Below are 57671 nucleotides of genomic sequence, written 5' to 3'. Positions count from 1 at the left end.
CATTGCACTAACTACTTTGTTCACAGTTTTTCCGTGGAACCAAATGCCACCTGTAGTATCCAAGAATTGCTTGATTTGGGATGCGACGTTTCCAAAACGGGTTGGTGTGCTAAAAATAATAGCGTCCGCCCATACAATATCGTCTGGGGTAGCAACTGGAATATCTTTTGTGGCTTCTACATGAGCTTTCCAAGCAGGATTTCCTTCAATAACGGATTGTGGTACAAGTTCTTGAACTTTGAAAATTTTAACTTCTGCGCCTGCTTGTTTCCCTGCTTCAGCAGCCCACTGAGCTAATTGATAGTTGGTTCCAGTGGTGCTGTAATAAATAATCGCTAATTTTACATTTGACATTTTTATCGTCTCCTTATCGGTTGTTTTTCCAAAAAATTTATTTAAACTAAAAAGTTTAAATTCATGATTGCCACAACAACGGACAAAATAAGCAATATAAATGGTGCTCCCAAATTTTTTCCTGGGTCCTTGAGGCGAATATGAGTGATAATTCCTCCAATCATTGTCGCGGCGAGAAGAATCCCTGCGAGTGCTGCGAATTGCGGATTCCAAATTCCCACAATCATTCCCGCAGCGCCAATCAATTCAATTAACCCAGTGAAGATACGGAATCCTTTAGAATAACCGTAACGTTGAAACTCCTGAACCATCTGCTTAGCACCAAATTTCATTAAACCAAACATGATAAACCCCAAACCCAAGATTACCTGCAAAACGATGGATGTGATATGCATATTAGCCACCTCTCATGATTATTGATAAATTTATTGTAATTTTTTTGCGCCTATCCCAATTTTCTTTAGCAACTCAATGAGTTGTTCTTTTTCTTCGTTACTTACAAAAGATAAATTTTTGGATATCGTTTCAACATGTTGCGGGAAAATTTCATCGAACAGTTCATTTCCTTTTTCTGTCAAGACAACGTTAGAAGCACGGCGGTCTGTTGGACTTGGTTGCCTTTCTACAAAACCCTTTTTTTCCAATTTATCTACAACGTAAGTGATACTTCCACTCGGAATTGAAAGAGTTTCACTGATTTTTTGTACCGGATGTGGTCCCTTGCTATATAGAAGTTCAAGAATCATAAAATGCTCAGGATTAAGTTCATAACGGTCAATATCCTTACGAACAATATCGAAAAGAACTTTGGAAGCTTTCATCCAAATACGAAATAGCCTTAAATCAAGCTGGCTTTGTTTATCTCCTTGATACATGTAATTACCTCCTTCCGAGGGATGAATGATCTATGAATGTTATCTTGGCTTTCGATACAGCGGATAATCAACTTGAGTTGGAATCTCTATTATCAGCATCCGAAGTTCTTCATCTTTAGATTGAATGGTAATGGTTTCATCTTTCTCCGATTGAATAATAACAAAGTCTTTGTTCTCAAATGAAACCTCCTGACCTCCAATCACGCCGTCACCTCTTATAGCTAAACCGGCGAGTGTCCGATTAGGTGAGAGAAGATACTTATAGGTTGCACCATTTGCAATTTGAACATCATACATTTTGGCATCTGTAACGATATGGATTGGCGAATGTTCGCCAAGTATCGTCTTAACCGTTACACCATTCTCGGAAACGATCGGAAAATCTTCATGCCCGTATTTGCTGTAAGTGGGTGGACGCTTTATGGCTTCAGTTAAGTACGGCTCGAACCAAATTTGAAAGCCTTCTGATGGTTCAAGAAGAGATTCGGCATGGTGTATGCCTGAGCCAGCTTGCATGACTTGAACACCGCCAGCACCAAGTACGCTATCTGTACCAAGAGTATCTTGGTGACGACCTTTACCCTTAATGTTATAGCTTAATATCTCGAATCCTTGATGAGGGTGAAAGCCAATCCCACCTTCGCCTTTGGATTGTGCCCATGCCCAGTAAAATAAAGGACCCAGGCGGTTTATGAGGGAACCCTCACCAGAAAACCCAATCGGCTTTTGTTCTGTTATTTTGCCGCCATCAAATTCTCCTTTTGCTTGATCCTGTGGTTTAATGATTTTAATTTCCATTTGTAGCCCTCCTTTGCTTTAATTAAATAATTTCCTGATATTTTATATCCTAATATTATTTATCCTGTACTTAGGATATTTTTATCCTAACATTAGGATAATGTTTGTGTCAACAGAAATGTTATGGCTCTTCTATGTGGCTGCATATATCCGCTAAAAAATTATGAGTCCACAGAAAAGATCCATTACAGTAGCCTTTATACTTCTATTTTTAAAACGGATTTAACCTCTTTACCGTCAGGTGTTTATGTTGATTCGATTCCAGAAGGTACGTATATGTGCATCTCTTTTAAGTGGTCTAATACCGAATATTACGATCATTTCTACAAACTAAAAAAAGCCTACTATTCGTTAGGCCAAACGATGAAGACTTTATAACCGAGCTCCAAATACAAATAGATTAAACTTCGAACACGTTCATTCATGCACCATATTACACCTTCAAGTGCAGACTGATCGCTGAATATATTCAATTTTATAACACGGAACGGTTCTAAAAACTCGGCGATCTCCCCCTCGCTTGAGTACCGGAAATCGATCGCCGCTTAATTCAAAGTCTTTTTTTACTGTCTACTTGACGGGGCTAAGACCAAACGACGGCAACCTTAGCGGTACATTTCAATCCCGTGCTCCCTCTGCTTACGCTTCGGTCCGCGCGGACTGAACCCTGAGGGGTTCTACTCCCATAGTTCCAAGTACAAATACAAAAGACACCCTCTCGGGTGTCCTTTGTATTTGTATGGAGGTGAACCTTGGCTGTGCAAAACCACAATACGCCGCCGCGTCATTCCGTAATAAACAAGTGTAACGGTCCGAGGATTTCGACTTCATATTTCTTAGCCGTTTCCACCCGTTTCGGAATGTCCGGCTGGGATGGAGGCGGCAGCTCCAGCCGCTGGGCCGGCTCGCTGAGATCCGAGAAGAATTGGTCGAATCCGGACGGATTCACCGTGACTAACAAGCGGGCGGGCCGATCGCCTACGATTCGGAATCCGTGGGGGATATTTCTCGGCAGGAGAGCAGAGGAGCTTGCTTTCACCAGATATTTGCGGCCATCCAGAATGAATTAGGCTTCGCCTTCGATCAAATATAAGGTCTCGTAATCCCTGCTAACGAACCGCCTATTCCGGTTGTTCGGTGTTCTTTACCTTACGTATCGCTTCCGTCCGGTCGGTGACCTGCAGCTTGTTTAAGATGTTGGAGATATAATTCGACACCGTCTTTAAGCTCAATTCGAGCCTCCCGGAAATGTCCGAATTCGACAATCCTTCGGCAAGCAGAATCAGTACCTCTTTCTCCCGGTAGGTCAGCTCCGGAAACTTATCCACGCGGCTTAGCGGTTTTGTCGCGAATTCGATCATCATGTTCGCGACATCCCCGCTGAAAATCGCTTCGCCGGAAGCGACCGCCCGGATGGCGCGCAGAATGTCTTCCTTATCGGCATCCTTCAAGATATAGCCTTTCGCCCCCGACTTCATCGCGGTAATCACGGAGGCGTCATCTTTGAACATCGTGAGCACGAGGATCTGGATGTCGCCATCCATCGCTTTGATTCGGGTGGCCGCCTCTATCCCGTTCAATCCGGGCATCCGGATATCCATGAGAACGACATCCGGCCGTAATTCAAGCGCCAATCGCACGGCCTCATCGCCAGACGCGGCCTCCCCCACCACTTCCATTCCGTCGGCGCTTTCCACTACTCCCCGGACTCCCTGCCGAAACATGGGGTGGTCATCCGCCAGCAATATTCTGAGCGTTCTCATCGTTTTCTCTCCTCTCTAGGTTCAGCCTTTAAGGGGCAGCCTCGCCTGAACGCGCATGCCACCTCCCGCCAGATTCCCGACCACACAAGTTCCCCCAAGCTCTCTTGCGCGTTCCCACAGCGAGGTGAGTCCCAGTCCGTTACCATCCGTACTCGCCAGTTGATCGGGAAGTCCGACGCCGTTGTCCGTGACCTCCACGACCAGTTCCCTGTCCGGATCCGTCTCGACGGCGATCCGAATGACGCAAGTATCGGCCCGCGCGTGCTTCACGACATTCACCAGTGCTTCCGTAGCGATCCGGTAAGCGCCGACTTCAACGGCAGCCGGCAGCATCGGGAGCCGATCCGGTGAATCAAACGTAAAGCGCAGCGGAACGGAGTCGGTAATGCCTTTCACTTGTTCGAGCTGCTGGAGCTGCTCCATCCTCTGCCGAACCGCACCGATCAGGCCCAACTCATCCAAAGCGGGCGGCCGCAAATCATAGACGATTCCTCTGATTTCTTCTACGGTCTCCGCGATATCCTGCTTGAACTGCGTGATGATCTCGATCGCCTTATTCGGGTCTTTCCGAATCCAATCCGTCACGAGGGAAGCGGTCAACCGCATCGCGGCCAGCCTCGGGGCGATATCGTCATGCAGATTTTTGCGAATCGACCGTCTCTCTTCTTCCTGGGCGAAGATGAGTTGTTCCTTCGATTCCTGTAAATCCGTGAGTAGCAGCCGGATATCCATTGCCTGCTTGACGTTGTGCACCACGATCCCCGCTTGTCGGGCGAACCCGTCGATGAGCTTCAGATCCGCATCGTTGAAGGCTTCGCCAGGCGAGCGGGCGGCGATATGCAGCGATCCCACGGTGCTTCCTCCCGACATCAGCGGAATGCGGGTTATGTCCCCATTTTCCTTGCCCGTAGAGGTTTCCAAGCCATTCTGAGCCAGGCTGATTCCCGCATAGGGAACGCGAAGGGAATCCTTTACCGTTTTAACCACGGTATCAAGGGCAGCCTCGGGACTGATAGACTCCTTGAGCCGGTTGCCGAGCTGCAGCAACACCGAGAAAGGATCGTGCTGTTCACCGTACAGCATCCGGTTCACCGCACGCTGCAGCCTCTCTTTTAACGGCGCAAACACAACGGCCGCTACCCCCGTTGCGAATATGGAGAACAGCATATTTTGCTCGGTTTGAAACAGGATGGACAAATACCAGACGATCAGCGCATACAGAGCAATGATCGAGGCGCTGAGCCCGAGATAGACCAGCGTGCGGTTCACGATCGGATCAATATCCCATAATCGTTTCCTCAAGATGGAGATGCCTAAGGTGACGGGTATGGGAAGCATGAAGATTTGAACGGCCACATCGAGAATGAACATCCGAAGGGGATCCTTCACTTCATAGAAATCCGCCTGAATGAATAGCGGGATCACGGAAACCAGAAAGACGCACGTTAGCGACAAGAGCACCCCATACACGAACCACTTGGTTTGCTGCCGTTCGACCGCTCCCCCCGCGAAGCGATAGCGAACATACTGATTGTAGATCAGAATTCCGTATTGCAGCACGACCCATAGCAAGTTGCACCAGAGCGGCCAATACTGGGCGCCCCATGGCTCAAAGGGAAAATAAACGGATACGATCCGAATGGCCATTAAGCCGACTCCGGCCCAAAACAGCCCTTTCCTCACGATTCGGCCGTTAGGGAACAACAGCAGGAAGAGGATAAAGGAAGCAAGAGACAAGTCCTCCACCGCCGATGTAAGCCATCCGAGCTCGCGCCATTGCATCGAAATGAAAGTGGACGCCGGAAACGAAACGAGCGCGACCGCCGTGATATACGATATCGGTTCGCGCGGACGTTTCACGAGAATGAGCGTGGCAACCGATGAGTACAGCAAGAAGAATAGAAAAGCAATTCCGGCATAGAGTGCTGCGAATCCCGTCTCCTTTAAACCGAACGCTTCCGCCGCGTGTTTCGGAAGAGGCGTTATCGCGGCATATTCGCACAAGGATTGATGGCAGGTATCCCGCATGTACAGGTAGTAGGCAGGTAGCTTGGCAAGAAAGAGAATCGTTATGAAGCAGCTGAAGGCTAAGGATAAGATACGCAAGACAAACAGCCATCCGACCGGATGGCTTTTTTCTGGAAAAATACGTTTTGTAATCGGGTTTGCTTCGTAATCCATATAAATCCCCTTAAGGGTTCGATTTCGCGGAAAGCGACTCTATCGGCGCCGTCACGTTCCGTGCGCTGCTCTGACGGAACAGAATGGCTGCATATACACACCCGTACAGGATAGCGGCCAGACCTCCCCAGAGTCCCCAACTCCCTGGATAGCCGGGAATCGTAATCGATGCGGCGCCCAGGAACACATAGGCCATGGAGAGAATCGCGCCGAGCGTGCGGGAACCGGTCCGGCCGGTTGCTGTCAAATAACCGCCATACAGCAGCACTAGGCTCAAGGCTGTCCCTTCACCCCAACGGAACTGCTGCACCGGATCCTTCAACTGATGGATAGCGCCATCAATCGAAAAAGGAAGCAGCCCCAGCAAAGCGATTCCGGCCATGATGAGCAATGTCCGATTCATAACGGCAGGCTCGGAAGGGCGGAATATCTCCCTGCGCTTCGCGTACGTGGCATAGAGAATCGCAAGCACGACGCCGAACACAATGAGAATGAAGTGAAAGGCTAATGCCGGAACCATGATGGCCAAGGTGGCCAGGAAAATCAGGTGACCCCCAATATAATATTGGAGCAATATCGGTTTGCTGAGCGGCTTCTTCAGCATAGCGAGCAAACTGAAGCTGAACAAAATCCCGATCAAGGCCCCGTGTACAGCACCATGAAACCGCAGTTCGTCCGCAAGCGGGCTGGAAGCCATCACTCCGTGCATCCATGGCTCTAAGGCCTCAGAAATCCCCTGCAGTATGAATAATCCGCCTGCAGCAAACACAACCGCAAAAACACGAAACGTTACTTGAAGCCAAACGCTCTTCCCTGTCGATTCTTTTTTCATTCTACATCTCCTCCAATTAAATACACAAGATCTATATACAGGATAGGAGAAACCGGTTCCCTGCCGAAAGAGGAGGCTTCCCAGCTTTCGGGGAAACGTTTTTGGGAAATTCGATCCTGTCGCAGAAGAACTTCTGCGACAACTGCTTTCCAAGTTCAAAAACCATGTTGCTAGCCGGAATCTTCCCGAGATCAAGAAGATCGTCGCCAGCTATGTAGATAAGGTCATCGTGTATAAAGAGCATGTTGATCTTATTCTTAAGCTGCACATGTGACTGAAATGCAAAATCCACAACCTCATGCGGTTGTGGATTTACATGGTGGAGGTGAGGGGAGTCGAACCCCTGTCCGAAAATATCGCCACACAGGCTTCTACGGGTGTAGTCACAGTTTTGATGTCACCCGAGCAGCGCGCTGTAACCCGCTCTGCGTTGGGTCAGCCTGATTATCTTCTTCCGTCGACCCCAGGCGGAGACCGAAGCGGCGTATCCCACTAAGGTTGGGCCCCTATCCCGGCACATGGGCGATGCAGGGTAGAAGCTTAACAGTCAGGTTATTAAGCTGCTGCTAAAGTTGTACGTTGGTTGCCATTTAATAGGCTTTAGCGTTGATGAAGTGGCCGCGTCCCCACTACCCGCAACCCATGCTCAAACTATCCCCGTCGAATCCAAGAACACCCCCGAATTTTCTTCAACCTCGTCAAGGACGAAAGAAGATAAAAGGCATTGCTTTGACCAACTCTTGAGCATTTTGTTGCTGTACCTTACTGCTTACTTAGTATAACACATGCGGCCGCGAATTGAACCGCTAGGTTCATGGAAGCTCAGGTGCCACTTGCCAGTGTCACAACGAGCTTACCTTGCAATCTTCTGTTTCTCGCGCAATGCACGCTGGATATCCCGCTGCGCATCTTTTTTTGCGGCGCTTTCGCGCTTGTCGTACTGCTTTTTCCCTTTGCCTAATCCCAGTAACAGCTTGGCGTAGCCGTTGCGGATGTAGATTTTCAAGGGAACGAGTGTATAGCCTTCTTGTTTGGACTGTCCCAGCAATTTGGCAATCTCAGCCTTTTTCATGAGCAGCTTGCGCGCCCTTGTCGGGTCAGTCGGATTGCTCCGGTTGCCTTGCTCAAACGGGCTGATGTGCATATTGTGCACAAAAGCTTCGCCGTTGCGAATCGTTGAAAAGCTGTCGCCCAAGTTCGCTTTGCCTGCCCGTAAGGATTTGATCTCCGTGCCGGTCAGGACGATGCCACACTCGTACGTATCTTCAATAAAGTAGTCGTGCGACGCCTTCTTGTTCTGAGCGAGCACTTTGCCGTCGGCTTTCTTCGTTGCCACGTGAGATCCTCCTCCCGCACGTGTAATCAAGCTACAATGGTGCAACCTATTGTAGCAATTTCACGCTGGAAAAGCAAGAAGCGGCGATTATCTCCGCCGCTTCTTGATGCCGCTGCCGCCGCCTTCCGTACCGCGTCGGCGTCCGCCCTTGGCGAGCGCGTTCACGCCGCTCGCCCAATCCATGCCGCCCGCGCCGCCCGCAGCGGGTGCTCCAGCATCGCCGCCGCGCGCTCCGCGTTGGCCGGCGCCCACACCCGCTAGGGCTTCGCCCCCTAGCGCAATGCCTCCGCGGCCGCGCTTGCCACGGCCGCCAACCGCACTTCCGCCTTCGTTCCTTCCGGCTCCAGCAGCGCTTCGGCCGCCTCTTCCGCTCTCGCTCCGGCCGGCGCCAACCGCCTGCAGTCTCTCCGTGAGACTGCCGCCAGCCTTGGCTCCGCCTTTGCCAGCCTTGGTTCCGGCAGCAGCTTTGCCTTTCCCTTTGGCGGCAGCCAATCCGCTCTTACCGCCTGCTTTCCCGCCGCTAAAGCTGCCCGCTTTACCGCGTCCTCCACCGTTACGGCCGCGATCCCCACCGCCTCCGCGGCCTTCACGCGGCTTGTCGCCGCCGCGCAAGAAGCCCGGTTTCCCGTTGCTGCGCGGCTTCATATCGACCATCTCAAAATCGATCGTACGCTCATCCATATTCACGCGTGCTACTCGTACCTTAGCTTGATCGCCGATACGATAAATGCGGGACGTGCGCTCGCCGATGAGCGCATGCTGCATCTCGTGATAATGATAGTAATCATCCGTCAAATCGCTAAGACGAATCAAGCCCTCAACGGTATTATCCAGTTCTACGAAAATGCCAAAGTTTGTGACGCTGGAGATAATGCCTTCGAATTCTTCTCCGACTTTGTCCAGCATGAACTCCGCTTTTTTCAATGCCTCAGTCTCACGCTCAGCCTCAACGGCAACACGTTCGCGTTCTGAAGACTGACGTGCAATATCATCCATACGCGACGTCAAATACTCATGCCGCTGATCCAACAAAGTACCGCTCTCCAGCACCTCGCGAATGACGCGGTGAATAATCAAATCCGGATAGCGCCTGATCGGAGACGTGAAATGCGAATAAAATTCCGCCGCCAAGCCAAAATGCCCCACGCTTTGCGAATCATACCGCGCTTGTTTCATCGAACGAAGCATCACTTTACTGATAACCGTTTCTTCCGGCGTATCCTTAATTTCTTCCAATAACGACTGCAGCGCACGCGGATGTACCTTATTCCCTTTTCCCCGGACGACATAGCCGAAATTCGTAATAAACTCCATAAAGTGCATCAGCTTTTCCATATCCGGATCCTCATGAATCCGGTAGAGGAAAGGAACTTTCAACCAATGGAAATGCTCTGCAACGGTTTCATTCGCCGCCAGCATGAATTCTTCGATAATCATCTCAGCGATCGAACGTTCTCTTTTTACAATATCCGTTGGCTTCCCTTCGGCATCGACAAGAATTTTGGATTCCTCAAAGTCGAAATCAATCGCTCCGCGCTTCATCCGTCTGTCGCGCAGCTTCATCGCCAGCTCTTCCATCAGCTTGAAATCGTCTATAAGATACTCATAGCGCTCCACAATCTCAGGCTCAGCTTCACCCTGAAGCAGCTTGCGCACATTCGTATACGTCATCCGTTCGCTAGTCTTAATCACGCTCGTGAAAATATCATGTCGAACGACATTCAACTGATCGTCAAACTCCATCTCACACGACATGGTTAACCGGTCCACACGCGGATTCAACGAACAAATTCCGTTCGATAGCCGATGCGGCAGCATTGGAATCACACGATCCGTCAAATAGACCGAACATCCTCGGTTGTATGCTTCCTGATCCAGCGCAGAACTCTCGCGTACATAGTAACTTACGTCGGCAATATGAACGCCTAGCAAATAGTTGCCGTTCTCTAATCGCTCTACGTTAACTGCGTCATCCAAGTCCTTGGCGTCTTCGCCGTCAATCGTGACAATCCTTTTACCTCGCAGATCCCGACGCCCTTGGTTAACAATCTCTTCCTCAGTAATGGAATCCGGAGCCGCATCCGCTTCCAAAATCACTTCCTCATGGAAAGCTTCAGGAAGCTGAAATTTACGGACAATCGCCAAAATATCAACACCGGGATCATCTTTATGCCCCAGAATCTCAATAACTTCCCCTTCGGCCGCAGCCCGCCCTTCCGGATAACTAACGAGCTTGACGACGACCTTCTGGCCTGTAACCGCCCCCATGAAAGCATGCTGAGGAATGAAAATATCCCGCGAAACCCGCTTGTCATCCGGAATGACAAATGCATACGTCTCTTGGCTTTGAAAGATCCCCACAATCTGCGTGTTGGCGCGGCTGATGACGCGGACAACTTCGCCTTCCATCCGGCCTCCGGACTGGCTTTTGGACGTAATCCTTACGAAAATCATATCCCCGTTCATCGCCGTATTCATATCATTGGCATGAATATACACGTCCGGATGATCCCGATCATCGGGAATGAGGAAGCCGAACCCCTTGGCATGCGCCTGAAGCTTGCCCCGCAATAAATTCATACGCTCCGGCACGCCATAGCGGTCATTGCGCGTGCGCAGTATGAGTCCATCCTTTTCTAACTGGTTCAATATTCTTAGAAACTCCTTAAAATCATTCGCATTTCCGATTTCAAAATGCTTTTCCAGCTCCTGATACGTCATCGGCTTATAAGCCGTTTCTTGCATAAAACTTAATATCTCTTTTTCTGTAATCATATTCTTTTCACCTTCTTGTTGTTGGTTGAGCCTAGCTTCCTTCAGCCGCTACACCAGTTTCCCTTATTTCATAGTATTCCATCTGTAGGGATTGGATAAACGAAGAAATATCTGCATAGATTTGCTCTCTCTCTTGATCCAGCAGCATACCGTGCGATGACTGCGGATAATAATGAATTTCTTTTACGCTTGAACGGATCTGTTGATGTAAAAACGCAGCGCTCTCATGCCGGACAACGGCATCTTTCTTCCCCTGGCCGATCCAAATGGGGGCTTCCACCTGAGGCAGCAGGCCTTTCACCTGTTTTAACAGTTTACGCAAACTAACGACGCAGCGAATCGGCGTTTTGGTATACGCACATGACTCATCTAACAAAGTGGGGTTGTTTTTGGGTTTCTTTTCTATATATTCAATGAAATGTTGAATCAGTGACGCGAACACTATCTTCCTAGTCGCCAGAAATATTGGTGTTGCCAGCGTTACTATGCCTGCCGTCTGACGCTCTACAGCCAGCTTCAAAGCCAGCAGGCCTCCCATCGAATGTCCCATAACGACAACGCTCTTGCATGCAGCGGCAAGCTTGTCGTAACTCTCCAGCACATGCCCATACCAATCCGTCCATCCGGTTCGCATCATTTCTTCGGGTGTTGTCCCATGTCCGGGTAATCTTACCGCGTTAACGGTATACCCTTGATCCTGTAACACATAACCAATTCGTCTGAACTCCGAAGGCGATCCTGTGAATCCATGTACCATCAGAATGCCCATATCACGATTCGTTCCACGGCCTAGCCAAAAGAAAGGGTCGGTTGATTTGTAAATTCGATCCTCGATGTCGTCCAACTCCCAACATAGGTGAATGGCTGAGTAAAAAGAAAAAACAGCAGGAGTAGATTTCCCCTGCTGTTATCGTTTTATGTGTTAGCCTTTCACTACGTATGCTACGACAATCGAGAGAATGAAAAATGCAGCAGCAAGCCCCATCGTAAAACGGGATAGGAATAATTCCAGACCGCGTGCTTTTTGCTTGCCGAACAGGTGCTCAGCACCGCCGGAGATGGCACCGGACAAGCCTGCGCTTTTTCCTTTTTGCAGTAATACAACGCAAATTAATCCGATCGAAGCTATGATCAACAAAACTTTCATAAAGATTTCCATGTCAGCACCCCAATTGCTTGTTCTATGCTTATACAACTAGCATGAGTATTTTAGCATAGTTTGTCCTAGATTACAAGAAAAGGAGGAATACTCCATTATATGAATAAAGGATTCGTCAGATAAACCACCAACAAAGCTGTTCCGATTCCGACCGTACCGCCTGCTATGCAATCTGTAGGGTAATGATATCCCCAATATACGCGGGAAAATGCGACTAATGCCGCAAGAACGATTAATAACAGAGCAACTCCGGTTGCCCACAAGTAAAGAAAAGGGGTTATGAGTGCAAAAATGGCAGTCGTATGACCGGATGGAAACGAGTAATCCTTCAGTGGATATTTCCCTAGCCTCACTTGCTGCAGTACGCGAAATGGGCGGTTTCTCCGTATTTTTTTCTTGATAATAACGGCAATCAAGTGACTGAAAGTCAAAGCCGCTAAACTTTGCATTCCGACCCGGCTCCAATCAGCCGGTGCAAAGCAAGCGACAAGCATGGAACATAGAATCGTGAACGTCGCTCCGCCCATATGGGTAATGAATCCGAACAACCGGTCCAGAATCGAGTGGTTTAGCTTTTGATTGCACCAGACAAACATCCGGTGATCAACCTTCTTCACCCAGTGCATTTCTTTCCCCCTCATATATCATCGTTCCTCCATCCGGACTACGGTCCGTTCAAGCTTCTTCCGTTTACGAAACCTGCTTATCAGCAGCCACACCACAGAGAATAGAACACCGACCACCAGTAGTGTAATGCCAAGCACCCGATCGACCATATGCTCTGCTGCACGTCCATAGATGTAAAACAGAATTCCTACCACATAGAACTTAACCGCGCGCCCGATTGCGGCATACCCGAGCAGTTTCCATAATGGATAATTCATACATCCGGACATGATCGTGAACAGCTTGAACGGAATCGGTGTGAAAGATCCGATGAGAATGGCTTTTTCTCCATGTCGGCGGAACAGCGTTGTGGCGGAATCCAACCACTTCTTCTTCATGAATCTTGCCAGAACGAGATTTCCCGATGTTCGGCCTATGGCATAGCCAATAGGCGTCCCTGCCAAACAACCGGCATACCCCAGAGTGGCCAACCATATAGCGTTCTCGGGGTTTAAAGCGCTCAAGGACAATTGCAGAAAAAAAGCCGGAATCGGAAAAATAATCGCATCGATCATTGCGTGAATAAACAGCCCGGCGGATCCGAAGCTGCGCAAGAACTCCATGACTTCATCCATCAAAACGCCTGCCCCCTCAATGGGATCGAAAGATCCGTCACACGTCGCTCGTAGCTTAACCTCTCTTTATCAAGAAGCTTGTAGTCGTAAAGATATCCTTCATATACCTTTTCAAACGCAGGATGACGGAGAAAATCGTTAGGCGCCACCAGCCCTGAAGGCCGATCCCATAAGGTAAGCCCGATATTGCGCAGCGTTTCAGCGACAAACTGGGAGCAAAAATAAGCGTCTTTCGGTCCGATATCGCGATGGAGCAGCACGCCTAGCAATCCAATGATGTTGTACCGATAGGACTGCTCCTCCCTCTGAAAAGACTGGATGAAGCGTTTTGCATCGGCACGCTGCTGCTGCGAAATCGGCAAACGGAGCAGTAAGCATCGAGTGTCTGGAAATTGACGGAAAGTCCCCTCATAGACATCCTCTTCAACAAACCCTGCAGCCCAAGGGTTCGTTGGGCATTTGCGACCGAAGCTGAACAAATCGTTCAACTCTGCGTCCAGCGCCAGAGAAGCATGGTTATAAGGAGCGCCGGTAAATGTCTTGATCAACGTTGTGAACAAGGTCCCCGTATCAGTCAATAAAACATAAATGCTATGCTCCGAATTGTTATCTATTCTATAAGCAATCATTATGTTCACCTCATAGTCGTTAATTGAATCAATCAGTCAATGCCCACGATGGTAATCGCATCTCCAGCTCATCGCCAAGTTCATCGCCAAGTTCTATCTCCAGGCTAATCGTGAGAAACATCTTCTACGACAATAAGATTAACAAATATATACAAAAACGATAACTGTCCGAGGTTTAGTTTGAACCTAGACCTAGGTCTTGGTAGTTTGCCAGCCTCAATTGGCTTATGGCCGCAATACAACCTGCTACCGGTATCCTGCCTAATTTACGCACAACAAAAAGGCGAGCTATGTGTTATTACACAAAACTCGCCGCAGGCTATTATTTCGTTGATGGTGATTAATCTCGATAGGTCGTATACGATGTTTGGGGCCTTTGTGCCCTGGAACCTTTCTTCCGCCCTAGAAAGGCCTGCACGGCCCTTTTCGCACACCAAAGGGAGAACAATGTAAAGAGCAACGCCCAAACAACGGCGGGAACACCCGTATGCAGCGCCAAGTTCGTAGCATCTCCAGCACTGCGAGCGTTATTCAGTGCATAGACGACCAAGGAAAAGGGCCCGAAGACCGATTCCTCCAAGCAAATAAAGGCGACCAGCAAGTAATAAAAATCGCGCAGCCATTTTGGTGTCAAAGCTAACACCAGAATAGTTATCACGATAAACCCGATTAACCAAGTTATGCCGAACATGTTTCTGACGAAGAGCACCAACGATAGGACGGCCAACACGGTCATGACCTGTAGGCCAAGTCTTTGCTTCCCTCTCGCATAAGCCGAGAATAGAAACCAAGCAAACAAGGAAGCCGTGAAATACCCGGCTAATGAAACGGGTAGCAGTGCCCACGAATTCGTGATCGCCGAGTAAGTTACCCCGCTGTGATTGGCGTACAACTCAATGTACATCACTTTACCGGAGAGCGCCAGAGTCATTGCCGCATGCCCAAACTCGTGCACCATCGTATCGAGATTCCGGAAAAAAGAAGAGGGGATCAGCGGCAGATGAGTAAGCAGCGCTGAACCTATTAAGAATAAAATAGTTTTCAACCAGTTGCTCATATACAGCAATCCCCTCTCGGTGGTGTATTTAGTTATATCGCTACTTTATCCTACGCAGAATCTTACTTGAAGTTTCTCAAGTTGTAGAACGCTTTTTTACCTGCGTATTGAGCTACGGAGTGTAATTCATCTTCAATGCGGAGCAATTGATTGTACTTCGCTACGCGGTCCGTACGGGACGGAGCACCTGTTTTGATTTGACCGGCGTTAGTCGCAACCGCGATGTCAGCGATAGTGCTGTCCTCGCTCTCACCGGAACGGTGGGAGATAACAGCTGTGTATCCAGCGCGTTTAGCCATTTCGATCGCATCAAAAGTCTCAGTCAGTGTACCGATTTGGTTCACTTTAACCAAGATGGAGTTACCGATGTTTTGCTCGATACCTGTGGATAGGCGAGTTGTATTCGTAACGAACAAGTCGTCACCAACGAGTTGAACTTTGTTGCCCAATTTCTCAGTCAGCAATTTCCAACCTTCCCAATCGTCTTCGGAACAGCCGTCTTCAACCGTGATGATTGGATATTTATCAACCCATGCAGCAAGGAATTCAACCCATTCAGCAGATGTGAAGGATTTGCCTTCGCCTTCAAGATGGTATTTGCCGTCTTTGAAGAACTCTGTGGAAGCTACGTCCATACCCAGGAATACGTCAACGCCTGGTTTATAACCGGCTTTTTCAATTGCTGTAAGGATCGTTGTGATTGCTTCCTCGTTGGAAGTGAAGTTAGGAGCGAAACCGCCTTCGTCGCCAACTGCAGTGTTCAAGCCTTTTTCTTTCAGAACGGATTTCAAGCTGTGGAAGATTTCTGCGCCAACGCGAAGAGCTTCTTTGAATGTAGGTGCGCCAACCGGCAGAACCATGAATTCTTGAACGTCAACGTTGTTGTCCGCATGCGCGCCGCCGTTGATGATGTTCATCATTGGAACAGGCAATGTTTTAGCGTTGAAACCGCCAAGGTATACGTACAAAGGCACGTCCAAAGCGTCGGCAGCTGCGCGAGCTACTGCCATGGAAACCGCAAGAATAGCATTAGCGCCTAATTTTGCTTTGTTAGGAGTTCCGTCAAGCTCGATCATTTTGTTGTCGATGCCGACTTGATCAAGTGCGTCTAGACCGATAATTTCCGGAGCGATGATTTCGTTAACGTTGTCAACAGCTTTCAGAACGCCTTTACCGAGGTAACGGCCTTTGTCACCGTCGCGAAGCTCAACGGCTTCGTATGCGCCTGTGGAAGCGCCTGAAGGTACGATTGCACGGCCGAAAGCGCCGGATTCGAGGTACACTTCCACCTCAACAGTTGGGTTACCGCGGGAGTCCAGGACTTCGCGTGCGTAAACATCAGAAATAATTGTCATCGTAAAAACACTCCTTTTATAAATGGTATATTTATTTGTTAAGGATGGTGGATCCGGTCATTTGCTCTGGTTTTTGAACGCCCAAGAAGTCTAACATCGTTGGAGCAATATCTGCCAAAATTCCGCCATCTCTTAGTGTAACAGATTTGTCCGTCACAATAAAAGGCACTGGATTTGTCGTATGCGCGGTGTTACGAGTTCCATCCGGATTCGTAACCACATCGGCGTTACCGTGGTCGGCTGTGATGCATACAACGCCGCCTTTGGCGAGTACCGCTTCTACAACCTTGCCTAAACAATCGTCCGTAGCTTCAATGGCTTTCACCGTTGGCTCCAGAAGTCCGGAGTGACCCACCATGTCCGGATTCGCAAAGTTTAAGATGATCACATCATGACGCTCGGTTTCAATCTCTGTAACAACAGCATCTGCCAGCTCATAAGCACTCATCTCCGGTTTCAGATCGTACGTTGCAACCTTAGGCGAAGCAATAAGCAGGCGGGTTTCGCCCGGTAATTCCACATCGCGCCCACCGCTGAAGAAGAAGGTAACGTGCGGATATTTCTCAGTTTCAGCAGCGCGAAGCTGTGTCAGATTGTTCTGCGCAAGCACTTCGCCGAGCGTGTTATCCAGATCTTTAGGTTGATACGCTACGAAACCGTCTACAGATTCACTGAACAATGTCAGACAAACGTAGTAAAGGTTCTTCGCTGTATTCTCGCCACGATCGAAACCACGGAAATCTTCGTTCGTGAATACTTGCGAAAGCTGGATCGCGCGGTCAGGACGGAAGTTGAAGAATACAACTGCATCCCCTGACTCTACAAGTCCTACCGGCTTGCCGTCTTCGCCTACGATAACCGTCGGCATCACGAACTCATCGAATACGGATTTCTCGTAGGATTCAATGATCGCTTTCATCGGATCGGTGTAAGTCGGGCCGTCGCCATAAACCATGGCGCGGTAAGATTTCTCCGTACGCTCCCAGCGCTTATCGCGGTCCATCGCGTAGTAGCGGCCTTGAACGGTCGCGATTTTGCCTACGCCGACTTCGGCGATTTTGTTCAGCAAGCTTTCCATGTACTTCTTCGCGGAGTCCGGCGCTACGTCGCGGCCGTCCAGGAATGCATGAATGTACACTTCATCAAGCTGCTCTTTTTTGGCCAGGTCAAGCAAAGCGAACAAATGCTGAATGTGGCTATGTACACCGCCATCGGAGAGCAATCCGTACAGGTGAAGCTTTTTACCGTTTGTTTTTGCGTGACGCACAGCACCTAGCAGCGTTTCGTTGTCGTAGAATTCGCCGTCACGAATCGACTTCGAAATCCGAGTAAGGTCCTGATACACGGTACGGCCTGCACCGATGTTCAAGTGCCCTACTTCAGAATTCCCCATCTGGCCTTCCGGCAAACCTACGGCTTCGCCGCAGGCGGTTAAGGTTGTGTGTGGATAAGTCGACCAGTAACGGTCGTAGTTTGGCTTTTTCGCATGAGCAACGGCATTGCCCTGTTCTTCTGAACGAAGCCCGAAGCCGTCCAGAATGATCAGTGCTACCGGTTTCGGTCTGGACATCTTACTTCGCCCCCTCGACGAGCTGAATGTAGGAAGCAGACTCTAAGCTTGCTCCGCCTACAAGCGCACCGTCAATGTCAGGCTGAGCCATGTACTCAGCAATGTTGTTCGGCTTCACGCTGCCGCCGTATTGGATGCGAACCGCATCAGCTACGGAAGCGCCATACAAGCCGCTTACTAGCTGACGGATATAGCCGATAACGTCTTGTGCATCCGCTGCAGTTGAGGACTTGCCTGTGCCGATTGCCCAGATTGGCTCATAAGCGATAACGACTTGCGCCGCTTGCTCTGCGCTAATTCCTTGGAAAGCCGCTTCCGTTTGCACTTTGCAAACGTCTTTGGTTTGGCCCGCTTCACGCTCTTCGAGCTTTTCGCCTACGCAAACGATCGGAGTTAAGCCGTGTTTGAACGCAGCCGCGACTTTTTTGTTCACGATCTCATCGGTTTCAGCGAAGTACGCTCTGCGCTCGGAGTGTCCGATAATGACATATTCAACGCCAAGCTCTTTCAGCATAATGCCGCTGATTTCGCCTGTGAAAGCGCCGTTGTCTTCAAAGTGAAGATTTTGTGCGCCAACGTGCAGTGTCGTGCCTTTAACTGCCTCAACAAGAGCAGGAAGGTTCGTATAAGGAGCGCAGATTACGCTCTCCACGCCGTCTACTTCCGCTTTGCCTTTTACTTCGTTCACGAAGCTGACCGCTTCGGAAACGGTTTTGAACATTTTCCAGTTACCCGCGATAATCGGTTTTCTGCTCATTTGATATGCCTCCTTTAACCTTAAGTTATTTATCGTTCAAGGCTACAACGCCCGGCAATGCTTTGCCTTCCATGAATTCCAAGGATGCGCCGCCGCCTGTGGAGATGTGATCCATTTTGTCCGCCAAATGGAATTTCTCAGCCGCTGCTGCAGAGTCGCCGCCGCCGATTACTGTATAACCGGATGCCGTTGCGCATGCTTCGGCTACTGCGCGAGTTCCATGGGAGAATGGCTCGATTTCAAATACGCCCATAGGTCCGTTCCAAACAACAAGTTTGGATTTAGCAATCGCGTCCGCATAGATCTCACGACTTTTAGGTCCGATGTCGATACCTTCCCACTCAGCAGGAATACCGTCCACGCCTACGATTTGCGTATTAGCGTCAGCGCCGAATTTATCAGCAACAACGATATCTACCGGAAGCAAGAAATTTACGCCTTTTTCTTTCGCTTTCGCGATGAAGCTCAGCGCCAGATCCAATTTCTCGTTATCCACAAGGGATTTACCGATCTCGTAACCTTGTGCTTTGAGGAATGTATAGGACAGGCCGCCACCAATGATGATGTTGTCTGCGATGTTCAAGAGGTTGTTAATGACGTCGATTTTGTCTTTTACTTTCGCACCGCCGACGATCGCAGTGAAAGGACGCTCCGGATTGTTCAGCGCTCTGCCGAGCACATCCAGTTCTTTCTCCATCAGCAATCCGGATACGGCTGGAAGGTGGTGCGCAATGCCTTCAGTGGAAGCGTGGGCACGGTGAGCCGCACCAAACGCATCATTCACGTACAGGTCAGCAAGTTCAGCAAAAGCTTGAGCCAAAGCCGGGTCGTTCTTCTCTTCGCCCTCGTAGAAACGAACGTTTTCGAGCAGCAGAACGTCGCCGTTTTGCAAAGCTGCTACTTGCGCTTTTACCGTTTCGCCGACAGCTTCGTCCGCTTTAACAACCGGCTTACCAAGCAGCTCGGATAGTCTTGCAGCAACTGGAGTCAGGCGAAGCTCGTCTGCTACTTGACCTTTCGGACGGCCCAGATGGCTCGCCAGAACCACTTTAGCGCCTTGCTCGATCAAGAATTTGATCGTAGGCAGCGTTTCTCTAATACGCGTATCGTCCGTGATTTGACCGTTTTCCAAAGGTACGTTGAAATCAACGCGGACAAACACTCTTTTACCTGCTACTTCAACGTCGCGAACACTTTTCTTATTCATGGACAGACCCTCCCTGGCAATTTTAAACAACTTTCATTATACCTAATATCATACATAAAGAGGAGAATCGCTTCTCCTCTTTATATGTGTTTGTTTATGAATTACAGACCTTTGCTTGCGATGAAAGCTGCAAGGTCAACAACGCGGTTGGAATAGCCCCACTCGTTATCGTACCAGGAAACCACTTTCAGCAAGTTGTCGCCAACTACCATTGTGGAAAGTGCGTCAATTGTGGAGGAAGCCGGGTCGCCATTGAAGTCGCTAGATACAAGCGGAGCATCTGTGTAGTTCAAGATGCCTTTCAGGGAACCGTTAGCTGCTTTTTGCAAAGCTGCGTTTACTTCGTCAACCGTTACGTTCACTTTTGTTTCAACAACCAGGTCAGTTACGGAAACGTTAGGTGTAGGAACGCGCATAGCCATACCGTTCAGTTTGCCTTTCAATTCAGGCAGAACCAGGCCGATTGCTTTTGCTGCGCCAGTGCTGGAAGGAATGATGTTCTCAGCTGCTGCGCGAGCACGACGAAGGTCTTTGTGCGGCAGGTCAAGAACGGACTGGTCATTCGTATAGGAGTGAACAGTTGTCATCATACCTTTTACGATACCGAAGTTATCGTTGATTACTTTTGCAAATGGAGCCAAGCAGTTCGTCGTACAAGAAGCGTTGGAGATTACTGTGTGAGCCGCCGGATCGTATTTATCTTCGTTAACGCCAAGAACGATGGTGATATCTTCGTCAGTTGCCGGAGCGGAGATAATCACTTTCTTAGCGCCGCCTTTCAAGTGAAGGGAAGCTTTTTCTTTCGCTGTGAAAATACCAGTAGATTCAACAACGATTTCTGCGCCAACGGATGCCCAAGGAAGGTTTCCAGGGTCGCGCTCAGCGAATACTTTGATGGAACGGCCGTTCACGATCAGTTCGCCTTCGCCAGCTTCAACTGTAGCGTCAAGTTTACCGTGAGTTGTGTCGTATTTCAGCAAGTGAGCCAAAGTTTTTACATCTGTCAGATCGTTAACTGCAACGATTTGAACTTCAGAGCTGTTCAATGCTGCGCGAAACACGTTACGTCCGATACGTCCGAAACCGTTAATACCTACTTTTACCATAGCGAATTCCTCCTAATAGTTAAAAAATAATTATATTTCAAGACGGCGTCAAAGACACACGTCATGATGCCTTACACATGCTTCATGATTTCGAGTGCGGCTGCCTCATCGGTCACCAGCACATCTTCCTGCCCGTGACGAAGCACGGAAGCGATCGCCTCGCCTTTACTCTTGCCGCCGGCCACGCCGATCACCACTTCGACACGCTGGAGATCCTCCAGCCTAAGCCCTACGGTCGGCATCTTGTGAACCACATTCCCTTGCCGGTCAAAATAGTACCCGAATGCCTCTGCCAAAGCGCCATCCGCCTGCAAAGTGCGCGTCGTCTCAGCGTCAACCTTGCGTCTGCGCGCCATTACCATAGCATCCCCGATTCCGTGTACGACGATGCGACAACTGCGTACCGCATTGACAACTTCCTGAATCTGAGGGTCTTGAATCAGCGACTGATACGCTTCTTCGCCAAGGTGGTCCGGAACATGCAGCAGCCTGTATTTCCCGCCTGTCTTCTTGGCCATAATAGATGCTATCGTGTTCGCTTGCATATCCACGCTTTCGCCAAGCCCGCCTCGCGCCGGAACGAACCAGCTCCCTTTCATCTTCGATGAAATCGCCAGGTTGTTCGCAATCTGTGCCATGGTCGATCCGCCCGTTACGGCGATAATATCGTCCTTGGACACATATTTGCGCAATGCTGCCGCGCCCGCTCGTCCAAGCTCCTTCTTAGCGAAGGTTGAAGTATCAGAGTCCCCCGGGACGACGATGACTTGAGAGATCTGGAACGCTTTGCGGATGCTTTCTTCCAAATCCGTCAAACCAAAAGCCATCTTAATGATTGGCTCCATGGCTTCAAGCAGCCTGCGACCGGACTCGCTGATCTTCATCCCCGAAGCATCGGTTTCAAGCAATCCCTGCTCCTTGAGAAAATCCACCTCGCCGCGGAGCACGCGTTCCGTCATGTCCAGCGAAGAAGCTAATGTTCTTCGTCCGACTACACCGGAAACGAGAATATGCTGCAGGATCGAATAGCGCTTTTTCATGACGTCCATTAAATCCGGCAAGAGCTGTTTTTGAATGTCAAGAATTTCTCTCATAATGACGACCGACAACGCTCCTGCTCCAAATGATGGACGTTTTATGTCCCGGGTATACATTTTGTGTCCCACCCGGGCGAAAAAAAATTGCCTTACAAGCACATTATAACCAATTCCCCCTCAATATTCAACAAAAGTTCAAACTTTTTCGTCAAATTGGACTGTAAGGGTTTGCAGTCTTGCTTTTTTCGTGCGTCTGTCATATAATAACCCTTGCTTCACTTTTAATACATCTGTGCGCCCGTGGTCCAATGGATATGACGTAGGCCTCCGGAGCCTGAGATAGGGGTTCGATTCCCTTCGGGCGCGTCCTTAAAGAACGAAATCAGTTGCAAAACTGATTTTTTTGTTGTTATAGTTTGACCTTTCTTGACCTTTGCACGTTTTTTAGTTATCATACTTGTAGATACTGTTAAAAGTATAAGCACCAACCCATTAGAACCATTTACCTATTGAAGGAGGTAATTCTTATGAGTTTTATCCCTATGGTCGTAGAACAGGACGCGCGCGGTGAAAGAGGGTATGACATCTACTCCCGTCTGCTGAAGGACCGCATCATTTTCCTCGGCACCGGCGTCAACGATGTTGTAGCGAATTCCATCATTGCCCAGCTGCTTTTCCTGGCCGCACAAGATCCTGATAAAGATATCAGCCTCTACATCAACAGCCCGGGCGGCTCGATCACAGCCGGCATGGCGATTTTCGATACCATGCAGTTTATTAAACCGGACGTGTCCACGATCTGCGTCGGCATGGCCGCTTCCATGGGCGCTTTCCTGCTGACTGCAGGCGCCAAAGGCAAGCGTTTTGCGCTGCCTAACAGTGAAGTCATGATTCACCAGCCGCTCGGCGGCGCTGAAGGTCAAGCCTCCGACATCGAAATTCGCGCGAAGCGCATTTTGAAAATGAGAGACAACCTGAACAGAATCCTCGCGGAGCGCACAGGACAAACGTTCGAACGCATCGAGAAGGATACCGACCGCGATAACTTCATGAGTGCACATGAAGCGGTAGAATACGGACTCATCGACAAAGTCATCGAGCGCGTATGAAAAAAGAAAAACACTGACGTTCTGCCATACGCAGACGTCAGTGTTTTTTGTTTTCTAAACCTTATTTCTTCTCTTCCAACGGGTAGAAAATCAGATCAATCGGGAATGCCGAGCCCGCCGGAGGCGTAAACTCGATATCTAACGCATCCTCAGTTCCCGTCGTACGCGCCAGCACTTGCATACCATCGAATGCGGTAATTACGCCGGAGGCCGGGACCGGTATGATTTCACCGTTAATTTTGAATGGACCCTTGAAGACGCCACCCTTCGCCATGATCATCACGGCCATTTTACGCGGCTTATTGGCATGGATTTTATAAACAACGCCGTAGTTGCCGCTGTTCTCCACATTTTGCTTACGCATCACGTCGTAGCCTTTAACGAAAAGATCGGTTTTGTTATCACCGATGGTTAGTACCGATGTCTTCGTAAAGCTCGAAGCATCAATATCCCATTTTAACTCAGATACCGGGAAGGATCCCCGCACATGGCCATTAAAAGCCAGAAAAGGCAGCTCCTTCACAGTTGTAGGCGTCAGTCTTTGATCGGTAACCGCAAACGATATTTGCAATTCTCCGTCAGTCTCCACGTCATAGAACAGATTCACGCCTTGACCCGGATGGAAGTCAGGCAGCTTCGCGTATACGTACGTTTGATGCGGAGGTACAGTTAACTTTTGGTCATAAACATTGTTCAGCAAGAAATCCACCGATGCTTCGCTGCCGATCAGGTTAGCGTAGACGGAAGGGTATACCTCGCCTTTGTTGATCGTTTGGATCGTTACCGGCTTATCGCTATTGTTTGTAGCGAAGATCGCCATCGTCATCTTTTGCTTCGTGCCGTTAATATGATCTGCATACAAGCGGGCTTTACCGTTGATGTTGTCTTGATACAAGATCCCTTTTTCCGTAAACTCTTCCGGACTGTCGCTGACCAGCAGTTTACGGTCGCTCACTTCCGTTACTTTCTTAGGGATTGCAGGCATTTGGTTAAAATGGGACCAGATCGTTCCCCAATCCGACTTAATAAACCCGCCCACAGGCTTCGTATAAATCGGGTATTCAACTTCACTCAAGTACGGCTCATCCGTTACTGTCACAAAACTTTGGAACACTTTGCTCACGTGCCCATGACGATCGGATACTTTAAGCGATACCGGATATTTCCCAGCTTTGAAAAATACTTCTTTGTTGCCGACCCACTCGTAGGACGCAATGCCTTCGGCATCTGGATCATAGCTCAAATCAATATATTTCACAGGCTCGCCAAGCCGGTATGCAGGCTTCGCCGTCGTGAACTTGGCAACCGGTCTGGAATTGCTGTCCTGGTCAATATAAATGCCTTCAGGCGTTTGGAAATGTACAATTTCCACACGACGCAGTTCTTCATTGTAGGTATATTTAGCGCCCATGTAGTCGGCAAGCCAAGTCAGCTTCACGAGCAATCTGCCGTTAACGATAGCGGCAACCGTATCAAACGGCGTGTCTACGCCATTCGTAGTTACTGTCTTGTTATCTGCGCTAAGAACGATATCATAACCCGAAGGCGTCATCTGGATCGTGCGTGTCGCATCGTTCCACTCCACCTTGAATTTCATCGAATCTCCGAGGAATTTGGCCGGTACGAAGGTACTGCCATTAATGATCGTAGCCGGAGAATCCAAATGAATTTGCTCTTCATTCACGAAAGCTTCCGACTTATCAATATACAGTAGGATAAAGGACGAACTTGCCGAGACCGCGTGAGCGGCTGGTGCTGTTATTGCGCTGGCTAAAAAAACGAGAAATGCCAGCAGCACGGTAATCTCTTTTCTTAAATGCGATTTCATGCTCCGACTCCTTTTAAAGTATATAATTGGGGTGTGGGCAGACGGACACCAATCCGTAAAGAACGGCAAAATAACCTTTTCCTTCATTGACCACGTTTATTAGACGTAGTAATCCGGAAAAGGTTTCTTATTCTCACTAATCGTTAACAAATTTGCCATAAAATTAGATTTACTCTCGATCCATTATAAGACTTTGCTAAGGAATGCTTGCGTACGTTCATGTTTCGGGGAATCGAAAATTTCGGAGGGCTTGCCTTCCTCCACAATATAGCCGCCGTCCATAAAAATAACACGGTCCGCCACTTCACGAGCAAATCCCATTTCATGCGTGACGACAATCATCGTGATGCCTTCATGAGCCAGCTCCTTCATAACCGTCAAAACTTCCCCTACCATTTCGGGATCCAGTGCGGAAGTCGGCTCATCGAACAGCATAACGCGAGGGTTCATCGCAAGTGCGCGGGCAATCGCTACACGCTGCTGTTGTCCGCCTGACAACCGTTCGGGATATTCGTCCCTTTTTGCCGCCAAACCGACCTTTTTCAACAGCTCCATGGCTTTTTCTTCATTTTGCTGCTTGTTCAACTTTTTAATATGTTTCGGGGCCAGCATAATATTTTCCAACACGGTCAAATGGGGAAATAAATTGAACAGCTGAAATACCATCCCTACATTTTCACGTAATTTATCGATATTCGTATTGGGTGAAGTGACTTCCACATCGCCGATCACGACTTTGCCGCTAGTTACATCCTCAAGAAGATTCAGGCAACGCAGAAATGTACTTTTACCGGAACCGGATGGTCCGATCACGCAAACGACTTCTTTTTCACGAATCGTAGTTGAAATATCTTTCAGTACTTCGTTCGAACCAAATTTCTTCTTCAAGTTTTCTACAACGATCATTTTAAGGCGTACCTCCTTTCAAGCATGCGGGATAACCGGGACAAAGCGTAAATGATAATGAAGTAGAAGATACCTACGACACCCCATATCTCGAATGCGCGGAAGTTGGATGAAATGATAATTTCACCGCTCTGCGTAAGTTCATTAATTCCAATGACAGAAAGCAAGGATGTATCCTTAATGCTGACAATGAATTGGTTCACAAAAGCAGGCAGCATGCGACGAACAGCTTGTGGCAGAACAACTAATCTCATCGTTTGAAATCGGTTTAAGCCCAGGGATCGCGCGGCTTCAGTTTGCCCTTTGCTGATAGACAGGATGCCGGCGCGGAAAATTTCAGCGATATAGGCTCCTGCATTTAAACTAATGGCTACAATACCTGCAATCTCCGCCGAAATACGGATATCCAGGAATACAGGCAGTCCAAAATAAATAAAAAAGACCTGCACCAATAGCGGTGTTCCACGAATGATATCCACATAAACCGTTGCAATGCCTCGAAGGAATTTATTCACGGATGTGCTCATTAAGCCGGCTATTAAACCTAAGACAAATGCAATTATTAAAGAAACAACAACGATTTTCAAAGTAATTAAAGCACCTTGAATTAACGTGGGTATTGCATCCACAATGACTTGCAATGAGGAAGTCACCGAATCCCCATCCCCCTTTTTTTAGCTTTCAACCTTGCTGCCGCTCTTTCGTCGGAAAGAGCGGCAGTATATAGTCTCATCTTATTTATTTTGCAGGTTTTGCCATGTACGTATTGACGATTTGCTCAAGTTTCCCGTTATCTTTCAGCTTCTTCAAGCCGCTGTTAATTTTGGTCATCAACTCGGCATTGTCTTTACTTACCGCGATACCGTATAAGTCGCCATTCAAACGATCTCCTACGATTTTCAGCTTGGAATTTGGATCAATCGCGATCTTGTAGGAAACTACAGGAAAGTCTTCCAATGTTACGTCAGCGTTTTTATTCGCGACTTCCTGGTACATCGATGGGCTATCATCAAAATATTTGATTTGAGCACCGTATTTTTTGCCAAATTCTTCTGCAAGCTTGGCACCTGATGTTCCTTTTTTAATCGCAATTGTTTTACCCTTTAAATCTTCAGGACTTTTAATCGTTGTGTTATCTTCGCGTACTACTAGCGAAAGACCCGCTGTATAATAAGGATCGGACAGATTAACAACTTGCTTACGCTCATCTGTAATACTAATGCCTGCAATGGCACCATCCAATTGTTTGGCCGTGATCGCAGGAATAATTCCTTTGAAATCCATAGGTTTCAGTTCAACTTCGAAGCCCTCTTCTTTGGCGATCGCATTGATCAAATCAATATCAATACCTACATACTTGCCATCTTTTTGGAATTCAAAAGGAGGGTAAGTCGCGTCGGTACCGATCATGTATTTCTTGACTGCACCTGTTTGATTGGCTGGTTTAGTCGGATCCGCCGCCTTATTGGAATCAGCCGCGCCATTGCCGCAAGCGCTAAGCGAGAATGCCAATACCGTTGCAAATAAAACTGTACTAATTTTTTTCATATAAGTACCCCTTTTCGTTTATAATCGTACACAGATTTTATAAAACCTTTCATGTTTTTAATCTTAACCCCTCCCTTCACAACCCTACACGATCCTACAAAAATAGATCCCTCCATATGATAAATAATTTTACATGTAAACAAATTCCATGGTTTCACAGACACTATAACTTAAGGTTTTGAAGTATGTATCCGTTTGCACAAAATGGTAAGCGTATTCAAAATGTGATGTTATATTACACGAATAAAAGGAACCCAACCTCTTGATCAAAAGTCGGATTCCTTACTTTGCATATTTAAACTCATTTATTGCTTCATTTTCTCCAGCGTCTCCAAATAAAACACATGTAAAAATTTTTTTATATTCACTCTGCCTTTATCAGGACTTACCTCTTCATCCATTCCCTTCATTTTCATCCGTACATCCTGAAAATCAAAGTAGAGCGGGGCATAATATTCGAATTTGGGGTTACTATAGTCAGTTAAACCAATGGACGCCAGGTTCGTTAACGCAGCTATAACCGTTCTCCGAATCCGCTGTTCAATGGTCTTACTCTCTTTCTCTATCTCATTTTTACTTTGTTTATAGGTTCTGGCTACAGCTTCGTATAGTTCCTTAAGCGGCGGGAAGTCTTGATTAGCCTGGCTTCTGCGTTCGACCAAAATCTCCATCATGGAAATAATGTCCTTGCTGCCGCTTTCACCGATAATCCCCAAATCCATAAGGATTTGTTTCACGATATCACGTACGCTGCTTCGTTCTTCACGCCCCGACGGCAATTCGATGCCTTCCATTTTCGCTAGAGATTGCTTAATCTCAATGATATAGCGCTCATATTTCCACCGTTCACTAACTTTAAATAATACGGCTTCTACTTCCACACGGTTAATCGGCTTATGAATATAAAATTCGATCCCATTTTGGTAGGCTAGTCCTACCATTTCTTTATTTTCAACTTGCGAAATCATAATAAACTTCCCGTTAAAACCTTGTTTTTTTAATTGTGATATCGTCTCAATTCCATCCTGATCAGGCATTAACAAATCGATCAACACAACGTCCGGTTTCGCCTCAAGGATCATTCGCGCCCCCTCAATCCCCCCGCCCGCCGCGCCTATGACGTCGCCAAGTCCACAGTCCTCAATAATATGCTTCAGCATGCGTCTGCTAACGATATCGTCATCCACAATAATAAACGAAAGTGACATCGACTACCCCTCCTTTAATTCGGCTGTCGGAAGACAAACAACAAATTTGCTGCTCACCTTGTTAGATGTCTCTACTCTGATCTCTCCACCGAGAGAACGAACAATATCCCGTACATGAGAAAGGCCGATTCCTGTTGCCGCGGTCCCTTTCACATTAAACTTAGTCGTAAAACCCGGTTCAAAAATGACGTCATAATCGTCTTCGGGTATGCCTTTTCCGGAGTCGGACACAACAAAAAAGGTTTCGTTTTCTTTTTCAAAAACTTGTATGTTTATTGTTCCTTCTTTCTTTATGGCTTCTACGGCATTCGCTACCAAATTATTGAGTATGGTCAATATGGGAATGTAGTTTTTGATGTTAAAATCATCGCCCATTTCTTTTTCTATGATGATTTGCTTCTTCAGCATCTCGCTATATCCCTGATTTCCTTTGATGACAAAGCGGAGAATTTCGGAGAGATCCATATTCACCGCGATTTCACTATCAAATAATTTTTGTAACCCTGCCAAAATGCGCTGAGAATCCTTCTTTACTTCATGGATTTGTTGTGAAACCCCTAATGCCTTTTGACTGTAACCGTCCAGATTATCCTCTCTTAATTTACGATAAAGATCAAAGCTATCGGCGGTAATGGACTCTATCGTATCCATGGATTTATTTAGATAAAAGGCTTCCCCGTATAAACCAGCCCCAATATTCAGCATCTGTTCCACTCGTTTTTCCTGCTCCGCATGTAGAATACGCATTTGATTGATAGAAATACTGCTGTATAACCCGATGACAAAAAAACTACGAACCACCGCTGTTGCCATCAAAAGAAACCATCCGTTAAAATGAAGCAAGCCGGTATCCAGCAGCAACCCGCGGATAAAAAGCTCCGTCACATTGGAAGCAAAATCGATAAGCGAAACAATTCCGCCTAAAAGAAAAGGCTGATATTCATTGATTGTTTTTTGAATCATGCTCATGCCATATGCAAAAACCACATAGTAAAAGCCTGCAGCCAAATTATTTTGCAAGCTTGCCATTACAGAAAAAGATTGTGTATGGATCATCCATTCCACTGCCTGAAAAACTACATTAAACAATCCTGTAAGGATTCCGGTTGTTATGTAAGACAAATGGCGCATGAATAATAAGAAAAACAAAAAGGTGCTCACACCAAGACCAATACGAAAGAGATCACCGCTGAACGGATGAATCTTGATTCCTTCGGCAATAGCCGTAGCTAAAGCAATAATGACGATTTGCAATCTTTCATTTTTAATAAAATTCGGCATCCTGCGATCCGCTCCTACTGGAGAATCAAACTTTATTTCTCAACACGACAAAAAATTCTAATGCTACATACTAACATACATTTCACATTTTTTGAAATCACATACGGCGAAAATGAAAAGAAGCTCTGCATGTACTTGACACGCAGAGCTTCTTTGATCCGGCGGAACCTCTTCTTTTATTCTCCGGTTGGAGATTCTTCAAAAAAGCTTCCCCGAAAGGAAGCTTTTGACGAATTATTGGTTCTCCAATTCTTCCTTGCTTACCAATGTGACTAAAGCGTTTACAGCCTGCTCGGCGTCCGATCCTTCTGCGCTTATGAAGACTTCGGTCCCTGTACTGATCGCAAGGCTCATAATTCCCATGATGCTTTTCGCATTCACTTTCTTTTCATCTTTTTCGACGAAGATTTCAGATGAAAACTTATTTGCCTCTTGAACAAACAATGCCGCAGGTCTGGCATGAAGTCCTGTTCTCAACTTCACAACGACTGGCCGTCTGGACATGGAACTAATTCCCCCTACTCGAGCTTATATGAACTACTACTGAAAAACAGTACAAATACCCTATGTTTTAACATTATAGCATTTTTCACGCAAGTACACTAGAAAAAATGAGAAAAACTTGAGCAAGTGCTATATGAGGCCGTCTAGACTCAAGAATTTCGCAGTTTTTCGGCTAATTCATCTATTTTTCGAAGACGATGATTAACGCCCGATTTGCTAACGTTCCCTTTGAGCATATCGCCAACTTCCTTGAGATTCATGTCGGGATGCTGAAGCCTAATTTCGGCAACTTCTCTCAGCTTATCCGGCAGACTCTCCAGACCTACCTTGCGCTGCAGAAGCCGGATATTGTCGATTTGTCTCACGGCAGCACCGATCGTCTTGTTCAAATTCGCAGTTTCACAGTTCACAATCCTGTTTACCGAATTGCGCATGTCCTTCATAATGCGAACGTCTTCAAAACGAAGCAGCGCCTGATGGGCGCCGATGAGGCTCAGGAACTCGATTATCTTCTCGCCTTCCTTGATGTAAAGAACGAAGCCTTTTTTGCGCTCGATGAAACGAGCGTTCAAGTCGAACCTATTCGCAAGCTGCGTGAGCGCCCGGCAATGCTCCTCATAGATGGAAGCGATCTCCAGATGGTACGAAGAACCCTCCGGATTATTTACCGAGCCCCCGGCCATGAAAGCACCGCGCAAGTAAGCGCGCTTGCAGCAGTTTCCGCGAACAATCTCTTTTTCAATTCCAGGGGTAAAAATAAAGCCTTCGGAAACGATTTTCAGATCGCCTAGCAGCTCTTGCACTTGTCCTGGAACGCGAACGATGTATACATTGTTCTTCTTAAGACGCATCTTCTTGCGTACAAGCAGCTCGGTATGCAGTTTATACGTCTTCTTTATGAGGGTATAGATTCTTCTTGCGATTGCGGCATTTTCGGTTGATATATCGAGAATGACGCGTCCGTTCGATAGCGAAACGGATCCATTCATCCGGATTAACGCGGACAGCTCCGCTTTCTCGCAACACGCTTCCGTTTCAACAAGGGTTAATTCTTTTTTGGTTTGTGCCGCGAAGGACAAAGGTCTCACCTCTTCCTTAACATCCAGCTTTCAACGAGCTGATAAATATGGTCACTCAGCTTCTCAGCGTCGTGGCGCAGATAGGTTCGGAACAACACGAGCCGGTCTGCAATGACCCGGTATCCCCTCTTCGTCACTTCATCCAGATCCAGATGAACTGCTTTCGAGCCCTTCTCTGCGTATTTCGCTTGGACTTGGGGAGGAATTTCGCCGTTATTCACGATGACATAATCAAACAAATGATGCCCTAAATGGTCATGGAAAGCGTCTAAATGATCGCTGACCGAATAGTCATCGGTCTCTCCGGGCTGTGTCATGACATTGCAGATGAACATCTTCACTGCGTCTGATTTCATAATTTCTTGCGCAACTTGGGGAACGAGCAAATTCGGCAACAAGCTGGTGTACAAACTTCCAGGACCGCAAATGATGGCGTCCGCTTCCTGTATGGCCTGTATGGCTTCCGGCAGCGGCATCACACCCGCAGGCTCGATAGAAACGCGTTTGATGCGTCCCTCTGCCTTTGGGATTTTGGACTCGCCTGTAACGAGAGCCCCGTTTTCCATGATCGCTTTGAGCACGATCGCTTGACTCGATGCCGGCAGTACCCTGCCTTTGACAGCAAATACACGATTCATTTCTTGAACGGCAGTCACAAAATCACCGGTAATATCGGTTAGCGCTGCCAGAATTAGATTTCCCAGACTGTGTCCGGCTAATCCGGTTCCTGACTGAAATCGATACTGGAGCATCAGCGACAGAAGAGGCTCGACATCAGCGAGTGCCGTCAGCACGTTGCGGATGTCCCCGGGCGGGGGCATCTGCATTTCATTTCTGAGAATGCCGGAGCTTCCTCCATCATCCGCAACCGTTACGATTGCTGTGATGTCCACCGGCTTTTCCTTCAAGCCTCTGAGCATGACGGAGAGACCCGTACCACCGCCGATCACGACAATTTTGGGCGTGCGCTGCGAATGTTCACGTTTCATTATTCTTTCACCCTCTTTATCGTGAGACTGGCTATACGCGATCCCGCTCCGAATCCCGATGACTTACCCGCACCGCTTCGGTTTCGCTGTTGCCAAACACCTTACCGAGGTATTCGGTAATAGCAACGGATCTATGCTTGCCTCCCGTGCACCCGATGCCAACGACGACCTGGCTCTTGCCTTCCTTCTTATACTGGGGCATAAGAAAGTTCAACATATCGAGCAGTTTCGTGAGAAATTCTTGCGTCTCCGTCCATTTCATCACATAGTCGTAAACATCCGGGTCCTGGCCGGTTTGTGGGCGAAGCTGATCCACGTAATGCGGATTCGGTAAAAAGCGTACGTCAAAAATCAAATCGGCATCGATCGGGATCCCATATTTAAATCCGAAAGAGATTACATTTATAGATATGCGGTTGGATTCCAAATTGGTAAACCGGGATATAATTCTTTCTTTCAACTGCACTGGCTTTAGTGTGCTAGTATCAATCACCTGGGTAGCCAGACCTTTCAGCTCTTCGAGCAGCTTGCGCTCCAGGCCGATCCCTTCGAGAGGAACCCCGTTAGGCGCAAGCGGGTGGCGACGCCGGCTTTCCTTGTAACGCTGCACGAGCGCAGCATCTGTTGCATCCAAAAATAAAATTTCATAAGTCAATGTAAAGTTTTCTTGGATAGTCCGAAGCGACTCCTGAAGCGCCGTAAAAAATTCACGCCCCCGCAAATCAATCACCAAGGCCACTTTGCCGATTTTACCCATCGATTGCTCAATTAATTCTGCAAATTTAGGAATAAGCACCGGCGGCAAATTATCGACACAGAAAAAACCGAGATCTTCGAGGCTTTGCACGGCGATCGTCTTTCCGGCACCCGACATCCCTGTAATGATGACAAGCTTGGCTAAAGGGTGGATCTCTTCCATCGATTGCACCTTCCTCTGGCGTGCGTTTCACGGGCATAATGGCCCATGCTCACGCACGAACTTCAAATTGTGGGCGGCTATCTCAAATTCAAACCAGCAGCGCCTACGACGCCAGCATCATTACCAAGTGTTGCAGCGACAATTTCAACGCCTTCGGCCGCCACTTCGGGCGTGTACTTCTTGAACGTTTCGCGAATCGGCTGAAACAGGATCTCGCCTGCTTTGGATACCCCGCCGCCAATAATGAAGCGCTTGGGATTAATAATAACAGCGAGAGCAGCCATCGAACGGCCAAGATAATAAGCGGCACGGTTCACGATGCGCAGCGCCACTTCATCTCCGGACTTCGCAGCATCGAAGACATGCTTAGCCTCGATCTTCTCGTGTAGAGCAAGCGACGTATGCTCACCGCGTTCAACCGCGTCATTGGCCATACGAACGATACCTGTTGCGGAAGAGACGGTTTCGAGGCAGCCCACTTGACCGCATCCGCAATTAATCGCTTCGATGTCCGGTACAATCGACATATGTCCAAGCTCCCCTGCCATACCGGTGGAGCCTTGATAAATTTTACTGTTAATAATAATACCGCCGCCAACACCGGTTCCCAGCGTATAGCAGACGACATTCGGAATGCCTGCTCCGGCTCCCGCCCACGCTTCGCCTAATGCAGCAACGTTAGCATCATTATCGATTTTTACGGTTTTGCCTAGCAAAGCTTCAAGCGTTTTTTTCGCAGGGACATTGCGCCATTGCAAATTTGGAGAGAATTTAACGAAGCCTTCGGGAATGTCCATAAATCCCGCAAGCCCTGCACCAATACCAGCCACTTGCTCCCATTCAAACGGAGAATCTTCGACAATTTGTCGCACATACTGAGCAATACGCTCAAGAACGGCGTCTGGGCCCTGATCCGCACCGGTAGGTCCTTCGTACGTGTGCAGCAGCGTCCCCCGCTCGTCACAGATACCGACTTTAATATTGGTACCGCCTAAATCTACACCGATATAAATCTGATTTGACATGTGCAAGGTCACCTCTACGAATAATCATTATAATTTTCGGGCATTTGCTCCTGTTCCAACTATAAGTCAAGGTTGTAGACAGGTCAAGATTCAAAGTAAGTCTTGAAATAACGAGAAAACGTGGAAAGCATAGCCTTCCACGTTAGCTGTAATTACGGCCTCCTGACGAATTACACCGTCTGGCTCCAATCGTGTACGATATGTCCCTCAAGGAACTTCTCACATTCCAGAGCAGCTGCACAACCGCTTCCCGCTGCTGTAATAGCCTGGCGATATTTCGTATCCTGCACGTCGCCGCATGCGAATACCCCAGGAATGTTCGTTTCTGTTGTGCCTGGCTTCACAATAATGTAGCCATGCTCGTCAGTTTCGATTTGACCGCCCAAGAACTTCGTATTCGGCGTATGGCCGATCGCTACGAAAATACCGTCGGTTTCAATGATCTCTTCTTCACCAGTCACATTATTTTTCACTTTCAGGCCGGTTACGCCTTTATCGCCGGCAACCACTTCAAGCGGTGTATTGTTAAGCGCCCATTTCACTTTCTCATTGCCACGGGCACGATCCTGCATGATTTTGGAAGCGCGCAGCTCATCGCGACGATGCACCAGACGAACTTCGGAAGCGAAGCGAGTTAAGAAGTTCGCTTCTTCCATCGCGGAATCCCCGCCGCCCACGACGATAATCTTCTTGCCGCGGAAGAAGAAGCCGTCGCATGTAGCGCAAGTACTTACGCCGCGACCGATGTTTTCTCGCTCGTTCGTGATGCCAAGCAGCTTCGCTGAAGCTCCTGTGGAGATGATGAGCGATTCTGTTTCGATCTCGCCAAGGCCCTCGACTTGAAGCTTGAATGGACGTTTGGTGAGCTCAACAGAATTTACCCAACCCGTCTTGAACTCAGCGCCAAAGCGCTCTGCTTGCTTACGCATATTTTCCATCAATTCCGGACCCATAATGCCCTCAGGGAATCCCGGGAAATTCTCTACTTCGGTAGTCGTGGTCAACTGACCGCCTGGTTCAGGACCCTCAATAACGAGCGGGCTCAAGTTGGCGCGAGCCAGATAGATGGCTGCTGTCAGACCGGATGGTCCTGTTCCTACAACGACGGATTTGTACATATGGTTTCCCTCCTAAGTGTTTTCTGTAAGAAAACTTTCTTTGTAAGCATAGGCTTTACGATTCTTTCTCTGCGGTCAGTCAGGCTGCCGCTTAATTTATTAATGAAAGCGGGCGTTCTTCACAGAAGCGCCCAGCTATCAAATGCTTGTGAATTTCGGGAAGATCGCTTCCATTTTCTCGCGCAGACCGCAAGCATCATCAATGAGCTTTACGTTGCGGCTAATGGTCGAAACCGTCACACCATACCGAGCGGATATTTCCTGATAAGAGATCGCTCGCCGGTGCATTTTGGCGATTAAATATTCCAGCGCTGCCGCCCAACCCTCAGACTTCTGAATCTTGGGCACGCCCGGGTACATCTTGGTCAAGAATTCGACCCATAAAATCTCCAAGTCATACTGCTGAATCATATCGTATCGCTTATGCATATGGGAAAGTGCAGTCTCCATCACACCCTGCCATTTCGCATCCCAAACAGGCAAATGCGGGGAATACGGAGATGCTTCCACCATAATCTCCCGGTTTTCGAGAAAAGCAGGCAACGGATCGCGGATTCCCATGCTGCGAAGTACGAAGATCGCGACTTTTTTCAAATAGTCGTCTTCTTGACGCTCTAGAATAAAGTCTTGCAGAGCATCTCTTACTTCATTATCCGCAATCAATCCGAAAGCCTGAATAACCTGCAGTTTGGTATCGATATCTCCATGCCGCAGCGCCCAGAAGAAGGAGGAGCGTACGAGCGGATCTTTCTTGAGCTGTTCCGGAATACCCTGCGCAGATTTCTCCAGAACGCGGAATTGTTCTTCAAAAGGCAGGTGGTAGTGGTAGCTCCACGTCGGTGTGATCTCGCTTGTCTCACGCGTACGCAGCTGCTCCAGATAGAACTTGGAAATCTCCGTACCGGGATCAAGCTTCTCTACTTGCCTCCACAACCGGTGCGCCTCTGCGAATCGGCCGATATGGCAAGCTGCGACAGCTGTATAATGATAGAGACAAGGATCCGCAGAACCTTCTCCTGCTTTGAGGAGACGCTTAAACAACTGGTACGCCTTCTCGTGCTCACCCAATATCCCCATCGTCGTCGCAAGTTTGAACACGTGGTCATGCTGATACGGGAACGTCTTACGCAACAGGTCAACCAATTCTGTCAGCTCCTGCTTATTGCCGAAATGCTGATGGAATATCGCTAAGTTGCAAAGCGCGTGCAGATTGCCAGGGTCAATCTCAAGCACCCCGTGAATCGTCTCCATCGCCTTCTCGAACTGGCCCATATAGTAATAAGCAAGCGCCAGATTGTTGCGTGCCGCCGTAAAATCGGGATGCTTCTTCGCGATTTTCTCCAGCTGTCTGACCGCTTCTGCGAACTTGCCTTCCTCCAGCAATGCGCGGGCTTTATCATGCTCGAAGAGCCCTTCTCGACTTTTGATGCTAGTGAGAGGGGCGGGACGTTCGAGCTCGTAGCTGAGCATTTCCATCATTTCTTCGGATTCATCCAAAAACTGACCGGTCGGATCGTTCTCCAAATAGCGGACCAACGCTTGTTCCGCCAGCTCGTATTGTTCCATGTTGGCGTAATTGTTAGCCATATAAAAATAACATTCCGTCATCGTAGGGTCGATGACATCAAGAATATGCTGTAAAATTTGGTTCGACTCTTCGTAATTGCCCATCTCGGAGAGAACCCCCGCGAGATTGCAGTGATTCACAGGATTATCCTGTTCATACTCCGCCGCCCGCCGGAAATATTTCAATGCCTTATCATAATGAAACCGATCCAAAGATTGAACCGCTCTCTCGAAAAAGAATGCGGCATCCATGTTAATCGAGATGACTTTCGGCTTCGGTGTATCGGACACACGCTTTATCTTTTCCATTGCAAGACACCTCCGGCATATTGATTACGATCAAATTATACCATAGATCGCCCGGAAGCCAAAAACTTTCATCTGAAGTGGTGTTGATGTCGGTTTGTAAAGTTAAATAAAGGTTTTAAAAGTCGGCTTTCAAAACCGAGAAGGTTGGACGAAACCCGGAGAAGGAGGAACGGAGCGTAGAGGGTTTCTACGTGAGTACCGGACTTCCCGGGTTTCGTTCAAGATTCGACGTCGAACCACTCCATGAATCCTCTTCGTTTTCAAAGTCGACTTTTAAAACTTCCTTACACGCCGCCGTATTTGAAGAGGGAGGATAGGGATCCTCCATCATTAATAATTCGAATTGCGTCCGACAAAAGCGGAGCTACGGAAAGCACCCGGAATTTTTCGGAGTGGTCGTCCGGTATCGCGATGGAGTCCGTGATGATGACTTCCTTAATGTTCGGGTGATCCAGGCGCTGCAGGGCAGGACCGGAGAAAACAGGATGCGTCGCACAAATGTACACGTCATGCGCTCCTCTTTCTTTGAGACCCTCCACAACGTTCACGATCGTCGTTCCGGTATCGATTAAGTCTTCAATGATAATTGGCGTACGGCCTGCAACGTCCCCGATCACGTGCGTAATGACGGATTCATTGTGAGCCGGGCGTTTCTTAATCATCATTGCGAAAGGCGCATCGAGAATGTTTGCCATTTTCTCAGCTGTTGTTGCGCGTCCTGCATCCGGCGATACGATAATCGGATCGGGCAGGTTTTTCTTTTTTATGAAGTCACTGATAACGTCAAGCGCCGTCAGATGATCCACAGGGATATTGAAGAAGCCTTGAATCGCAGGTGCATGCAGGTCAATCGTAACAACGCGATTAGCGCCTGCAGCGCTGAACAAATCGGCTACTAATTTTGCAGAAATCGGCTCACGCGGAGCAGCTTTACGTTCTTGACGGGAGTAACCATAGTATGGGATGACAAGGTTTACTGTTCTTGCGGAGGCTCTTTTTGCCGCATCCATCATAACCAGAAGCTCCATCATGTGCTCATTGATCGGATGGGAGAACGTTTGTACTAGAAATACGTCGCAGTTACGAATCGTTTCTTCGTAGAGACAGTAGATTTCTCCGCTTTTGAAACGGGATAATTTGATTTGTCCAAGCGGCTGGCCGAGTTCTTTACAAATGCGTTCCGCAAGCTTCGGATTCGAAGATCCGGAAAAGATTTTAACATTGTCACTATACATGGTTAACGGTTACCTCCGAAGGTTCATTAAATAGATTATTCCTGACATCCTCATTATACATGAAACATGTCGAATTTAAAAAGTAACCAAGTGTCGGTTTCTTGCAGAAAATGTGGCTATTTCGTTAAATCCAATCAATTTCAGCAAGTCTCGAGCCTGGTCCAAATACTGGGATAATCGTTCCGGCTGGTGTGCATCCGATCCAATTGTCAAAGGGATTCCCACCTTATGGCAATACTCCAGCATCCGGCGGCTCGGAAACATCTCTTCACACAGCATGCGAAGACCGGAAGCGTTGAGTTCAATAGCGAGACCATGTTCTTTCACCGTATCTAAAGCAGCCTTTTCCAGCTCCCACGGGTCGCGGTCCGGTTTATAGCCAAAACGCTTAATCACATCGATATGTCCGATATAGTCATATAACCCGGTACGCACCGCTTTTTGTACCGCATCGTAGTATTGCGTATAGACTTCAAAAATATCCTTGCCTTCCCAGCCGGCCAATTGCCTGAAGTCCGAAATATCCCACTCTCCCAGGAAATGAACGGAGCCGATGACATAATCCCACGGATAAGCTTTGATAATGGCTTCGATTTCCGCTTCGTAGCCCTCGATATAGTCGCCTTCCAAACCGATGCGGATATCGATCTGATCTTTGTATTTCTCCTTGAGATGAAGGCATTCCTCGACATAGCGAGGCAGCTCATCCATCGGCATGGCCATCTCCGGCCAATACGTCTGCGGATCCACATGCAAAAGCGGCATATGATCCGACAGCCCTAATTGCGTGAGCCCGATCTCGATGCCGCGTTTGACGTATGCCTCCAGTTCCCCGGAGGCGTGACCGCAGCGTACATGATGTGTATGATAATCAATCAACATCTTGGTATCACTCCAGGTCATTTTTATTCATTTCTTCACATGCCTGCTCGCCAATTCCTTCATGACGTCATCGAGCGGCAGCTTGTTGTTGCGCAAGAGAACCATCAAGTGAAAAATAAGATCGCTCGCTTCGTAACGAAGTTCGTCGTTGTCTTTGTTCTTGGCGGCGATGATGACTTCGGCGGTTTCCTCGCCGACTTTTTTCAAGATCTTATCGACGCCTTTTTCGAAAAGGTACGTCGTATATGCGCCTTCCGGACGCTCAACGTCACGCGAAGCGATAACGGCTTCCAGCTCGGACAGGATCGCGAAGCGGTCGCCGGCAGAAGCGGCTGCGGCAGATTCCGTTTCCAGCGGAATGTTCTCCGTGAAGCACGTGTACGTACCATTGTGGCATGCAGGTCCCACTTGTTCCACGAGCACGAGCAGCGTGTCTGCGTCGCAATCGTAGCGAAGTGCTTTTACCTTTTGCGTATGGCCGGAAGTAGCGCCTTTGTTCCACAGTTCCTGGCGCGAACGGCTCCAGAACCAAGTATCTCCGGTTTGGATCGTACGTTGCAGCGACTCGCTGTTCATATAGGCGAGCATGAGCACTTCTTTGCTGACGGCATCCTGCACAACAGCAGGCACCAGTCCTTGCGCATCATATTTGATCGTATCTAACGCGAATGTCACCGGATTTCAACTCCTTTGCCCTTTAGGTCGTCCTTGACCCCTTGAATCGTTAATTCCTTATAGTGAAAAATGGTTGCCGCAAGTCCCGCGTCGGCTTTTCCTTCCGTGAATACACCATAGAAATGATCCGCGCGACCCGCTCCGCCGGAGGCGATGACGGGAATCGTCAGCAGCTCCGATACGGCGCGCGTCAGCTTCAGGTCGAAGCCGTCCTTCGTGCCGTCGGCATCCATACTGGTCAGCAGAATCTCGCCTGCGCCCAGCTCTTCCATGCGCTTCGCCCACTCCAGTGTCTTAATGCCTGTGGCATTACGCCCGCCGTGGGTGAACACTTCCCACTCGCCCCACTCGCTATTAAACTTCGCGTCGATCGCGACGACGACACACTGGGAGCCGAACTTTCGGGCTCCGTCGGAAACGAGCTGCGGGTTGCGGACCGCTGCCGTGTTAATGCCGATCTTATCGGCCCCGGCGCGCAGCAGCCGCTTCATGTCGTCGACGCTGGAGATCCCGCCGCCGACGGTGAAAGGGATCGTGATCTCGCCCGCCGTTTGGCGAACGACTTCAACCATCGTCGCCCGGCCTTCCACCGATGCCGAGATATCCAGGAAGACAAGCTCATCCGCGCCTTCTTGATCGTAAATCGCAGCGAGCTCCACCGGATCGCCCGCATCGCGCAAGTTGACGAAATTAACGCCTTTGACCACCCTGCCGTCCTTGACGTCAAGGCAAGGGATAATTCTTTTGGCTAACATGGGATGCGTCTCCTTTCTTGAAAAAGATTTTAAGGCTCAAGCGAACGGCAATAGGCCAATACTTCGCGGTATGGGAGCTCGCCGCCGAAAATATCCAAGGCGCTTCCGATCGTAATGTCGAGCCGCCCGCCGGTAATGTCCCGGAACCTCGCCAGATCGTCCAGCGATCGTGCACCCCCGGCGTAAGTCGTCGGAATCGTCGTCCATTCCGCCAATTGGGCCGCCAATTTCTCCTGGACACCCTGACGTTTCCCTTCCACGTCCACCGCGTGAATAAGGAACTCCTTGCAATAAGGCTCCAGCTTGGCGATTCCGGAAAGGCTCACCTCAAAATCGCTGAATGTGCGCCATTGATTGGTGACTACATAATACTTGCCATCCCGCTCTTTGCAGCTGAGGTCGATCACAAGCCGTTCGGGTCCCACCTTGGCGGCGATAGCCTCAAGATGATCCCAATTCAGTTTGCCGTCCTGAAAAATATATGAAGTTACGATAACATGAGAAGCGCCAAGCTCCAGATATTTTTCCGCGTTATCCGCACGAATTCCGCCGCCGATCTGAAGGCCGCCGGGATAGGCGCGCAAAGCATCCTCAGCCGCCTTTTCGTTGCCTCCGCCGAGCATGATCACATGGCCGCCTTCAAGGCCGTCCTCGCGATACATAGATGCATAGTAGTCCGGCGTATGCTCGGAAACGAAATTTTCTACGACGCCGCTCACGTCCGGCTGTAGGGTTTCACCGACAATCTGTTTCACTTTACCTTGATGAAGATCAATACATGGTCTGAATTTCACGATAAACGACCCTTTTCAAGTTAAGGTAGGCATAGCCGATTCGGCCAGCTTCAAAAAATTTCCGAGCAGCCGCATGCCGATCTCCCCGCTTTTTTCCGGGTGGAACTGCATGCCGTACACGTTATCCCGACCCACGATGGCCGTCACAGGCTGATAGTAATCCGTCACTGCGAGCAAGTCGTCCGCGCGCTCCGGCTTCGCATGAAAGGAATGGACGAAGTACACGTGTCCCTCTTCGATACCACGGAAAAGCGGGCTTCCGCTTTGCTTGTAGTTCAGACGATTCCAACCCATGTGCGGTACTTTGTAATCCCCGCGAAAGCGCACGACCGTGCCGGGCAGGAGACCCAGCCCTTCATGGTCGCCATACTCCTCACTGCTGGAGAACAGCAGCTGCATGCCCAGGCAAATGCCAAGCAGCGGCTTGCCGGACTCCGCATAGCGAATTACCACATCGCGCAGCCCGGTCTCGCGCAAATTATCCATCGCATCGCCGAAAGCGCCGACACCAGGAAGGATCGCTCCATCTGCGGCGAGAATTTGCTCCGGATCGCCTGTCACAACCGCCGCGTGTCCAAGACGTTCCACAGCTTTGCTCACACTATGCAAATTGCCCATTCCGTAGTCAATGATTGCAATCATCCTAGAGCACTCCCTTCGTCGAAGGAACCCCCTGCACGCGAGGATCGATCGATGTCGCTTCATCCAGCGCACGGCCCAAAGCTTTGAACACCGCTTCAATCATATGATGCGTATTGTGTCCGTAGTGCACGATGACGTGCAGCGTGATCCGGGCTTCAAGCGCCAGCTTCCACAGAAACTCATGCACGAGCTGCGTATCGAAGCTGCCTACATTTTGTGAAGGGTACTGCGCACGATATTCAAAGTGCGGGCGGTTGCTAATATCGATAACCACTTGCGCGAGCGCCTCATCCATAGGGATAAACACACTGGCGTAGCGTTTGATGCCTTTTTTATCGCCAAGCGCTTCTCGAAGCGTCTGCCCTAAACAGATACCGATATCCTCAACCGTGTGATGATCATCGATCTCGATATCGCCTTTGGCAACGACATTCAGATTAAACTGGCCATGCTTGGTGAAGAGGTCAAGCATATGATTCAGGAAAGGCACGTCCGTTTGAATCTCGGAAATTCCCGTTCCGTCGACTTGAAACGTTAGCGCGATATCGGTTTCGTTCGTTTTGCGGGCTACACTCGCCGAGCGAGCCGCCAAAGCCTTGTCTTGTTCAGCCATAGCCATCTATTTCAACTTCCCTTCCTTCTTGAGTCGTACCTCGACAGCCCGCGCGTGACCTTCCAGCCCTTCGTTGCGAGCCAAAGTCATGATCATGTCGCCGTTCGCGAGCAATGCTTCCTTGCTATAGTGAATGACGCTTGATTTTTTCAGAAAATCGTCCACGTTCAGCGGCGACGAGAATCGTGCCGTACCGTTCGTCGGCAGGACATGATTCGGTCCGGCGAAATAATCGCCTACCGGCTCGGTGCTGTACGCGCCGAGGAAAATAGCGCCAGCATTCTCGATGCGAGGCAGCAGGTTAAAAGGCTCCTGCACGAGCAGCTCGCAATGCTCCGGCGCCAAGCGATTGACGACGTCCACGCCCTCGTCCAAGTTATCCACAAGGAGTATAGCCCCCTTGGTGGTAGTGGACACGGCGGCGATCGCTTTTTTCGGCAGTACGTCCAGCTGCCGCCAAAGCTCCTGCTTCACCGATTCAGCCAGCTCCCTCGACGGCGTCACCAGGATCGCCGGCGACATCTCGTCGTGCTCCGCCTGTGCGAGCAAATCAGCGGCGATATATTCAGGGTCGGCGTGCTCATCCGCGAGCACAACGATATCCGTCGGCCCGGCGATCATGTCGATGTCGACGACGCCGTATACGTAGCGCTTCGCGAGCGCAACGTAGATGTTGCCCGGCCCGACGATCTTGTCGACCGCCGGGATCGATTCCGTGCCGTAGGCCAGCGCGGCTACCGCCTGAGCCCCGCCTACGCGGTAGATCTCTTTCACACCCGCTTCGGCTGCCGCCACAAGGATATGCGGGTTAATGCCTTCCTCGCCCGCGGTGGCCGGAGGCGTCACCATCGCAATCTCCGGCACCCCCGCCACGAGCGCGGGGATGGCGTTCATAAGCACGGAGGAAGGGTACGCCGCCTTCCCTCCGGGCACGTACAATCCGACCCGCTTCAGCGGTCGGATGATTTGGCCCAGCAGGCTGCCGTCCGCCTGCAGATCCATCCACGACGTGCGTTTCTGCTTCTCATGAAACGCACGAATGTTGGCGGCGGCCTGCCGCAGCGCCGCCACGAAATCGGCGTCGACCTGCGCGTACGCCGCCTGCACTTCCTCGTCCGTCACGCGAAGCTCGCCGACGGCAACCCCATCATAACGCTGCGCCATGCGACGCAACGCTGCGTCTCCGTCCTGCCGCACCTCATCGATGATGCGGCGGACGGTCTCATTTTGCTCGGGTGAGCCGTATTCGACCTCGCGTTTCAACTGAAATTCCGAGGCGGGAATAATCCGCATCTCCATCATCCTTTCTCTTTGCCCTGTTCGTCCTTTATTCTACACTTTCGCCGGGACAGGCAATACCGCCTGCAGCATATCACACAATCGCTGAATCGATTCGTTCTTCATCCGGTAACTGACCCGATTGGCGATCAATCGGCTCGTAATCTGAAAAATCTCTTCTTGCTCAACCAGTCCGTTCTCCTTGAGCGTCTGCCCGGTCTCGACCATATCCACGATACGGTCGGCCAGTCCAATCAGCGGCGCGAGCTCGATCGAGCCGTTCAGCTTGATGACTTCGACCTGCTGCCCCTGCTCGCGAAAATATTGCGACGCGACGTTCGGATACTTCGTCGCCACGCGCGGATTGATCACCGGCTTCCAATCCGGCAGCCCGATAACGGACATCCGGCAGCGTGCGATGCCCAGATCCAACAGCTCATAGACGTTGCGGTTCTCCTCCATGAGCACATCCTTGCCCACGACGCCGATATCGGCGACCCCGTATTCCACGTAAGTCGGTACATCGACCGGCTTGGCCAAAATAAACTCCATTCTCGCCTCAGGCACCGGAATGATTAACCGGCGGCCTTCTTCCAGATCCTCCGGAATCGGCAGCCCCGCTTTATGAAACAGCTTCGCTGCCTGTTTATAGATGCGGCCTTTTGGCATCGCTACTTTCAATATATCATCCATCCTGCTATACCTCCTTTGAGCCTTGCTCCGAGCTTCCTTTAGTCCTTCTAATGAACCAACGTAACAATGTCCTTATACAAGGCTCCATACAGCTCCAGCAGCCCATCTTCCCGCTTCACAACCCGATCCGTCCAAGAAGCCGGTTCCGTCACCAATTGGGTGATGACCGATACATCGCCCCGCTTACGCTTGTCTTTAGCCAGCTTTAATGCTTCTTCCCGATGCTCAGCATCATAAGCAATGAGTACACGCCCTGGCTGTTCTACAGCGTCTTTACCAATCACTTCAAGGATACGATTCGTCTTCAATGCAAATCCAGTCGCCGGTGCCGGACGTCCGAACTGGCTCAACAGATTGTCATACCGTCCGCCGCTGCACACAGGGAAACCCAGATCTGCAGCATAGCCCTCAAATGTCATACCCGTATAATAAGAGAAATCTCCAATCATCGTTAAATCAATGACGACATGCTCGCTGACGCCATAAGCCTTCAAAACATCCCATACTTCGCACAGATGGCGAATTGCATCCTGTGCAATAGGGTCTTGAGATACCATACGCGCTTGTTCGCATATCTCGTCGCCGCCTCTTAACCGCAGCACACCGACAAGCTCGCGCTCAACCTCCGGGGATAACGCTAAAGACTTAATCGCTTCCCGGTATCCTACATAATCACGGTTAAGCAAATGCTCCTTGAGCGCTTGCTGCGCATCAGTACGGCCCTGCAGCGTTTCTTGAAACAGCCCGTTTAAGAACCCAACGTGTCCAAGCGCGATTTTGAACGTATCTACCCCTGCTGCCTGCAGCGACGCAATCGCTAGCGCCACCACTTCAGCATCAGCTTCTGATGAAGCATCTCCTACAAGCTCCACACCCGTTTGAAAAAACTCCGAGTCACGTCCGGCCTCCTCTTCAATCGCTCGAAACACATTCGAGTGATACGAGAGACGAAGCGGAAAAGCAACCTCTTTTAATAAAGATGATGCTACACGCGCGATAGGCGCGGTCAGTTCAGAACGTAAAACAAGCGTCTTTCCCTTACGGTCCAGCAGCTTGAACAGCTTCTTATCTTCCGTGGAGCTCGCCACCCCAACCGTATCGTAATATTCAAGCGTAGGCGTAATAATCTGGTTGTAACCCCAACGTTCCATACACGCCAGTACGCGGAATTCAATAGCTCGCAGCTTTGCTACTGCCTCGGGCAAGTAATCCTTGACTCCTATCGGCTTCTCAAACACTTTTGGCTTAGACACCGTCTCACCTCAACATCTAGAAATTCTAAATAGCGGTACGTCTGAAAAGGACTTTTTAAACTATTATCCAAGCATTTATCACTCACAGACACTTTAGTTCACTACCGTGCTACCATACTACCAAAATAAAGAATGTAGTAATTTTATCACGGAACCCTGGGACCGTCAATCGCCATTCCTCGCCGCAGACAAAGAAAAAGAGCTGTACTGCAAGCGTACAACTCTTAATTTTCAGTTTGTCCTACCCGGATGACCTGTAGCGGATTCCCTGCGACAAAACTATATGGAGCTACGTCTTTGTGCACGACCGAACCCGCTCCAATGACTGCGTGATCACCGATCGAGACACCTGGCAGTATCGTCGTATTCGCCCCCACCATGACATGAGATCCAATATGTACTTCTCCTAGCCGGTATTCTTTGGTCAAATACTCATGGGCAAGGATCGTTGTATTATATCCAATGATTGTATTATTTCCCACATGAATCTTCTCAGGGAAAAACACATCCACCATGACCATCAAGGCAAACGCCGTATGCTCCCCGACCTTCATGCCAAGGACGTTGCGGTAAATCCAGTTCTTCACACGCAGTGAAGGTGAGTAGCGGCTAATCTGTATGAAAACAAAATTACGCATCGCCTTCCATTTACTTACCGTACGGTAGATCTGCCATAAGGCATTAGAACCTTCTACCGGATACTTGTCTGTTTTTCTCAATCAGACTTCACATCCGACGCCAATCCCGCGATCGGCAGCAGCTCGAGCATATCGTCAATGAGGTAGTCCGGCTTATATGTTTCCAAATAAGTCCGTCCTTTCCATGACCAGGATACGCCCACGGAAATGACACCGGCATTTTGCGCCGCTTCAATGTCATAATGGCTGTCTCCAACCATCATCGTCTCTTCATTGGAGCTGCCAAGTGTTTCGAGCGCTGCAAGAATGCCTTCAGGACTTGGCTTCGGCTCTTTCACATCTTCAACCGTCACGATTGTGCTAACATACGTATCCAACCCGCACAGTTTCAATCCCATTAGCGTCGTTTGGCGGATTTTACTGGTTACGATACCGATCTTGATCCCACTCGCATGCAGCTTAGCCAGCACTGAACGAACATTAGGAAACTCTTTGACCAGTTCATCATGCTTGGACAAATTGAAGGTGCGGTACTTTTGAATAATCGCTTCGACCTCTTTTTTGCCTGTGAAAAATTCCATTTGCTCCACTAGCGGTCGACCCATATTGGGAATAATCAGTTCTCTCGTTACTGGTTCTGGCGTTTCGCCTTCTAGGCTGTGCAGAAACGATTGCACGATCAGCTCATTCGTATCGACAATCGTTCCATCCAAATCAAACAGTACGGTTCGAATCATATTCGGCTCCTTTGGTATCAAGCTCTTCATTTTGCACTTTCACGTTCGCCGCGGGTGCTTTAGATGAGATGATCGGATCAGCGTAATGGGCGCTGGCGTATCCTTTTTTCCTTCTTACGATAATGATAATAATCGCTGCAATGATAATGAGCACTGCAAGCAATTGGGAAATTCGTATATTTCCGCCGTACGTCATGACGCCTGGTTCAAAGACCAGTGTCATTGGCGACCACAGTGCGTTCATGAGCGATGCCAACCAAGTCGGGCCTGTGAAATCGAGACTATCCGTACGCAGCCCTTCAATAAAGAAACGGCCGATCGAATACCAGATAAAATAGCTGAAAAATAGTTCCCCGGCCCGCAAAAACGGTCTGCGGCGGAGCCAGAACAAGAGAAGCAGTCCCGCCAGATTCCATAAGGATTCATACAGAAAAGTCGGTTGATAAAAGACACCCTCGATGTTCATTTGATTCACGATAAAATTCGGCAGATGCAAGGTATCGCGCAGGAATGATTCTTCCACAGGCCCGCCATGCGCTTCTTGATTAATGAAATTTCCCCATCGACCTATCATTTGACCGACAATCAGACCCGGAGCACAGATATCCACGATTCTCCAGAACGGATACCCTTTGGCTCTGAAATAAAAATAACCGCCTATAATCGCACCGATCAGCGCTCCATAAATCGCAATACCACCATGCCATATCATAAATATTTCCACTAGGTTGTTCTTATAATCAGACCATTGGAAAGCCACATAATAAAGTCTGGCTCCTACGATAGCAGATGGCACGCCAATCAGCAATAAATCCATAAAAAAATCAGGTACAATACCGAATCGTTTACCTTCTTGGATAGCAAGCAGCAATCCAACTAATGCAGCCGTACCTAAAATGATCCCATACCAATGCACATCTATAGGACCAATTGAAAAAGCAATTTTATTGAGCATAGTCTTGTGTGCCCCCTTCTTAATACGCGTATCAAATCAATCGAAATCCTCAAAATCTTCCGACAACGATTCGGTCAGTTTGTTCGTGAACTGCAGTGCTGCGTTATAGCCCATCCGCTTCAAACGATAATTCATCGCGGCTACTTCGACGATGACAGCCAAGTTTCGACCCGGTCTAACCGGAATGGTCACGAGCGGCAGATCCGTATCGATGATGCGGGTCAATTCTTCATCGAGCCCTAACCGGTCATATTGCTTGTCCTGCTGCCAGTTCTCCAGCTTAACGACAACCGAGATTTTCTTCACATTGCGAATAGCTCCAGCTCCGAATAGCGTCATCACATTAATAATACCGACGCCGCGAATTTCTAGCAGATGGCGAATGAGCTCCGGCGCATTACCCGTCAACACCTTGTCCGCTGTTTGGCGGATCTCGACGGCATCATCTGCGATCAGCCGATGACCTCTTTTGACAAGCTCAAGCGCCGTTTCACTTTTACCGATACCACTGCTGCCCGTAATCAGCATCCCGATCCCGTATACATCAACGAGAACGCCATGAATGGTCGTGCTTGGCGCTAATTTATTTTCCAGGAATCCCGTCAGCCTGCTCGCGAAGATCGTTGTAGATACGTTGGTTCTTAAGAGCGGAAGATCGCGCTTGGACGCTTCTTCAAGCAGCTCCGCCGGAACCTCAAAACCTCTTGTCACGATAATACATGGCGTTTCTTCCGGAGCGCATAACTGCTCAGACCGATTGCGGCGGACACCGGTAGTCAGCATCTCCATAAAAGTAACCTCGGTCTTACCGAGCAATTGAATACGCTCACGCGGGTGATAGTTGAAATAACCGGCCATCTCTAAACCCGGACGATACAGATCTGCAGTTGTAATCGGACGTTTTAGTCCAGCCTCTCCTGCAAGCACTTCCATATGGAACTGTTCTACCAAATCGGAAACCTTCACTTTTTTCGCCATCAACCTATCTCCTCCGAGTTTTGCCCTACGCAAAACGAACTTCATTAACATCATCTATGTAAATCCGATAGTTTCATCGTAATGGAAACCCTATATGAAATCAACTAAAGTGTTCTAGAAAGCTTCTGAAACCAAAAGAAAAAGCCAGCCGATAACGGCTGGCCCATCTATTTGAAACATTAATATTAGTTATTAGCTAAGATGGACAATGAGGACTCTTTATCGAAGAAATGAACTTTGTTCATGTCCAGAGCCAATTTCACATTTGTACCTTCTTTGATGCCTGCGCGGCCGTCTACACGAGCGATAACTGTGCCGCTGCCGATTCCGTTGAGGTACAAGTACATTTCATGACCAAGGTTCTCAGTCAACTCAACGTTCACGTTCACGATTGTATTCGGAGAAGCTTCCAAGAATACCGGCTCTTCGTGGATGTCTTCCGGACGAACACCCAGAATCACTTCTTTACCAACGAAGCCTTTGTCTTTCAGCACTTGTGCTTTGCCAGCTGGAACTTCGATGTTCACGCCGTTTGTTTTGAAGTATACGGAACCGCCGTCTGCTGACAATGTACCGTTCAGGAAGTTCATGGATGGGGATCCGATGAAGCCTGCAACGAACATGTTCACTGGGTGGTTGTAGATTTCTTCAGGAGTAGCCGCTTGTTGAATGATACCTTTATCCATAACAACGATACGATCGCCCATTGTCATAGCTTCTGTTTGGTCATGCGTTACGTAGATTGTCGTTACGCCAAGACGCTTCGTCAATTTTGTAATTTCCGCGCGCATTTGTACGCGAAGTTTCGCATCCAAGTTGGAAAGTGGTTCGTCCATCAAGAACACTTGCGGTTCACGGACAATCGCACGACCCAAGGCAACACGTTGACGCTGACCACCGGAAAGAGCTTTTGGCTTACGATCCAGCAAATGTACGATATCCAAGATTTTCGCTGCTTCGCGAACGCGAGCATCGATATCTGCTTTTTTGAATTTACGGAGTTTCAAACCGAATGCCATGTTTTGATAAACAGTCATATGCGGATAAAGGGCATAGGATTGGAATACCATCGCGATGTCGCGGTCTTTAGGAGCCACGTCGTTAACAAGGCGGTCGCCGATGTAAAGTTCGCCTTCTGTAATTTCTTCTAATCCTGCGATCATACGAAGAGTTGTGGATTTTCCGCAACCGGATGCTCCAACCAATACTACGAACTCTTTATCTTCGACTTCAAGATGAAAATCTTTTACAGTGGATTCTTCTGCACCGGAATATCTTTTTACGATGTGATTTAAACGTACGCCTGCCATGGTTTCATTCCCCCTAAGAGTTTTGCGGAGCAAAACTTGCTTCGTAAGCACCCGCTTTGAGTTTATCGAGAATTCATTTATCAGCAATTCACTATAACCATCTTACCCCACAAGCCTCAGACTGACTATGCACAATCCCTACAAAAAAATCACTTTCTTTTCGTTACTTTGTACAATAATAAGGCCAGCCTTACCAAAACCGCATGATTAAACGTTCTAACATCCAACCCCGTCTCATGTTTGAACTTGTCCAGCCGGTATAACAGCGTGTTGCGATGAATATAAAGCTTCTTCGCAGTCTCACTCACGTTACAATCGAGGGCAAAAAAATGCTCCAATGTCGTTACAGTTTCCGAATCAAGCGCATGATCGGTGCCGCGGAGCACCTGCTCCAGAAACTCGGTCTTCTCGTCTTCCTGAATAAGATGAAGCAGTTTCTCCAACCGAAGCTCCCAAGGAAGGTGGATAAAGCTGCCTACATGGAAAGACCGACCCAACATGATGGTTTCACGCAGCTGGAGTATCGCCCCGAACAATGATTTTGCCGGCTTTACAGGGTAATCGATGGCCAAGTGGCACTCACCAACCCATTCGTTGGCCAGCATCTCGAAGAGACCTGACCCAAGGGCATCCAATATTTGCTCGACGCTCTCATCCTCGTCGCCCTCGCGCTCTTCGGTGCCGCTCGTCAGCAGTCCTTCCGGAGCAAGAATCAACCATTCTTTATCGAGCAAAGGAATGAGGATGATTTCCGCCTCGAAGAATGATTCCAGCAGCTTTTTCAGCTCAGCGTATGAAACGCTGTGATTCTGCGAGTAGTCCCCGTATAGCAGCAGCGGAATTTTGGTGGAGTAGAGTGAGGATTGAGACGCCAGCGCATCTGGAAGCTCCGCGTGAGTGGAACCGCGCTCCATCTGCTGTAGAAGCCATTCTCTTAGTTGATGCGCCTTCCTTTCATCCTCAGACAAATAAGAGCCCCATTGTTTACGCTCCTGTGTCTGTTTGGACTCCAGCGTCAATTCCACGAGTTTACGCTCAGCTGGCGTTAACGGAATTTCAGATACTTGAAGAATACGAATGTCTTTGTTTTCCTTACCCAAGTAAAACAATACATCATGATCACGAACTACACTTCGACTGAAGCTATTGAAGCTTGCTTGATCTTCTTGCTGTTCTTCTTGCTGTTCTTCCACCAAACGATTCCATTCCGCCTCGGGTAACAAATGAATGTGCATAGGTGCCTGTAAAACCGCTTCCAAACGCTCTTTGATTCGCTCCCAATCCATCTGTCTCTCTCCTATACCATAATCATTTTCTATATATCTATCTCTACATTGTATCATATGTAGCCATTCTCATGTAAAAGAACCCTCCTACACGCCCATGCAAAGGGGTTCTACATACCGTACGTTTGAATCATCATACCATTTTCATGCTTTTCACTCATAAACTTCATGAAATTGGAAATAATTAGAGCGTACATCTATGAAAAGAGGAGGCATTTCCTATACATTTCATTCCATATGGGAAAGTGAGCATTCCATTGAAGCTTCCTCCCGGCACTCAGCCGGATTGGGTGGACTATCAGCGCACTGATCTTGCCTCAAATGATTGCATTGAGTATGCATTGGAGCATCCGTATGACTGTTCTCTTCTTCAAGAAGCGGCACAAAGCAGCAAAAGTGCCGTTATTTTGATCAGTGATGCGACCCGATTATGCCCAAGTTATTTATTCCTTGAGGCTCTGCTGCAGCGCTTAAATATGGCCGGCATTCCGGATGGGCAGGTCCGGATTATCGTTGCTATCGGCACCCATCGCAAACAGACCAAAGAAGAATTGATCCAATTGGTTAGCGAAGACGTTTTTAAACGCGTTCTCGTTATGAACCATTCTTCTCTACCGGAGGATTGCGTTCGTCTTGGCGTTACAAGCCGTGGGACACCTGTTGAAATCAACAAGCATGTTGTAGAAGCTGATTTTCGCATCGTTACGGGTAATTTAGAACCTCATGCGTTAGTTGGGGTTTCCGGCGGTGTAAAAGCTCTCTTTCCGGGCACCGCATCGGCTCGCGCCATAGAGCACAACCATAGTTTATCGCAACAATACACATCAACAGCTGGTGTAGTCGACAATCCAATTCGTGAAGATTTGGAAGAGGTATTGCAATTCCTCACTGTGCATTTCTTGTTCAATGTGATTGTTGACCATAAACGCAATCTGCTTGGCGCTGTAGCCGGAGACGTTATTGCCGCTCACCGTGCAGGACTGGAATTGGTGCGCCGTACCTTCCTAGTCGAAGTCCCCGCTCTTTACGATGTGACTATCATCTCGCCTGGCGGACATCCCAAGGACACACAGCTCTACCAATCCATAAAAGCGTTAAAAAATGCTGCAGCGATTACCAAACCCGGCGGCTCCATTATATTGATAGCCAGATGCGAGGAGCTGTATGGCAACGGCATTTTGCAATATTGGATCGAAACGATTCAAGACCGCTCGGTGATGACGCAAAAGCTAAATGAGCGATTCGTCCTAGGTGCGCATAAAGTTGAGCATATCGATCGAGTGCTGAAACACCATGAAGTCTATCTTTATTCTGAATTCCCTGCTTCTTCAGTACGCTTGATTGGATTTCACCCCATCTCTGATCTGGATTCATTCCTTGCAGCACACTTATCCGACAAATCGCTGAAAGTCGCGGTTATCCCGTACGGTGGGCTGACGTTCCCGCAATTACGCCAATCTTGATCCTTCCTCGAAGAAAATTTAGGAGGTCTTACATATGGCTTGGAGCCACTGGTCGTTAGATCGTGTTGTCATTCTGTTTGTCGGCTTGGCTTATCTATTCATCTGGATTCAAGTAACGATGTCGCATTATCGGCAAAATTTTCACAACAAAGCGATGTGGGCACCTGTTATTTTGGCTCCATTGATTTGTATTATTGCTGTTCTAAGTACACTGCTTAACAGTAACGGCTGGTTTACTGCAGCACTTCTCTGCTTTTGGCTTGGAGCGGCTGCAGGCTTAATCGGATTCTATTTTCACTTCAGAGGCGTCGGTCTGCGAGTCGGCGGTTATGCGTTGCGAAATTTCTTAATGGGGCCGCCAATCATCATGCCGCTGCTATTCTCAGCGATTAGTGTACTTGGCCTTATAGCTGTCTATGGAGGGTGAACTACGGTGAACAAACAAACGCATTATCCTTCCTACGACGTCATGAAAGAGCAGGATGCGTGGGATGCACATACGCGATCTATCGTGAATGCACGATTGCTGCATGAGCATAAGTATCATTTTCTGAGTACAGTGGAAGCAGAATGTCTTCGTGCCTGGTGCGCACTGCTAATGAATGACGACCGCGGGGAGATTATTCAATACGTTCTTAGTCACATCGATGAAAGTTTGGCAGGAAACAAAGGCGAAGGTCAGCGCAAAAAGGGAGTGCCTCCGGCTAAAGTCCTCCTGAGAGAAGGATTGAAAGCGATAGATGAATCGGGATGGATGACGGACAGCCGCCCTTTTTTTCAATTAGATGAAAGTAAGCAGCGGCAGATTATGCAGGAGATAAGTGATGGTGCTCTTGCTTCTACCGAAGCATGGGAAGGCATTCCCCAAAAAGAGCTGTTCCAAAAGCTCCTCGTTCTAACGGTAGAAGCTTACTACTCCCACCCTCAGGTGTGGTCTGAAATCGGTTATGGAGGGCCTGCTTATCCTCGCGGATACGTGAGAGCAGATTTTGGACAGCTTGATCCCTGGGAGGCGGTGAAACAGCCATGAAATGGAGACATGAGCAAGACGAAGTCGATATCGTCATTGTCGGTGCAGGAGCTGCCGGCGGTGTGCTGGCCAAAGAGCTGAGCGAAGCCGGCCTGCAGGTGGTCGTGCTGGATGCCGGACCTTGGCGGGATCCGCAGAAAGATTTCGCGAGCGACGAACTTGCCATGAAAAGCTTGGCATGGGAAGATACCCGATTCGTTGACGGGACAGATCCTCTAACCATGGGGCACAATAACTCAGGTCGGGGAATTGGCGGAGGCACGCAGCATTTTACCGGTGTTTTTTTGCGTTTTCATGAATCGGATTTCAAGACGAAATCCATTGATGGCGTCGGTGAAGACTGGCCCATTCACTATAAAGATCTCGAACCTTATTATTCGAAAATTGAAAAAGAAATCGCCGTCTCCGGTCCAAAGCATTTCCCGTGGGGCAACTTCAACGGTCCATACCCATATCCGGAAAGAGACCCGCTTAGTCCTAACGCCTACATGTTTCAAAAAGGCTGCGAGAGCCTCGGCATTCAATCCGCTGCCACGCCGGTTGCCATCCTTTCAGCCCCCTTCGAAGGACGACCGCCTTGTATTAACCGGGGCTTCTGCAATCAAGGGTGCATGCCGAACGCCAAGTTCAGTACGCTGATCGTCCAAATCCCCAAAGCGATTAAAGCCGGAGCCGAAGTGCTCTCTGATTGTATGGTCACCCAAATCGAGGTAAATGATAATGCTAAGGCCACTGGGGTTCTTTTCGTACATAACGGAGTCACCTACCGCCAACGAGCCAAAACTGTAATCCTTTCCGCCTATGTAGTCGAAACACCCCGCCTTCTGCTGCACTCGGCGAATACGCAATTTCCTGACGGCCTGGCGAATAGCAGCGGCTGGGTCGGCCGAGCCATCATGCCCCATAGCAGCCATGACGTGTATGCCAAATTTGATCAAGAGGTACGTTTGTACAAAGGTTCTCCGGTGCTGGCGTCGACCCAAGACTTCTATGAGTCTGATCTCCGTCGCGGCTTTGCCCGTGGATATACGATTCATGCACAAGGCTCCAGACCTGTTGGTATGGCCCAAGGGATTAGTAAATCGATCGAAGGGCCAGTCTGGGGTGAAAAGCTGCGCCAAGTCATGCTGGATTACAACCACTATGGACGTCTCACCATGGTCGGTGAAGTTCTGCCTCATTGGAATAACTTTGTTTCTCTTTCCGATGAAAAAGACGACAATGGCATGCCGCGGGCGGCAGTCACTTTCAGCTATTGCGATAATGACCGCAAGCTTATCGACCATGCTGTTGATAATATGAAGCTAATCCTTCAAGCAGCCGGCGGTCAAATCGAATACGTTGTTCCGGACACTGCTCATTTGATGGGCGGCTGCAGAATGGGAAATAATCCTGCTACTTCCATCGTCAATTCCTATGGGCAAAGCCATGACATCCCGAATCTGTTCATTTGCGACGCCAGCATCTTTGTTACTTCAAGCGGAGGTAACCCTACTAATACCGTTATGGCGTTAGCTGCTAGAACAGCCGACTACATTATCGATCTTGCCACCTCTTCTCATAAGTTGCACAATGGATTGTACAGTTCGCGATAACTCATCTACAATATGCTTATACACCCCAGCAGATAAGGAGATGAGTTTGGATGGCAATTGCAGAATTCACCATCATTCCCATTGGCACCGCAACAACGAGCCTCAGTGGTTATGTAGCTGATTTGCACAAAGAACTAGAGAAACATAAAGACGTTACCTTTCAAATGACAGCAATGGGAACCATCCTGGAAGGGCCTATAGATCGACTCTTGGAAGTCATTCGTGCTGTACATGAAGTGCCTTTCATCAATGGGGCACAGCGGGTCTCCACCTCCATCAAAATTGACGATCGCCGTGACAAACAGGCTTCTATATCTCAAAAAATGCAATCTGTTGCCGATAAGTTGAACTAAAAAAAGCATCCTCGTTATGGATGCTTTTTTTTGCAAAACAAAAAAAGACCTTTGAAAGGTCTTTGTCACTTTTATGAAAAGTGAGCCATGTAGGACTCGAACCTACGACACCCTGATTAAAAGTCAGGTGCTCTACCAACTGAGCTAATGGCTCTTAGGGAAAATGGAGGCTGATGGATTCGAACCACCGAACTCGGAGAGAGCAGATTTACAGTCTGCCGTGTTTAGCCACTTCACTAAGCCTCCAGATAAGAGATACCTATGCTGTTAATGCAGCACAACCATCTCAATGGCTCGGGACGGAATCGAACCGCCGACACGAGGATTTTCAGTCCTCTGCTCTACCGACTGAGCTACCGAGCCTTATGTATGCACTTGTAGTTTGTCCAATTCAGGCAAAAAAAAAAAAAATAGATGGCGGAGCCGACGGGATTCGAACCCGCGGTCTCCTGCGTGACAGGCAGGCATGTTAGGCCTCTACACCACGGCTCCGCGTTACAATATGGAAACTTCTTCACTTCTGAAGTGAAATGGTGCCGTCGAGAGGACTTGAACCCCCAACCTACTGATTACAAGTCAGTTGCTCTACCAGTTGAGCTACAACGGCATATTAATTAATAGATGGTGGAGGCTGACGGGATCGAACCGCCGACCCTCTGCTTGTAAGGCAGATGCTCTCCCAGCTGAGCTAAGCCTCCTACTGGGTGGTAAATATGGTAGCGGCGGAGGGGCTCGAACCCCCGACCTTACGGGTATGAACCGTACGCTCTAGCCAGCTGAGCTACGCCGCCATACAAAGACATATATAGTTGGAAACTGGCGGAGAGAGAGGGATTCGAACCCTCGCACCACTTACGCAGTCTAACCCCTTAGCAGAGGGTCCCCTTATAGCCACTTGGGTATCTCTCCAAGCTATATAATATGTCTCAGGAATTATTATTCCCTGAAAACTAGATACGAAACTTGCGTAAAGTGTGAATGTTGCAGTGCTACGTATGTATACGTAGATGCTTACCTCTTATTGAGGTGTATTGGTTAAGCCCTCGACCGATTAGTATTCGTCAGCTGCATGCATTGCTGCACTT

57 protein-coding genes, 9 tRNA genes and 1 other RNA gene (1 of these 67 running past the window's edge) are annotated in these 57671 nt (G+C 48.7%); 8 read left to right on the top strand and 59 right to left on the bottom strand.

Annotated elements, in window-relative coordinates; genetic code table 11:
- The 4 genes in view from wrbA to ICC18_RS28115 are tightly spaced (at most 41 nt apart) and all read right to left on the bottom strand, a layout consistent with a single transcriptional unit that may run on beyond the window.
- A protein-coding gene (wrbA, locus tag ICC18_RS28130; RefSeq protein ID WP_188177741.1) for an NAD(P)H:quinone oxidoreductase crosses the window boundary here: on the bottom strand, positions 1-354 show its 5' portion. 267 nt of this gene lie to the left of the window's left edge; the window shows 354 of its 621 coding nt (coding positions 1-354); its start codon is at positions 352-354; its stop codon lies beyond the left edge, outside the window.
- Between the two features lie 41 nt (positions 355-395).
- Positions 396-749, bottom strand: a complete 354-nt coding sequence (locus tag ICC18_RS28125; protein WP_188177740.1) for a DoxX family protein — start codon at positions 747-749, stop codon at positions 396-398.
- Between the two features lie 30 nt (positions 750-779).
- Entirely contained in the window at positions 780-1229 is a 450-nt protein-coding gene (locus tag ICC18_RS28120; RefSeq protein WP_188177739.1) for a MarR family winged helix-turn-helix transcriptional regulator, read from the bottom strand.
- Between the two features lie 39 nt (positions 1230-1268).
- Positions 1269-2027: a pirin family protein gene (locus tag ICC18_RS28115; RefSeq protein WP_188177738.1), complete on the bottom strand. Its 759-nt coding sequence runs from the start codon at positions 2025-2027 to the stop codon at positions 1269-1271.
- Between the two features lie 752 nt (positions 2028-2779).
- Between ICC18_RS28115 and ICC18_RS28110 the strand changes: the two genes are divergently transcribed.
- Positions 2780-3097, top strand: a complete 318-nt coding sequence (locus tag ICC18_RS28110; RefSeq protein WP_188177737.1) for a hypothetical protein — start codon at positions 2780-2782, stop codon at positions 3095-3097.
- Between the two features lie 51 nt (positions 3098-3148).
- Here the strand turns inward: ICC18_RS28110 and ICC18_RS28105 are convergent, their stop codons facing one another.
- The 18 genes from ICC18_RS28105 to ICC18_RS28020 all read right to left on the bottom strand — a co-directional run bounded on the left by ICC18_RS28105 (position 3149) and on the right by ICC18_RS28020 (position 22089).
- Entirely contained in the window at positions 3149-3790 is a 642-nt protein-coding gene (locus tag ICC18_RS28105) for a response regulator transcription factor (RefSeq protein ID WP_188177736.1), read from the bottom strand.
- 21 nt (positions 3791-3811) lie between these two features.
- Positions 3812-5971 carry a GAF domain-containing sensor histidine kinase gene (locus ICC18_RS28100; RefSeq protein WP_188177735.1) on the bottom strand — a complete coding sequence of 720 codons (2160 nt, stop codon included), beginning with the start codon at positions 5969-5971 and terminating at the stop codon, positions 3812-3814.
- A 10-nt stretch (positions 5972-5981) separates the two neighbouring features.
- Positions 5982-6803, bottom strand: a complete 822-nt coding sequence (locus tag ICC18_RS28095) for a hypothetical protein (protein ID WP_188177734.1) — start codon at positions 6801-6803, stop codon at positions 5982-5984.
- 317 nt (positions 6804-7120) lie between these two features.
- Positions 7121-7483, bottom strand: a transfer-messenger RNA (tmRNA) gene (ssrA, locus tag ICC18_RS28090).
- Between the two features lie 173 nt (positions 7484-7656).
- The gene (smpB, locus tag ICC18_RS28085; RefSeq protein ID WP_188177733.1) at positions 7657-8139 is read right to left on the bottom strand and encodes an SsrA-binding protein SmpB; all 483 of its coding nucleotides are present in this window, start codon (positions 8137-8139) and stop codon (positions 7657-7659) included.
- 87 nt (positions 8140-8226) lie between these two features.
- Complete coding sequence (rnr, locus tag ICC18_RS28080) at positions 8227-10914, bottom strand: ribonuclease R (RefSeq protein ID WP_188177732.1); 2688 nt, start codon at positions 10912-10914, stop codon at positions 8227-8229.
- A gap of 31 nt (positions 10915-10945) precedes the next feature.
- Complete coding sequence (locus tag ICC18_RS28075) at positions 10946-11758, bottom strand: alpha/beta hydrolase (protein ID WP_223192934.1); 813 nt, start codon at positions 11756-11758, stop codon at positions 10946-10948.
- A gap of 78 nt (positions 11759-11836) precedes the next feature.
- The gene (gene secG / locus ICC18_RS28070) at positions 11837-12073 is read right to left on the bottom strand and encodes a preprotein translocase subunit SecG (protein WP_188177731.1); all 237 of its coding nucleotides are present in this window, start codon (positions 12071-12073) and stop codon (positions 11837-11839) included.
- Positions 12074-12168: 95 nt separating this feature from the next.
- A complete protein-coding gene (locus ICC18_RS28065) occupies positions 12169-12714 on the bottom strand; it encodes a phosphatase PAP2 family protein (protein WP_223192933.1) in 546 nt (181 codons plus the stop codon).
- Positions 12715-12717: 3 nt separating this feature from the next.
- Positions 12718-13302, bottom strand: coding sequence for a YqaA family protein (locus ICC18_RS28060; RefSeq protein ID WP_188177811.1), 585 nt, complete (start codon positions 13300-13302; stop codon positions 12718-12720).
- Between the two features lie 11 nt (positions 13303-13313).
- Positions 13314-13943 (bottom strand): C40 family peptidase, encoded by a 630-nt coding sequence (locus ICC18_RS28055; RefSeq protein WP_188177730.1) that lies wholly within the window; start codon positions 13941-13943, stop codon positions 13314-13316.
- 340 nt (positions 13944-14283) lie between these two features.
- Positions 14284-15000: a M50 family metallopeptidase gene (locus ICC18_RS28050; RefSeq protein WP_188177729.1), complete on the bottom strand. Its 717-nt coding sequence runs from the start codon at positions 14998-15000 to the stop codon at positions 14284-14286.
- A gap of 62 nt (positions 15001-15062) precedes the next feature.
- The gene (gene eno, locus ICC18_RS28045; RefSeq protein WP_188177728.1) at positions 15063-16355 is read right to left on the bottom strand and encodes a phosphopyruvate hydratase; all 1293 of its coding nucleotides are present in this window, start codon (positions 16353-16355) and stop codon (positions 15063-15065) included.
- Positions 16356-16386: 31 nt separating this feature from the next.
- Positions 16387-17925, bottom strand: coding sequence for a 2,3-bisphosphoglycerate-independent phosphoglycerate mutase (gpmI, locus tag ICC18_RS28040; protein WP_188177727.1), 1539 nt, complete (start codon positions 17923-17925; stop codon positions 16387-16389).
- A gap of 1 nt (position 17926) precedes the next feature.
- A complete protein-coding gene (gene tpiA, locus ICC18_RS28035) occupies positions 17927-18682 on the bottom strand; it encodes a triose-phosphate isomerase (protein WP_188177726.1) in 756 nt (251 codons plus the stop codon).
- A gap of 25 nt (positions 18683-18707) precedes the next feature.
- Entirely contained in the window at positions 18708-19889 is a 1182-nt protein-coding gene (locus ICC18_RS28030) for a phosphoglycerate kinase (protein ID WP_188177725.1), read from the bottom strand.
- 101 nt (positions 19890-19990) lie between these two features.
- Positions 19991-20995 (bottom strand): type I glyceraldehyde-3-phosphate dehydrogenase, encoded by a 1005-nt coding sequence (gene gap, locus ICC18_RS28025; RefSeq protein ID WP_188177724.1) that lies wholly within the window; start codon positions 20993-20995, stop codon positions 19991-19993.
- 71 nt (positions 20996-21066) lie between these two features.
- Positions 21067-22089, bottom strand: coding sequence for a sugar-binding transcriptional regulator (locus ICC18_RS28020; protein ID WP_188177809.1), 1023 nt, complete (start codon positions 22087-22089; stop codon positions 21067-21069).
- A gap of 237 nt (positions 22090-22326) precedes the next feature.
- Here ICC18_RS28020 and ICC18_RS28015 point away from each other — a divergent pair.
- A tRNA-Arg gene (locus tag ICC18_RS28015) sits at positions 22327-22398 on the top strand.
- Between the two features lie 161 nt (positions 22399-22559).
- Positions 22560-23141: an ATP-dependent Clp endopeptidase proteolytic subunit ClpP gene (gene clpP / locus ICC18_RS28010; RefSeq protein WP_188177723.1), complete on the top strand. Its 582-nt coding sequence runs from the start codon at positions 22560-22562 to the stop codon at positions 23139-23141.
- 61 nt (positions 23142-23202) lie between these two features.
- Here clpP and ICC18_RS28005 read toward each other — a convergent pair whose 3' ends face one another.
- From ICC18_RS28005 to ICC18_RS27865, 29 genes are all read right to left on the bottom strand, one after another.
- Positions 23203-24969 (bottom strand): stalk domain-containing protein, encoded by a 1767-nt coding sequence (locus tag ICC18_RS28005; protein WP_188177722.1) that lies wholly within the window; start codon positions 24967-24969, stop codon positions 23203-23205.
- Between the two features lie 183 nt (positions 24970-25152).
- Complete coding sequence (locus ICC18_RS28000) at positions 25153-25875, bottom strand: amino acid ABC transporter ATP-binding protein (protein ID WP_188177721.1); 723 nt, start codon at positions 25873-25875, stop codon at positions 25153-25155.
- A complete protein-coding gene (locus ICC18_RS27995; RefSeq protein ID WP_188177720.1) occupies positions 25872-26528 on the bottom strand; it encodes an amino acid ABC transporter permease in 657 nt (218 codons plus the stop codon). The genes ICC18_RS28000 and ICC18_RS27995 overlap by 4 nt, the downstream gene beginning before the upstream one ends.
- Positions 26529-26613: 85 nt before the next feature.
- Positions 26614-27423 carry a transporter substrate-binding domain-containing protein gene (locus ICC18_RS27990; protein ID WP_188177719.1) on the bottom strand — a complete coding sequence of 270 codons (810 nt, stop codon included), beginning with the start codon at positions 27421-27423 and terminating at the stop codon, positions 26614-26616.
- Positions 27424-27728: 305 nt separating this feature from the next.
- Positions 27729-28631 carry a response regulator gene (locus ICC18_RS27985; protein WP_188177718.1) on the bottom strand — a complete coding sequence of 301 codons (903 nt, stop codon included), beginning with the start codon at positions 28629-28631 and terminating at the stop codon, positions 27729-27731.
- Between the two features lie 3 nt (positions 28632-28634).
- Positions 28635-29885 (bottom strand): ATP-binding protein, encoded by a 1251-nt coding sequence (locus tag ICC18_RS27980; protein ID WP_223192932.1) that lies wholly within the window; start codon positions 29883-29885, stop codon positions 28635-28637.
- Positions 29886-30146: 261 nt separating this feature from the next.
- Positions 30147-30416 (bottom strand): HPr family phosphocarrier protein, encoded by a 270-nt coding sequence (locus ICC18_RS27975; protein WP_028555561.1) that lies wholly within the window; start codon positions 30414-30416, stop codon positions 30147-30149.
- A 149-nt stretch (positions 30417-30565) separates the two neighbouring features.
- Positions 30566-31495, bottom strand: coding sequence for a DNA-binding protein WhiA (whiA, locus tag ICC18_RS27970; protein WP_188177716.1), 930 nt, complete (start codon positions 31493-31495; stop codon positions 30566-30568).
- Positions 31496-31500: 5 nt separating this feature from the next.
- Positions 31501-32484 (bottom strand): gluconeogenesis morphogenetic factor MgfK, encoded by a 984-nt coding sequence (gene mgfK / locus ICC18_RS27965; RefSeq protein WP_188177715.1) that lies wholly within the window; start codon positions 32482-32484, stop codon positions 31501-31503.
- Positions 32485-32515: 31 nt separating this feature from the next.
- Complete coding sequence (gene rapZ, locus ICC18_RS27960) at positions 32516-33403, bottom strand: RNase adapter RapZ (protein WP_188177714.1); 888 nt, start codon at positions 33401-33403, stop codon at positions 32516-32518.
- A 77-nt stretch (positions 33404-33480) separates the two neighbouring features.
- The gene (locus ICC18_RS27955; RefSeq protein ID WP_188177713.1) at positions 33481-34428 is read right to left on the bottom strand and encodes an ROK family glucokinase; all 948 of its coding nucleotides are present in this window, start codon (positions 34426-34428) and stop codon (positions 33481-33483) included.
- A 170-nt stretch (positions 34429-34598) separates the two neighbouring features.
- Positions 34599-35546 (bottom strand): thioredoxin-disulfide reductase, encoded by a 948-nt coding sequence (trxB, locus tag ICC18_RS27950; RefSeq protein WP_188177712.1) that lies wholly within the window; start codon positions 35544-35546, stop codon positions 34599-34601.
- Positions 35547-35684: 138 nt separating this feature from the next.
- Positions 35685-37421, bottom strand: coding sequence for a tetratricopeptide repeat protein (locus ICC18_RS27945; RefSeq protein ID WP_188177711.1), 1737 nt, complete (start codon positions 37419-37421; stop codon positions 35685-35687).
- Positions 37422-37705: 284 nt separating this feature from the next.
- Positions 37706-38656, bottom strand: a complete 951-nt coding sequence (locus ICC18_RS27940) for a ribose-phosphate diphosphokinase (protein WP_188177710.1) — start codon at positions 38654-38656, stop codon at positions 37706-37708.
- Positions 38657-38731: 75 nt separating this feature from the next.
- On the bottom strand, positions 38732-39538 hold the full coding sequence (gene hisJ, locus ICC18_RS27935; protein ID WP_188177709.1) for a histidinol-phosphatase HisJ: 807 nt from the start codon (positions 39536-39538) through the stop codon (positions 38732-38734).
- Between the two features lie 27 nt (positions 39539-39565).
- The gene (gene hisIE / locus ICC18_RS27930) at positions 39566-40213 is read right to left on the bottom strand and encodes a bifunctional phosphoribosyl-AMP cyclohydrolase/phosphoribosyl-ATP diphosphatase HisIE (RefSeq protein ID WP_188177708.1); all 648 of its coding nucleotides are present in this window, start codon (positions 40211-40213) and stop codon (positions 39566-39568) included.
- On the bottom strand, positions 40210-40968 hold the full coding sequence (hisF, locus tag ICC18_RS27925; RefSeq protein ID WP_188177707.1) for an imidazole glycerol phosphate synthase subunit HisF: 759 nt from the start codon (positions 40966-40968) through the stop codon (positions 40210-40212). The genes hisIE and hisF overlap by 4 nt, the downstream gene beginning before the upstream one ends.
- Before the next feature lie 29 nt (positions 40969-40997).
- Complete coding sequence (hisA, locus tag ICC18_RS27920) at positions 40998-41762, bottom strand: phosphoribosylformimino-5-aminoimidazole carboxamide ribotide isomerase (RefSeq protein WP_188177706.1); 765 nt, start codon at positions 41760-41762, stop codon at positions 40998-41000.
- A gap of 15 nt (positions 41763-41777) precedes the next feature.
- Entirely contained in the window at positions 41778-42404 is a 627-nt protein-coding gene (gene hisH / locus ICC18_RS27915) for an imidazole glycerol phosphate synthase subunit HisH (protein ID WP_188177705.1), read from the bottom strand.
- A 1-nt stretch (position 42405) separates the two neighbouring features.
- On the bottom strand, positions 42406-43017 hold the full coding sequence (gene hisB, locus ICC18_RS27910; protein WP_376745675.1) for an imidazoleglycerol-phosphate dehydratase HisB: 612 nt from the start codon (positions 43015-43017) through the stop codon (positions 42406-42408).
- Positions 43018-43023: 6 nt separating this feature from the next.
- Positions 43024-44310 carry a histidinol dehydrogenase gene (hisD, locus tag ICC18_RS27905; protein WP_188177808.1) on the bottom strand — a complete coding sequence of 429 codons (1287 nt, stop codon included), beginning with the start codon at positions 44308-44310 and terminating at the stop codon, positions 43024-43026.
- A gap of 39 nt (positions 44311-44349) precedes the next feature.
- Positions 44350-44988 carry an ATP phosphoribosyltransferase gene (gene hisG, locus ICC18_RS27900; protein WP_188177703.1) on the bottom strand — a complete coding sequence of 213 codons (639 nt, stop codon included), beginning with the start codon at positions 44986-44988 and terminating at the stop codon, positions 44350-44352.
- A gap of 47 nt (positions 44989-45035) precedes the next feature.
- Complete coding sequence (locus tag ICC18_RS27895) at positions 45036-46241, bottom strand: ATP phosphoribosyltransferase regulatory subunit (RefSeq protein WP_188177702.1); 1206 nt, start codon at positions 46239-46241, stop codon at positions 45036-45038.
- A 224-nt stretch (positions 46242-46465) separates the two neighbouring features.
- Positions 46466-46960 carry an acyltransferase gene (locus tag ICC18_RS27890; RefSeq protein ID WP_188177701.1) on the bottom strand — a complete coding sequence of 165 codons (495 nt, stop codon included), beginning with the start codon at positions 46958-46960 and terminating at the stop codon, positions 46466-46468.
- A complete protein-coding gene (ppaX, locus tag ICC18_RS27885; RefSeq protein ID WP_188177700.1) occupies positions 46957-47616 on the bottom strand; it encodes a pyrophosphatase PpaX in 660 nt (219 codons plus the stop codon). Before ppaX ends, ICC18_RS27890 begins: the two co-directional genes overlap by 4 nt.
- On the bottom strand, positions 47594-48571 hold the full coding sequence (lgt, locus tag ICC18_RS27880; RefSeq protein WP_188177699.1) for a prolipoprotein diacylglyceryl transferase: 978 nt from the start codon (positions 48569-48571) through the stop codon (positions 47594-47596). The genes ppaX and lgt overlap by 23 nt, the downstream gene beginning before the upstream one ends.
- A 36-nt stretch (positions 48572-48607) precedes the next feature.
- Positions 48608-49549: an HPr(Ser) kinase/phosphatase gene (gene hprK, locus ICC18_RS27875; RefSeq protein WP_188177698.1), complete on the bottom strand. Its 942-nt coding sequence runs from the start codon at positions 49547-49549 to the stop codon at positions 48608-48610.
- Between the two features lie 185 nt (positions 49550-49734).
- Entirely contained in the window at positions 49735-50859 is a 1125-nt protein-coding gene (locus tag ICC18_RS27870; RefSeq protein ID WP_188177697.1) for an ABC transporter ATP-binding protein, read from the bottom strand.
- Between the two features lie 149 nt (positions 50860-51008).
- On the bottom strand, positions 51009-52145 hold the full coding sequence (locus tag ICC18_RS27865; RefSeq protein WP_188177696.1) for a PucR family transcriptional regulator: 1137 nt from the start codon (positions 52143-52145) through the stop codon (positions 51009-51011).
- A gap of 245 nt (positions 52146-52390) precedes the next feature.
- Here ICC18_RS27865 and ICC18_RS27860 point away from each other — a divergent pair, with 245 nt between their 5' ends.
- From ICC18_RS27860 to ICC18_RS27840, 5 genes are read left to right on the top strand one after another with little or no spacing between them, the layout of a single operon-like run.
- Entirely contained in the window at positions 52391-53608 is a 1218-nt protein-coding gene (locus ICC18_RS27860) for a nickel-dependent lactate racemase family protein (RefSeq protein ID WP_512699407.1), read from the top strand.
- A 34-nt stretch (positions 53609-53642) separates the two neighbouring features.
- Entirely contained in the window at positions 53643-54035 is a 393-nt protein-coding gene (locus ICC18_RS27855) for a hypothetical protein (protein ID WP_188177695.1), read from the top strand.
- A 6-nt stretch (positions 54036-54041) separates the two neighbouring features.
- Entirely contained in the window at positions 54042-54638 is a 597-nt protein-coding gene (locus ICC18_RS27850) for a gluconate 2-dehydrogenase subunit 3 family protein (RefSeq protein ID WP_188177694.1), read from the top strand.
- Entirely contained in the window at positions 54635-56233 is a 1599-nt protein-coding gene (locus ICC18_RS27845; protein ID WP_188177693.1) for a GMC family oxidoreductase, read from the top strand. The genes ICC18_RS27850 and ICC18_RS27845 overlap by 4 nt, the downstream gene beginning before the upstream one ends.
- Before the next feature lie 50 nt (positions 56234-56283).
- Positions 56284-56586, top strand: a complete 303-nt coding sequence (locus tag ICC18_RS27840; protein WP_188177692.1) for an MTH1187 family thiamine-binding protein — start codon at positions 56284-56286, stop codon at positions 56584-56586.
- A gap of 81 nt (positions 56587-56667) precedes the next feature.
- Here the strand turns inward: ICC18_RS27840 and ICC18_RS27835 are convergent.
- The 8 genes from ICC18_RS27835 to ICC18_RS27800 all read right to left on the bottom strand — a co-directional run bounded on the left by ICC18_RS27835 (position 56668) and on the right by ICC18_RS27800 (position 57495).
- Positions 56668-56740 (bottom strand) — tRNA-Lys (locus ICC18_RS27835).
- Between the two features lie 10 nt (positions 56741-56750).
- Positions 56751-56832, bottom strand: a tRNA-Tyr gene (locus tag ICC18_RS27830).
- A gap of 44 nt (positions 56833-56876) precedes the next feature.
- A tRNA-Phe gene (locus ICC18_RS27825) sits at positions 56877-56949 on the bottom strand.
- A gap of 52 nt (positions 56950-57001) precedes the next feature.
- Positions 57002-57078: transfer RNA gene (locus tag ICC18_RS27820), tRNA-Asp, on the bottom strand.
- 39 nt (positions 57079-57117) lie between these two features.
- Positions 57118-57193, bottom strand: a tRNA-Thr gene (locus ICC18_RS27815).
- 15 nt (positions 57194-57208) lie between these two features.
- Positions 57209-57284 (bottom strand) — tRNA-Val (locus ICC18_RS27810).
- A gap of 16 nt (positions 57285-57300) precedes the next feature.
- A tRNA-Met gene (locus tag ICC18_RS27805) sits at positions 57301-57377 on the bottom strand.
- 26 nt (positions 57378-57403) lie between these two features.
- Positions 57404-57495, bottom strand: a tRNA-Ser gene (locus tag ICC18_RS27800).
- Between the last annotated feature and the right edge of the window lie 176 nt (positions 57496-57671).

The organism is Paenibacillus sedimenti (genome assembly GCF_014534655.1).
In the GTDB taxonomy this organism is placed as follows: Bacteria; Bacillota; Bacilli; order Paenibacillales; family NBRC-103111; genus Paenibacillus_E; species Paenibacillus_E sedimenti.
The sequence above is the reverse complement of the archived record's forward strand: the minus strand, read 5'-3'. Positions and strand labels throughout refer to the sequence as shown.

Bases quoted from the DNA above. Each gene is read 5' to 3' on its own strand.
- ICC18_RS28030 (WP_188177725.1), bottom strand. From the start codon at position 19,889: ATGAATAAGAAAAGTGTTCGCGACGTTGAAGTAGCAGGTAAAAGAGTG.
- gpmI (WP_188177727.1), bottom strand. From the start codon at position 17,925: ATGTCCAGACCGAAACCGGTAGCACTGATCATTCTGGACGGCTTCGGG.
- clpP (WP_188177723.1), top strand. From the start codon at position 22,560: ATGAGTTTTATCCCTATGGTCGTAGAACAGGACGCGCGCGGTGAAAGA.
- ICC18_RS27945 (WP_188177711.1), bottom strand. From the start codon at position 37,421: ATGGAAAAGATAAAGCGTGTGTCCGATACACCGAAGCCGAAAGTCATC.
- ICC18_RS28120 (WP_188177739.1), bottom strand. From the start codon at position 1,229: ATGTATCAAGGAGATAAACAAAGCCAGCTTGATTTAAGGCTATTTCGT.
- ICC18_RS27940 (WP_188177710.1), bottom strand. From the start codon at position 38,656: ATGTATAGTGACAATGTTAAAATCTTTTCCGGATCTTCGAATCCGAAG.
- ICC18_RS28115 (WP_188177738.1), bottom strand. From the start codon at position 2,027: ATGGAAATTAAAATCATTAAACCACAGGATCAAGCAAAAGGAGAATTT.
- ICC18_RS27865 (WP_188177696.1), bottom strand. From the start codon at position 52,145: ATGGATTGGGAGCGAATCAAAGAGCGTTTGGAAGCGGTTTTACAGGCA.
- ICC18_RS27870 (WP_188177697.1), bottom strand. From the start codon at position 50,859: ATGGCAGGCGTACGTTTAAATCACATCGTAAAAAGATATTCCGGTGCA.
- ICC18_RS28050 (WP_188177729.1), bottom strand. From the start codon at position 15,000: ATGAGCAACTGGTTGAAAACTATTTTATTCTTAATAGGTTCAGCGCTG.
- trxB (WP_188177712.1), bottom strand. From the start codon at position 35,546: ATGTACAAATCCGTCGTTGTAGGAACAGGACCATCCGGTCTGACAGCA.
- secG (WP_188177731.1), bottom strand. From the start codon at position 12,073: ATGGAAATCTTTATGAAAGTTTTGTTGATCATAGCTTCGATCGGATTA.
- hisF (WP_188177707.1), bottom strand. From the start codon at position 40,968: ATGTTAGCCAAAAGAATTATCCCTTGCCTTGACGTCAAGGACGGCAGG.
- ICC18_RS27975 (WP_028555561.1), bottom strand. From the start codon at position 30,416: ATGTCCAGACGGCCAGTCGTTGTGAAGTTGAGAACAGGACTTCATGCC.
- ICC18_RS28100 (WP_188177735.1), bottom strand. From the start codon at position 5,971: ATGGATTACGAAGCAAACCCGATTACAAAACGTATTTTTCCAGAAAAA.
- gap (WP_188177724.1), bottom strand. From the start codon at position 20,995: ATGGTAAAAGTAGGTATTAACGGTTTCGGACGTATCGGACGTAACGTG.
- ICC18_RS28000 (WP_188177721.1), bottom strand. From the start codon at position 25,875: ATGATCGTTGTAGAAAACTTGAAGAAGAAATTTGGTTCGAACGAAGTA.
- ICC18_RS27840 (WP_188177692.1), top strand. From the start codon at position 56,284: ATGGCAATTGCAGAATTCACCATCATTCCCATTGGCACCGCAACAACG.
- lgt (WP_188177699.1), bottom strand. From the start codon at position 48,571: ATGCTCAATAAAATTGCTTTTTCAATTGGTCCTATAGATGTGCATTGG.
- hisB (WP_376745675.1), bottom strand. From the start codon at position 43,017: ATGGCTGAACAAGACAAGGCTTTGGCGGCTCGCTCGGCGAGTGTAGCC.
- mgfK (WP_188177715.1), bottom strand. From the start codon at position 32,484: ATGAAACGTGAACATTCGCAGCGCACGCCCAAAATTGTCGTGATCGGC.
- ICC18_RS27845 (WP_188177693.1), top strand. From the start codon at position 54,635: ATGAAATGGAGACATGAGCAAGACGAAGTCGATATCGTCATTGTCGGT.
- ICC18_RS27990 (WP_188177719.1), bottom strand. From the start codon at position 27,423: ATGAAAAAAATTAGTACAGTTTTATTTGCAACGGTATTGGCATTCTCG.
- ICC18_RS28125 (WP_188177740.1), bottom strand. From the start codon at position 749: ATGCATATCACATCCATCGTTTTGCAGGTAATCTTGGGTTTGGGGTTT.
- hprK (WP_188177698.1), bottom strand. From the start codon at position 49,549: ATGGCGAAAAAAGTGAAGGTTTCCGATTTGGTAGAACAGTTCCATATG.
- ICC18_RS27955 (WP_188177713.1), bottom strand. From the start codon at position 34,428: ATGTCAAATCAGATTTATATCGGTGTAGATTTAGGCGGTACCAATATT.
- ICC18_RS27855 (WP_188177695.1), top strand. From the start codon at position 53,643: ATGGCTTGGAGCCACTGGTCGTTAGATCGTGTTGTCATTCTGTTTGTC.
- ppaX (WP_188177700.1), bottom strand. From the start codon at position 47,616: ATGATTCGAACCGTACTGTTTGATTTGGATGGAACGATTGTCGATACG.
- eno (WP_188177728.1), bottom strand. From the start codon at position 16,355: ATGACAATTATTTCTGATGTTTACGCACGCGAAGTCCTGGACTCCCGC.
- rapZ (WP_188177714.1), bottom strand. From the start codon at position 33,403: ATGGAAGAGATCCACCCTTTAGCCAAGCTTGTCATCATTACAGGGATG.
- ICC18_RS28060 (WP_188177811.1), bottom strand. From the start codon at position 13,302: ATGGAGTTCTTGCGCAGCTTCGGATCCGCCGGGCTGTTTATTCACGCA.
- ICC18_RS27985 (WP_188177718.1), bottom strand. From the start codon at position 28,631: ATGTCACTTTCGTTTATTATTGTGGATGACGATATCGTTAGCAGACGC.
- rnr (WP_188177732.1), bottom strand. From the start codon at position 10,914: ATGATTACAGAAAAAGAGATATTAAGTTTTATGCAAGAAACGGCTTAT.
- ICC18_RS28005 (WP_188177722.1), bottom strand. From the start codon at position 24,969: ATGAAATCGCATTTAAGAAAAGAGATTACCGTGCTGCTGGCATTTCTC.
- ICC18_RS28105 (WP_188177736.1), bottom strand. From the start codon at position 3,790: ATGAGAACGCTCAGAATATTGCTGGCGGATGACCACCCCATGTTTCGG.
- ICC18_RS28020 (WP_188177809.1), bottom strand. From the start codon at position 22,089: ATGAGAGAAATTCTTGACATTCAAAAACAGCTCTTGCCGGATTTAATG.
- tpiA (WP_188177726.1), bottom strand. From the start codon at position 18,682: ATGAGCAGAAAACCGATTATCGCGGGTAACTGGAAAATGTTCAAAACC.
- hisJ (WP_188177709.1), bottom strand. From the start codon at position 39,538: ATGTTGATTGATTATCATACACATCATGTACGCTGCGGTCACGCCTCC.
- ICC18_RS28065 (WP_223192933.1), bottom strand. From the start codon at position 12,714: ATGAGGGGGAAAGAAATGCACTGGGTGAAGAAGGTTGATCACCGGATG.
- ICC18_RS28055 (WP_188177730.1), bottom strand. From the start codon at position 13,943: ATGATTGCTTATAGAATAGATAACAATTCGGAGCATAGCATTTATGTT.
- hisH (WP_188177705.1), bottom strand. From the start codon at position 42,404: ATGATTGCAATCATTGACTACGGAATGGGCAATTTGCATAGTGTGAGC.
- ICC18_RS28095 (WP_188177734.1), bottom strand. From the start codon at position 6,803: ATGAAAAAAGAATCGACAGGGAAGAGCGTTTGGCTTCAAGTAACGTTT.
- hisG (WP_188177703.1), bottom strand. From the start codon at position 44,988: ATGGATGATATATTGAAAGTAGCGATGCCAAAAGGCCGCATCTATAAA.
- hisD (WP_188177808.1), bottom strand. From the start codon at position 44,310: ATGCGGATTATTCCCGCCTCGGAATTTCAGTTGAAACGCGAGGTCGAA.